At 68.7% G+C, this 57,671-nt stretch carries 40 protein-coding genes and 1 pseudogene (2 of these 41 cut by a window edge); 22 read left to right on the top strand and 19 right to left on the bottom strand.

The features are described 5' to 3' along the window. On the bottom strand, positions 1-820 hold the 5' portion of the coding sequence (locus VT85_RS04260) for a WD40 repeat domain-containing protein (RefSeq protein WP_068410988.1). Its footprint begins 332 nt before the window's first position; the window shows 820 of its 1,152 coding nt (coding positions 1-820); the start codon lies at positions 818-820; its stop codon lies off the left edge, out of view. Between the two features lie 658 nt (positions 821-1,478). On the opposite strand from VT85_RS04260, the gene VT85_RS29605 reads away from it, so the two are divergent. Next, positions 1,479-1,934: an Hsp20/alpha crystallin family protein gene (locus VT85_RS29605; RefSeq protein WP_068410986.1), complete on the top strand. Its 456-nt coding sequence runs from the start codon at positions 1,479-1,481 to the stop codon at positions 1,932-1,934. On the opposite strand, the gene VT85_RS04250 is transcribed toward VT85_RS29605, so the two are convergent. The 3 genes from VT85_RS04250 to VT85_RS04240 all read right to left on the bottom strand — a co-directional run bounded on the left by VT85_RS04250 (position 1,906) and on the right by VT85_RS04240 (position 6,884). Beyond that, positions 1,906-4,908, bottom strand: coding sequence for a protein kinase domain-containing protein (locus tag VT85_RS04250; RefSeq protein ID WP_068410983.1), 3,003 nt, complete (start codon positions 4,906-4,908; stop codon positions 1,906-1,908). The genes VT85_RS29605 and VT85_RS04250 overlap by 29 nt on opposite strands. Further along, positions 4,898-5,530 carry a sigma-70 family RNA polymerase sigma factor gene (locus VT85_RS04245; protein ID WP_068410981.1) on the bottom strand — a complete coding sequence of 211 codons (633 nt, stop codon included), beginning with the start codon at positions 5,528-5,530 and terminating at the stop codon, positions 4,898-4,900. The genes VT85_RS04250 and VT85_RS04245 overlap by 11 nt, the downstream gene beginning before the upstream one ends. Positions 5,531-5,741: 211 nt before the next feature. Beyond that, a complete protein-coding gene (locus tag VT85_RS04240; RefSeq protein ID WP_068410978.1) occupies positions 5,742-6,884 on the bottom strand; it encodes a WD40 repeat domain-containing protein in 1,143 nt (380 codons plus the stop codon). A 406-nt stretch (positions 6,885-7,290) separates the two neighbouring features. Between VT85_RS04240 and VT85_RS04235 the strand changes: the two genes are divergently transcribed. Continuing rightward, complete coding sequence (locus VT85_RS04235) at positions 7,291-7,677, top strand: DoxX family protein (protein ID WP_197491080.1); 387 nt, start codon at positions 7,291-7,293, stop codon at positions 7,675-7,677. A gap of 35 nt (positions 7,678-7,712) precedes the next feature. Here the strand turns inward: VT85_RS04235 and rsgA are convergent, their stop codons facing one another. The 6 genes from rsgA to VT85_RS04205 form a co-directional block, all read right to left on the bottom strand. Beyond that, positions 7,713-8,885 (bottom strand): ribosome small subunit-dependent GTPase A, encoded by a 1,173-nt coding sequence (gene rsgA / locus VT85_RS04230; protein WP_068410975.1) that lies wholly within the window; start codon positions 8,883-8,885, stop codon positions 7,713-7,715. A gap of 81 nt (positions 8,886-8,966) precedes the next feature. Continuing rightward, positions 8,967-9,413 carry an ACT domain-containing protein gene (locus VT85_RS04225; protein ID WP_068410972.1) on the bottom strand — a complete coding sequence of 149 codons (447 nt, stop codon included), beginning with the start codon at positions 9,411-9,413 and terminating at the stop codon, positions 8,967-8,969. A gap of 132 nt (positions 9,414-9,545) precedes the next feature. Then, entirely contained in the window at positions 9,546-12,155 is a 2,610-nt protein-coding gene (locus VT85_RS28240; protein ID WP_068410969.1) for a hypothetical protein, read from the bottom strand. Positions 12,156-12,335: 180 nt separating this feature from the next. Next, positions 12,336-12,539: a hypothetical protein gene (locus tag VT85_RS04215; protein WP_156512669.1), complete on the bottom strand. Its 204-nt coding sequence runs from the start codon at positions 12,537-12,539 to the stop codon at positions 12,336-12,338. After that, a complete protein-coding gene (locus VT85_RS04210; protein WP_068410964.1) occupies positions 12,536-14,014 on the bottom strand; it encodes a DUF1501 domain-containing protein in 1,479 nt (492 codons plus the stop codon). The genes VT85_RS04215 and VT85_RS04210 overlap by 4 nt, the downstream gene beginning before the upstream one ends. 30 nt (positions 14,015-14,044) lie before the next feature. After that, the gene (locus VT85_RS04205) at positions 14,045-16,891 is read right to left on the bottom strand and encodes a PSD1 and planctomycete cytochrome C domain-containing protein (protein ID WP_068410961.1); all 2,847 of its coding nucleotides are present in this window, start codon (positions 16,889-16,891) and stop codon (positions 14,045-14,047) included. Between the two features lie 269 nt (positions 16,892-17,160). Between VT85_RS04205 and VT85_RS04200 the strand changes: the two genes are divergently transcribed. The 5 genes from VT85_RS04200 (at position 17,161) to VT85_RS04180 (ending at position 28,265) form a co-directional block, all read left to right on the top strand. Beyond that, entirely contained in the window at positions 17,161-17,886 is a 726-nt protein-coding gene (locus VT85_RS04200) for a TetR/AcrR family transcriptional regulator (protein ID WP_068410958.1), read from the top strand. Positions 17,887-17,915: 29 nt separating this feature from the next. Further along, entirely contained in the window at positions 17,916-19,250 is a 1,335-nt protein-coding gene (locus tag VT85_RS04195) for an efflux RND transporter periplasmic adaptor subunit (protein WP_068410954.1), read from the top strand. A 54-nt stretch (positions 19,251-19,304) separates the two neighbouring features. Continuing rightward, positions 19,305-22,988: an efflux RND transporter permease subunit gene (locus VT85_RS28945; RefSeq protein WP_082858346.1), complete on the top strand. Its 3,684-nt coding sequence runs from the start codon at positions 19,305-19,307 to the stop codon at positions 22,986-22,988. A gap of 7 nt (positions 22,989-22,995) precedes the next feature. Then, the gene (locus tag VT85_RS04185; RefSeq protein WP_082858345.1) at positions 22,996-26,436 is read left to right on the top strand and encodes an efflux RND transporter permease subunit; all 3,441 of its coding nucleotides are present in this window, start codon (positions 22,996-22,998) and stop codon (positions 26,434-26,436) included. 773 nt (positions 26,437-27,209) lie between these two features. Beyond that, positions 27,210-28,265, top strand: a complete 1,056-nt coding sequence (locus VT85_RS04180) for a DUF1559 domain-containing protein (protein WP_068410950.1) — start codon at positions 27,210-27,212, stop codon at positions 28,263-28,265. Positions 28,266-28,403: 138 nt separating this feature from the next. On the opposite strand, the gene VT85_RS04175 is transcribed toward VT85_RS04180, so the two are convergent. Further along, complete coding sequence (locus VT85_RS04175) at positions 28,404-29,492, bottom strand: polysaccharide pyruvyl transferase family protein (RefSeq protein ID WP_068410947.1); 1,089 nt, start codon at positions 29,490-29,492, stop codon at positions 28,404-28,406. Positions 29,493-29,588: 96 nt separating this feature from the next. Beyond that, the gene (locus VT85_RS04170) at positions 29,589-30,815 is read right to left on the bottom strand and encodes a glycosyltransferase family 4 protein (RefSeq protein ID WP_068410944.1); all 1,227 of its coding nucleotides are present in this window, start codon (positions 30,813-30,815) and stop codon (positions 29,589-29,591) included. A gap of 273 nt (positions 30,816-31,088) precedes the next feature. Here VT85_RS04170 and VT85_RS04165 point away from each other — a divergent pair, with 273 nt between their 5' ends. From VT85_RS04165 to dnaB, 7 genes are all read left to right on the top strand, one after another. Next, entirely contained in the window at positions 31,089-31,601 is a 513-nt protein-coding gene (locus VT85_RS04165; protein ID WP_068410941.1) for a tRNA (cytidine(34)-2'-O)-methyltransferase, read from the top strand. Between the two features lie 194 nt (positions 31,602-31,795). Next, positions 31,796-32,437 carry a 50S ribosomal protein L25 gene (locus VT85_RS04160; protein WP_068410938.1) on the top strand — a complete coding sequence of 214 codons (642 nt, stop codon included), beginning with the start codon at positions 31,796-31,798 and terminating at the stop codon, positions 32,435-32,437. A 103-nt stretch (positions 32,438-32,540) separates the two neighbouring features. Further along, the gene (gene pth, locus VT85_RS04155) at positions 32,541-33,122 is read left to right on the top strand and encodes an aminoacyl-tRNA hydrolase (RefSeq protein ID WP_156512668.1); all 582 of its coding nucleotides are present in this window, start codon (positions 32,541-32,543) and stop codon (positions 33,120-33,122) included. Positions 33,123-33,164: 42 nt separating this feature from the next. Beyond that, complete coding sequence (gene rpsF / locus VT85_RS04150; protein WP_068410935.1) at positions 33,165-33,572, top strand: 30S ribosomal protein S6; 408 nt, start codon at positions 33,165-33,167, stop codon at positions 33,570-33,572. Between the two features lie 153 nt (positions 33,573-33,725). Next, positions 33,726-34,286 carry a single-stranded DNA-binding protein gene (locus tag VT85_RS04145; RefSeq protein WP_068410932.1) on the top strand — a complete coding sequence of 187 codons (561 nt, stop codon included), beginning with the start codon at positions 33,726-33,728 and terminating at the stop codon, positions 34,284-34,286. 404 nt (positions 34,287-34,690) lie between these two features. Beyond that, entirely contained in the window at positions 34,691-35,200 is a 510-nt protein-coding gene (rplI, locus tag VT85_RS04140) for a 50S ribosomal protein L9 (RefSeq protein WP_231871453.1), read from the top strand. Positions 35,201-35,511: 311 nt separating this feature from the next. Then, a complete protein-coding gene (gene dnaB / locus VT85_RS04135) occupies positions 35,512-36,948 on the top strand; it encodes a replicative DNA helicase (RefSeq protein ID WP_068410918.1) in 1,437 nt (478 codons plus the stop codon). Between the two features lie 19 nt (positions 36,949-36,967). On the opposite strand, the gene VT85_RS04130 is transcribed toward dnaB, so the two are convergent. Further along, positions 36,968-38,530 (bottom strand): hypothetical protein, encoded by a 1,563-nt coding sequence (locus VT85_RS04130; protein ID WP_156512667.1) that lies wholly within the window; start codon positions 38,528-38,530, stop codon positions 36,968-36,970. A 360-nt stretch (positions 38,531-38,890) separates the two neighbouring features. Here VT85_RS04130 and metG point away from each other — a divergent pair, with 360 nt between their 5' ends. The 3 genes from metG (at position 38,891) to VT85_RS04115 (ending at position 41,769) form a co-directional block, all read left to right on the top strand. Continuing rightward, positions 38,891-39,223 carry a methionine--tRNA ligase subunit beta gene (gene metG / locus VT85_RS04125; protein ID WP_068410914.1) on the top strand — a complete coding sequence of 111 codons (333 nt, stop codon included), beginning with the start codon at positions 38,891-38,893 and terminating at the stop codon, positions 39,221-39,223. 171 nt (positions 39,224-39,394) lie between these two features. Further along, positions 39,395-41,014: a hypothetical protein gene (locus VT85_RS04120; protein ID WP_197491079.1), complete on the top strand. Its 1,620-nt coding sequence runs from the start codon at positions 39,395-39,397 to the stop codon at positions 41,012-41,014. After that, positions 41,014-41,769: an alpha/beta hydrolase gene (locus tag VT85_RS04115; protein WP_068410911.1), complete on the top strand. Its 756-nt coding sequence runs from the start codon at positions 41,014-41,016 to the stop codon at positions 41,767-41,769. The genes VT85_RS04120 and VT85_RS04115 overlap by 1 nt, the downstream gene beginning before the upstream one ends. Here VT85_RS04115 and VT85_RS04110 read toward each other — a convergent pair. Then, on the bottom strand, positions 41,759-42,910 hold the full coding sequence (locus VT85_RS04110; RefSeq protein WP_068410908.1) for a YbdK family carboxylate-amine ligase: 1,152 nt from the start codon (positions 42,908-42,910) through the stop codon (positions 41,759-41,761). The genes VT85_RS04115 and VT85_RS04110 overlap by 11 nt on opposite strands. A gap of 425 nt (positions 42,911-43,335) precedes the next feature. Between VT85_RS04110 and recN the strand changes: the two genes are divergently transcribed. After that, a complete protein-coding gene (gene recN / locus VT85_RS28940; protein WP_082858916.1) occupies positions 43,336-45,042 on the top strand; it encodes a DNA repair protein RecN in 1,707 nt (568 codons plus the stop codon). Between the two features lie 361 nt (positions 45,043-45,403). Here the strand turns inward: recN and VT85_RS04100 are convergent. Beyond that, positions 45,404-47,707, bottom strand: a pseudogene (locus VT85_RS04100) (discoidin domain-containing protein); the annotation flags it as partial. Positions 47,708-48,401: 694 nt separating this feature from the next. Between VT85_RS04100 and VT85_RS04095 the strand changes: the two are divergent. After that, the gene (locus VT85_RS04095; protein ID WP_068410899.1) at positions 48,402-49,397 is read left to right on the top strand and encodes a tetratricopeptide repeat protein; all 996 of its coding nucleotides are present in this window, start codon (positions 48,402-48,404) and stop codon (positions 49,395-49,397) included. A 107-nt stretch (positions 49,398-49,504) separates the two neighbouring features. On the opposite strand, the gene VT85_RS04090 is transcribed toward VT85_RS04095, so the two are convergent. From VT85_RS04090 to VT85_RS04075, 4 genes are all read right to left on the bottom strand, one after another. Continuing rightward, positions 49,505-49,939, bottom strand: a complete 435-nt coding sequence (locus VT85_RS04090) for an RbsD/FucU family protein (protein ID WP_068410896.1) — start codon at positions 49,937-49,939, stop codon at positions 49,505-49,507. Positions 49,940-50,061: 122 nt separating this feature from the next. After that, positions 50,062-51,408, bottom strand: coding sequence for a tRNA modification GTPase (locus tag VT85_RS04085; protein WP_068410893.1), 1,347 nt, complete (start codon positions 51,406-51,408; stop codon positions 50,062-50,064). A gap of 39 nt (positions 51,409-51,447) precedes the next feature. Further along, positions 51,448-53,718 (bottom strand): membrane protein insertase YidC, encoded by a 2,271-nt coding sequence (yidC, locus tag VT85_RS04080; RefSeq protein ID WP_068410889.1) that lies wholly within the window; start codon positions 53,716-53,718, stop codon positions 51,448-51,450. A gap of 254 nt (positions 53,719-53,972) precedes the next feature. Then, positions 53,973-54,740, bottom strand: coding sequence for a metallophosphoesterase family protein (locus VT85_RS04075; RefSeq protein WP_068410886.1), 768 nt, complete (start codon positions 54,738-54,740; stop codon positions 53,973-53,975). A 693-nt stretch (positions 54,741-55,433) separates the two neighbouring features. Between VT85_RS04075 and VT85_RS04070 the strand changes: the two genes are divergently transcribed. The 3 genes from VT85_RS04070 to tsaB all read left to right on the top strand — a co-directional run. Next, positions 55,434-55,979 carry a hypothetical protein gene (locus VT85_RS04070; protein WP_068410883.1) on the top strand — a complete coding sequence of 182 codons (546 nt, stop codon included), beginning with the start codon at positions 55,434-55,436 and terminating at the stop codon, positions 55,977-55,979. Positions 55,980-56,043: 64 nt separating this feature from the next. Then, complete coding sequence (locus tag VT85_RS04065; RefSeq protein ID WP_068410880.1) at positions 56,044-56,961, top strand: DUF1559 domain-containing protein; 918 nt, start codon at positions 56,044-56,046, stop codon at positions 56,959-56,961. 123 nt (positions 56,962-57,084) lie between these two features. Beyond that, a protein-coding gene (gene tsaB, locus VT85_RS04060) for a tRNA (adenosine(37)-N6)-threonylcarbamoyltransferase complex dimerization subunit type 1 TsaB (RefSeq protein ID WP_068410877.1) crosses the window boundary here: on the top strand, positions 57,085-57,671 show its 5' portion. Its footprint extends 142 nt past the window's final position; 587 of the gene's 729 nt are visible here — the first part of the coding sequence; it begins with the start codon at positions 57,085-57,087; its stop codon lies off the right edge, out of view.

The following is a 57,671-nucleotide window of genomic DNA, read 5'->3' as shown; positions in this document are numbered from 1 at the left end:
CATCCCAGATCTCGATCCGTCGCAACCGCTCGTTGAATCGGCTGAGGGCCAGAACGTCGCCCGCCGGAGCCAGCGCGAAGGTCAGGATGGGCCGAGAAACGTCGTTCAGGTCGTGAAACCGCGTCGATTCGCGGCCTTCGGGAAGATCCCAGCACTTGAGTCGGCCGTCATAACTCAGCGAGATCAACCCCCGGCAGTCCGGGGTGAAGGCGAACTTCCGCACCACGTCCTCGTGTCCGGCCAGCACCGAGTTCACCCGTCCCGACTCCACATCGACGATCCGGATCTGATGATCGAAGCCCCCCACCGCCAGGGTCCGGTCGTCTGGAGAGAACGCCAGCGCTCGACACGGCCCCGCGTCGTCAAGGGTTCGGGGCGGAATCGAATCCTCCCGCCAGTTCCACAGCGTCACCCCGTCGAGTCCCGCCACCGCGACGATCCCGCCGTCCGAGGAAAGCGACGCCGCGTAGATCTCGGCGTCCACCGTCAAGCACGCCAACTCCGCTCCGAACCCCGCCGTCGGCGCCGCCTCGACGTCCCAGATCCGCACGGTTCGATCCCAGCCCGCGGTCAGCAGCGTCTTGCCGTCGGGTGAAAATCGAAGCGTCTCGATCAGGCCGAGATGCCCCGCCAGCGTCCGATCATCCGTTTCCCTCGGCCTGGCGTCGCCCTCGTCCACGAACGCGGCAGCGATCGCCAGGATCATCGCGACGCTGCCGAGCCGCCGCCAAGTGAAGAACGGCAAGCGGACCCGCCGCCCCTGCGACATCTCGTCATCGAGATCCCTGCGCTCGACGTCCTCATCCCATTCGCCTTGCACGAAACACCTCCTCAGGTCCGGAATCTCACCGGACGGCTCCTCTGGACTTCCCACAAGGCGCAGCGGAGTTCAGGGACGCCCGGAGGGTCCTTGAAGCCACCCGCATCGGGGCTCCTCGCGAACGATCTCGAGACCCCGGAAGGGCCTTGATGGGCGAAGGGCTCGCCCAGAGAAGCACCGACGTCCGACGACGCCGCGCCTCTCGCCGTTGCACAACCTCCGGCCGCCTGGACCGGAGCTTTCCTCGCGGAGCTACATCGCTTCTCTTAAATTATTAGGTGCCAGGTGGCCGCTGGGAAGGATCTTCTTCCGCGAGCCGCACGAAGCCAGCAATCCATGCACTTAAACGCTACGCCATGATTAGCTGGCTAGTGACTCGAAATCCCGAATAGGCAGCCGGCTTTACGCTCTCGCCGGGCAACTGCCAAATTGGCGAAGGCGAAGATCAAAAACTGCCAACCGAAGAATCCCACTCTTGCCGAAGGCGCTCGATTTATAAACTCAACTTATTTCCATGAATCGACTTAGACAACCACGGCAATTTTGGCATGGCGAGTGCTCTCCTTGTTTTTTGTTCGGTGGATCCTGGACGTTGTGGTTCTCGAATCCAAGATCGTCGGGCCTAAGCCCGGAAGTCTTGAACCAGGAGATTTGAGCAATGTCGACGACGATGCCCAATCGAGCCCCTCTGGTAGACAATGGTCTCAACCGCCTGGATTCGCGTCTGGATGCGCTTTTCGGCCAGATTTTCGGCGAAGGCGCGCAAACGAGAGGGTCGGCGGCGCGGCCGGACGCGATCTCGCCTCCGCTGTCAATCTGGTCCGACGAAGGTCACCTCCATATTGAGGTGGACTTGCCCGGCGTCGTTCTTGAAGACCTGGACGTCTCCATCCATGAGAAGGTTCTGACGATCCGGGCGCAGCGACGCATCGAGGAGGAGCGTCGGTACGCTTACAACGGCCGGGCCTTCGGACGGTTCGAGCGGGTGCTGACCCTGCCGGATTCGCTCGACGCCGAATCCGTGGACGCCCGGCTCGCGAACGGCGTCCTGTCGCTGACCCTTCGAAAGCGACCGGAGGCGCAGGTCAGGAAGATCGACGTCCGCCAGGACTGAGCGGAATCGCGGCGGCCGGACCATTTCTGGGAAGGCCGTCCCGTGGTGACCCGGGGCGGCCTTCTTTCTCTCGGCTTGAAGCCGGGATTTCGACCCTGCGGGCGGGGAGGCCGAACCAGGGGCTGGCGAGGGCTTCGGCGATGGTGAGCGGGGAGTTCCCGGGCGAGTCGATCGGGTCTCGGGGAGCCTCGCCCATGAGCGCGCGGGCTTCAGCGAGGAAGCGCAGCAATTCCAGATCGTTGGGACGTTCCCGAAGTCGGTAATCCTCCGAGCGAAGATACCATTGCCGGGCCTCGTCCTTCCGGCCGAGCCGCCAGAGCGCCATCGCGAGGCCGAAACCGTCGAAGGCCCTGTCGTCGGCGTTGAGTTCGAGCGAGCGTTCAAACGCGGCGCGGGCGCCGTCCCAATCGCCATTGCGGTAGCGGGCGACCCCCAGCGTGTTCCAGCAGGCCCAGGCGTCGGGGACGTTGGCGACGACCAGTTCGGCGAGTTCGACGGCCCGGGAGGGATTTCGAGACGAGAGATCGGGCGTGGTCACGAGATACCAGGCGATGTTGTTCAGCCGGATCTGCTCGAACGCCTCGCGCTTGGGGTCGAGCTGATAGGCCGTCTTGAGGGCGGCCTCGGAGTCCTCGGGCCGGTCGGTCTCCCAGAAGAGGCGGCTCAGCAGTTCGTGGAGCCGGGCCAGATCTCGCTTGTAGCGGGGGACTCGGGGGAAGTCGGCCGCCAGGCGTTGGAGCACGGCGACCGCCTGCTCCAGGGATGCGACGGCCTCCTCGTGCCTTCGGGATTCCAGTTGCAGCTCTCCCAGCCGGGCGTGGCAGCGCGCCAGCGATTCGCGGGCCGCCGGCTGGGACGACGGTGCCGATCCGAACTCCTCCACCTGTTCCAGCCCCTTGCGATATGCCTGCTCGGCCTCGGCCCGACGACGGCCGAGTTGGAGCCAGGCCCCGAGCCCGGTGTAGGCTGAGGCCAGCTCGTTCCTGAGGTCGATCGCCGGGGGGTACGCCTTCTCCGCCGGGGTTCCCAGCGAAACGAGGAGTTCCAGGGCCTCGTTCGAGTCGGCGAGGGCCTTCGCCACGCGGCCGGTCTCTCCCTCGATGTTCGCCCTCAGGATCAGCGCCTGGGCCAGCGAGAAACGGCGGCCGTGATCCTCGGGGGCGGATTCGACGATCTTGCGAAAGAGGCTGATGGACTGGTCGACGGCCCACTCGCCGGGTCCGTAGACGGCCTGCCGACGCAGCAGTTCGGCATACTTCCGCAGGACGGCGGCGAGCTGGGCGGCGGCCTGGTGGTCGTCCGGGCCGCCCTCCAGGACCCCGAGCATGACGTGCATCGCCCGGCGATAGGCGTCTTCCGCCTCGTAAATCCGGCCGAGGGTCAGGCGGATGTCGCCGATTCGGCTGTAGGCGGTGAAGGTCCGCTGGATCGTTCGTCGGTTCGGGTCGTTTCGCGAGGCGATCCGCTCGTAGAACTCCAAGGCGGTGCGGAGGAGATCGACGTCCTCCCGGTCGTCGCCCTGACCGCGTGGGAACCACGACTCGGCCGAGTCCAGATAAAGCTCCAAAGCCCGGTGGGCCACCTCCAGGTTCACCTCGGCCCGATCGAGCTGGAGGCGGCGGGCGTCGGATTCGCCCTGGATGCGCGAGTTGGCGTTCCAGACCACCAGCGTGCTGATCGCCAGACAGACCGTCGCCAACACGAGGACCGCCGCCAGGGCCGCGGCGATCGGGCGGTGTCGGCGAGTCCAGCGGACGGCACGCTCGGCCAGGGTCGGGCGTCGGGCGAGGATGGCCTTGTCGTCGAGGAACCGGCGCAGATCCTCGGCCATCTCGCGGGCCGAGGCGTACCGGCCGCCGGGGTCCTTGGCCATCGCCTTCAGGACGATCGTCTCCAGGTCGCGAGGGAGCTGGGGGGTGTATCGCGAGGGGGGCGTGGGCTCCTCGTCGGTGATCCGCTGCACAAGGCTCGCCACGTCGCCGCCGGGGAATGCCGCCTCCAGGGCCAGCAATTCATAGAGGGTGACGCCCAGCGAGTAGAGGTCGGTGCGATGATCGACCACGCCGCGTCCCGCGAGGACCTGGTCGGGGCTCATGTAGCGAAGCGTGCCGATCAGGTCGCCGGTCGCCGTCAGCCCGGACGCACCATGCAGGCGGGCCAGGCCGAAGTCGGCCACCCACAGGTCCCCCTCCTCGTCGATCAGGAGATTGCCCGGCTTGACGTCGCGATGGACCACGCCCAGCGAGTGGGCATGCGCCAGCGCGTCGGCCGCCTGGAGCCCGAGGCGGGCGACCCCTCGGAAGAAGGGCGTCCCATGCCGCGACGTCCGGCCCTCCCCTTCCCCCGCCCCTGCTCCTCCGCCCTCGCGCGACGAGGGTTCCCAGGAGGGGAGCGAGCCCGGCCGGGCCTCGCGCTCGCGCCGAAGCTCGTCGATCAGCGCGGAGAGGGGCCGCCCCGAGACGTATTGCATGCTGTAGTAATGGACGCCCGCGTCGCATCCCACGGCGTAGATCGGGACGATGTTCGGGTGCCTGAGGTGGGCCGCCGCCTGAACCTCGACCTGGAACCGCTGGACCTGCCGGGGATCCATCGCCGACGTGGACGGCAGCAGCTTGAGCGCGACGCGACGACCCAACGAAGCCTGTTCCGCCTCATAGACGATCCCCATGCCGCCCCGGCCCAGCTCCCGGATGATCCGGTAGTCGCCCAGCCGTTCGGGAGGCATGGGGACGCCGCCCTGGAACCAGACGCCGGCCCCCTTGAGGCGGTCGAGCCCTTCCAGGCAATCCGCCAGATCGCCCGCGATCTCCTCGTGCGCGCGGAGGAAGGCCGATCGAACGGGGCGCTCTCCGCGCGCGCAGGCTGCCTCGTACTCCTCCAGCGCCCGCCCGAGCCGGGGGTCGTCGGGATCGGCGGCGACGTTCGGATCGTGAGAAAGGAATTCGGTCGACTCGTCGAGACGCTCAATCCCCATCGAGCGCCTCCAATCCGCGTCGGAGTCTGGCGAGGGCGCGGGCCCAGAGGTTCTTCACGCTGTCCTGGGTGCGCTCCATCCGTTCGGCGACTTCGGGGAAGCTGAGCCCTTCGAGCTGCCGGAGGATGATGACCTCGCGATAATCGGGGGGGAGGCCGTTGATCGCATCGGCCAGAATCACGGCCTGTTCCCGGCGCGACGCGCGGGCGCTCGGCGAGCTGCCGACGGCGGCCAACGGTCCAGCCATGGCCCTTGAGGAGCGATCGAGATCCTCCCCCAGTTCCCGCTCCAGGCGGACGTCACGACGCTTCGCGCCGAGGTACCGACGGATTTGATCGGCCAGAACCCCGCCGAGGATCTGCCGCATCCAGGCCAGGAATTCCCCCTCAGACCCGCCCCGGAAGCCGCCGATCCGACGATGGACCTCCAGCGAGACGTCCTGCAACACGTCCGAGACGTCGACCTTGGCCTGAATCCGACGGCCGATCTGCACCCTCGCCAGCAGCGACAGATAGTTGTGATAGCGCTGGAGCAGCAGCCCGAGCGCCGCGCCGTCACCCCCGCGAGCTTGATCCAGCAGGCGTTCCACCGGCGGGCTGGGGGTCTCGCCGACTCGGCTCATCGCGAGGATCTCCGACCGGGACGATGCGAATCCATCCGAGCTTACGGAATTCGACGCGCCCGGTCGACAGTCCTCACTTAACACCATCTCGAGGGGGTCGGGAGACGGCGATCGGCGGTCCACGGGTTCGCGGAACCCGTGGCACCCCAAGGTTTTCCGCCGGAACTCGGTGGAGTTAGGTGAGGAGGGTCGCCCGGTCTCGTGTTTTCGGTCACCCGGCCTTCGACTTCGGCCGCACGCCCGTCGCGCCAAGGTGCTCGCCGCCGTGAGGGCCCGGCACGTCCCAGAACCGGATGCCGCCGTCACGACCGCCGTACGCCAGGCGGGAGCCGTCCTGGGTGAACAGGACGGCCTTCACCCAGCCCAGGCCCTCGTCGAGTTCGCCGCGAAGCGTTTTCGTCCCGACGTCCCAGACCTGGATCGATTGGTCCAGGCCGGCCACCGCCAGAAGGCCGCCGTCGGGCGAGAAGGCCAGCGCGTTGCCCCCCTCCTCGCCGAACGTCGCTTGCAGCGCGCCGGTGCGCAGGTCCCAGAGCTTCGCCCCCCTCTCCTCCGGGCCTGCGCCGGGCCGACATGGGGCGGTGGCCAGGGAGCGGCCGTCGGGAGCGAACGCGAAACAGTCGACGCGGCCCAACTGGCGCGAGAGGGGCTCCTCACGCCCGGTCTTCCAGTTCCAGTGAAGGAACTCGCCCCGGAACGACGAGGCGGCCACGGTGGCTCCGTCCGTCGAGAATCCCACGGCATGCACCATGTCGGTCAGCCCGCGGAGGACGGCCGCCTCGGCCAGAGACGGAGCCGCGAGGATCCGAACCTCCCCGTCCTCGCCGCCGATCGCGAGCGTCCGCGAATCGGGGGAGAAGGCCAGATAGCGTGAGCCGGTCCCCTCCTTCGTCGCGACCACTTCCCAACCTTCCGGGCGGGCCTCCCACAACGTCAAAAGGTTCGACCCGCCGACGGCGAGATAGCGACCGTCGGGGCTTGGGGACAGAGCGTAAGGGTGCGTGCCGTGCGGAAGGCTGAGCAGCTCCCGTTGCCAGGTGGGCTTGCTCGGGTCCAGGTCCCAGAACCTTACGGTGTCGTCTCGACCGGACGAGATCAAAACGTCGCGTCCGGCCCCCAGCGCCAGGCACTCCAGCAGGACGTCGTGGCCCCCGATGGTGCGCGTCCCGCTTGAAGCGGGCTCGTCGACCTCGTCGAGCCTGGCCGTGAGGATGATCGCGACGATCGCCGAGACCAGGAGAAAAAGCGCCGCCTCCCAGCTCAGCCACGCCAGCCGTACTCGACCGGCACGGACGCGGCCCGCACCGTCCGCCGCCTGACTCCGCATGAGGTCGAGGGTTCGATCGTCGTGCATGGCTCTCCCAACTCCTCTGGTTCGCCTGGACGCGGAATCCCTTCCCCCAGCCCGCCCTCGCGTGACGCGAGCCGCCCTTAGGCTCTTTGACCGCGATCTTCTCGCATCGGGAATCGTGCGGGTCACACGTTGAGGATTCGACGACCGCCCCCGTTTCTTGAGGCCGAGGGCAAGGATCTCCCACGCCGCCGCGAGGCAAGATCCGTCCGGACCGATCGGGCGTCGTTCCACCCGACCGGCCCGATCAGCCCTTTCGTCTTCGTCTCTAGTCGAGGAACGGGCCTCGAAAGCGCCGCGAAAATTTCGGGCTGGATTCCCTTTGCCGGGAACCTGTCTTGCAGTCGGGCCGAATGGACGTTACAAGCGTCGCATCTATCCAAAGAACAACCGTTCAGGTGCGATAACCATGATGACGGACCCGATTCCGAACTGGCAGCGTGTGACCGGCTGGGTGCTCTCGGGCCTCCTCGCCGTCCCGTTCGTGCCCAGCGCCTACTTCAAGATCGCCCAGCCCAAGGGGTTCATCGAAGACTGGTCAAAGACCTATCCCGCCGGCTCCGCCTTGCCGCTCGGCGTCATCGAGCTGACGCTGTTCGTCCTCTACCTCGTCCCGAAGACCCGCTACCTCGGCGGCCTCCTCATGCTGGCCTACCTCGGCGGCGCGGTGGCGACCCACGTTCAGGCCCAGGACGGGATGTTCTTCGTGCCGGTCGTCGTCGGCGTCATCGCCTGGCTCGGACTCTACCTCCGCGACCGCAAGCTCCGCGCCCTCGTCCCTTTGGTGGCCGATTAAGTAGGGATGAGAAGGAGACGCGGCGTCCTCGGCGCTCAGGTGCCGTCGTCGGGCTTCTGGTGGTAGAGCTTCAAGTAGCTCTCGTAGCGGCCCGAGTGGATCCATCCCCAGTAGACCGCGTCCTTGACGGCGCAGCGGTGCTCATGGGTGTGGGAGCAATCGGGGAATCGGCAGAGGGGGATGTAAGGGCGGAATTCGACGAAGCAGCCCTCAAGCTCGGCGGGCATGACGCCCCAGAGTTCGAACTGTCGCAGGCCGGGGGTGTCGACGACGTATCCCCCGCCTTCGAGCCGGATCAATTCGGCGGTGGTCGTCGTGTGCTTGCCCTTGGACGTCCAGTCGGAGACCTCGTTGACGCGGAGGTTGAGGCCCGGCTGGATGGTGTTCAGCAGCGAACTCTTCCCGACGCCGCTCTGGCCCGAGATGGCCGTGACCCCTTGCCGCAGCAGCTCGCGCAGGCGGTCGATGCCACGACCGTCGGCGGCCGAGGTGACGATGGTCTCGTAGCCGAGTTGCGTGTATAGGCCGACGACCCACTGATAGAGCGAGACGTCCACCAGGTCGGCCTTGTTCAGGATGATGATGGGGCGGACGCGGCCGATCTCCGCCGCGGCGAGATAGCGATCGACCAGGCTGAGCTTGAGCCCCGGCTCGGCGAGCGCCGAGACGATGAACACGGAGTCGACGTTGGCGGCCAGAACGTGCCTCCGGCCGCGATAGCTCCGGGTGACGACCCCCTCGCGGGTCTCGACACGCTCGATGAAGCCTTCCTCGCCCCCCGCTTCGGGAGGACGGAACCAGACGCGGTCTCCCACGGCGACGACGTTTCGGCCGTCGATCGCCATGCTTTTGAGAATACGCCTGACGTGGCAGGGGAAGGTCCGGCCGTCGTCGGTCTCCACGATGCTGAGCAGCCCGTGGACCCGCAGGACGCGGCCCGGAAGCCAGGCCGACTGGTCCACCGCTCGTCGACTGGAGGAGTCGTCGGGCGCGCCGGTGGACGCATCGGCCGCCGAGGCCTCTGCGGCGTCCGCCATGATGGTCCGGTGCCGCGACATCTCGCCCTTCGGCCGGACCCGCTCGCCGGAGACCGATTCGGCCGCGGCGGGGGCCTGATCGCCGAACGCTCGCGTGAAATCGTTCGCGCGAGTCCGCTTCTGACGGTTCTTCTTCAGCTCGATCCGGATCTTCTTCTTCTTGTTCGCCACGTGGGGCCTTCGCAAGTGGTGGATGGGACGGGCTCGCGCCGGGGCGCCCACGGGCCGGGGGCCTCGGCGCGAGCCCCGGGCTCAGCGCGCGTGGAGTGGGCGCCGGCCGCCGGACTTCTCCGAGCCGGGGGCGGCCGCGTCTCTCAGGATCTGCTGCGCCTTCTTCACGTTCGTCGTACGGAGGACGCCGATCGCCTTGCCCTGGCTCGACTCGGACGAGACGTAAGCGTACTCGACGTTGATATGCTCCTGGGCGAGCTTCTCCAGGACGCTCGCCAGCGCCCCGGTGCGGTTGTCGATCTGGAGGGCGAGGACCTCGGCGATGGTGTACTCGGTCCCCAGCGAAGTGAGCACCCGTTTGGTCGCCTCGAGGTCCGAGGTCACGAAGCGGAGGACGCTGGGGCCCGAAGTCTCCATGACGCTGATGGCCAGCAGGTCGATCTTCTCCGCGGCGAGCGTGGAGCAGATCTTCGCGAGTCGGCCGGGCTTGTTCTCGAGGTGGGCGGTGACTTCGTTGACGAGTTCCATCGATAAGTCCTCCGATTCGAGAGAGGATTCAGGACGACGGCTTGACCGAAGCGCGCCGATCGGCTTCGCGAGGAAAGACCGTCCCCGGTCGGCGCGACGGGGACGGCCGCGAATCCACCTGGCTGCGGCGAATCAACGATCCCGACCGGCCCGCTCCGAGCCCGGTCCCCGAGCCCCCGGCCCCCCCGGGGCTCCAGGCGCTCCGGGGACGCCGGGACCGCCGGGACCGCCAGGGCCTCCGGGCCTCCCCGGGCCACCGGGCCCCAACGCGCCGCCGGGCTGGCCCTGGCCGCCCGCGTCGGGCTGCGCGGCCGCGGCCTCGGCCCTGGCCTTGGCGGCGGCGCGGGCGTTGGCGATCGCCGGCGCCAGCAAGGCGGGCAGGAATCCCCGCGCTCCCACGAGGGCGGTCACGTCCGGGAAGGCGCCGTGGGTCGCGATGCGGATCGACTCGTCATCGACGGCCACGGTGGTCGTCGACGGGAACATCAGGGCCTTGAGCTCGTCCGACTTCGGAAGATGCGCCGGATCGACCCGGATCTGGATCATCGTCCCATCGGCCCCGCTCAACGCGGGAGCGGCGTTCGGGCCGCCCGGCTGTCCGCCGAACGCCATGCCGCCCGGCCCTCCGGGACCTCCCGGTCCGCCCGAGCCTCGCATCGAGCTCATCCCCATCGACGAGGAGTTCCTGCCTCCGGGGCCTGACGTCGAGTCCATCCCCCGCGATGAGCTGGAAGAGATCCCCGGCAGGTTGGGAGCGCCCGGTCCGCCCGGTCCCCCCGGATAGCCTGGGCCGCGGCCGGGTTGGGCGACGGCGGGTTCCGGTGGGTTCATGATCCGCTCGCTCAGGGCGATCGCCGTGTTGATGCCGGTCTGCAAGGTGCCGGGGAGGCTGGCGAGGACGGCCGAGTTGTTCTCGCGGAAGTCGCCGTACAGGAGCAGGACCGCGTCGTCCGGGGTCTTCGCCAGGGCCTGCGCGACGTCCTCGGCGGGGGTCCACGGCTTGCGGCGGAGCGACTCCACGGCCAGCCGGGCCGCTTCGGGCGAGGTCGAGACGGCCACGAAATTCCCTTCGAGCCGGACGGTCGGCTTGAAGCCCGCGGGGAAGGTCTTCAACGGCGACGACGTGGGAACGTTGAACATATAGGTGCGCGCCGATTCGCCTCCCGTGGCGGGGATCAGCCGGAATTCGGGGATCGCGGCCTCCTCGCGGGCGCGCTCCTTGCGGTCGGCCCCCGGGCCTCCCGGCCCGCCGGGACCTTGGCCGGGCTGCGCGGCGGCCTCGGCCTTGACGGCCTCGGCGATCTGCTCGGCCGCCACGGTCTTGATCTGCTTGTTGACTTCGAGCATGACCGCATCGAGGGCCCGGCTGAAGCGGGCCGGATCGCCCACTTCGGCGACGAGCACGGGCTTGGGCATCCTCGGGCCCAGCGCACTCAGCAGGGCGGTCGGGTCGCTCAGGTTCGGCGCCGGCGCGTCCTCGACGGTCGCCGCGGAGGTGCTGGGCGCCAGATAGACGACCACCCGGGGGCCGAGATTTCCAAGCAGGTCCTTCTCGAAGTCCATGCGGCTTCGGGCCTGCACGCTCTCGACGATCGCGTCGTAATGCTCCTTCGCGGCCCCCTCGCTGAGCATCCCGGACATCAACGCCGACCATTGCTCCGGCTTGAGCGACGCCGACGCGAAGAATTCCACGTTGTCGGGGATCGGGAGCAGCTTCTTGGCCTCGAACGAAGGCGAATCCAGGAACGCCAGCGCACCGGTTCGGGGCTTCGGGGCCACGATCCGGGTCACGCTGGCCAGGGCCTCGGCCTGGAAGCCCCAGCGATACTCGATCCGCCGCACGCCCGAATCCACGGGGACCACCAACGGTGCCGCATCCCCCATCGCCGCCCGCATTTCGACCGGCTGGAGGTAGGCGGTCAGGATCGGTTCAAGGCCGTCGTCCGACTTCTTGAGCGCCTCGACCGGCTCGAATCCCGACAGGCTCGGGGTCTTGCCGTCGAGCGTCGCCAGGACGGCCTCGGCGTCGGACGGCTGGGCGAGCCCGATGACGAGGTCGCCCGCCTCGTCCCACCAGGTCCAGCCCTGATCGGGCGCCTTGGGGTCGGCTTCGGCCGCGGGGACGGTGACGACCGGGCGCCCCGACTTGCGGTCAATCCGGGGCTTGACCGCGGGATCCATGAACGAACCCATCAGGCGGCCGAACAGGGGCTTGGCCTCCTTGGACACGGCCCCCCTCAGCACCAGGACGGAGCGATAGCCCCGGGGGGCCGACGGGTCGGCGTGGGAGGCGAGCACGAAGCCCTTGCGGGCCAGGTGCTTCACGATCGCCACCGCCTCGTCGCCGTTGATCTTTCGATTCGGGAGCCAGACCGCGAATCGTTCGAAAAGCGGCACGCCGACCTCTGCGAGCATCCCGCCCAGCGGCGTGTCGTTCAGCATGCGATAGGCGGCGGTCTTGCTCCAGGCCTCCTCGTGGGCGTCGAGCCCGTCGAACTCGACGTACATCGTCAGCTTGTCGCGGGGGATGAAGGACGCCGAGGACCTCGACGAAGCGGCCGGAGCCTTATCGCTGGACGCGACAGACGCCGGGCTCGCGACGGCCGGGGCCGAATCGGGGGCCGTCTGCGCCCCCGCGACGACGACGAAGGCGGAGCCGACGAGCGCCGTGGCCAGCAAGGCGGCGGCCCAGGAGGCCGGGCGGACGGCTGGGAGGGGCGGTTCGAACAGGAGTCGTCGCACGGGGCGGTCCTCGTGAGGTGTCCGGGGTGTGCAAGCCGCGTCGCCGCGTTCCGGGCTTCCCGGGTCTCGCGCGGGCCGATCGCGGCCCCCCGCGACCCTTCGCCGACGAGCCCTCTCGGGGCCGGATCAACCCTCATCGTATGACCGCCGCCGCCCCGCGCCAACACGTCGCCCCGCCGATCATTCGGCGGTGGCCGGTCCCGGCGGAGTGAGGTCGTCCGGCCCCGCCTCGCGGACGTCGGCCGCCGGGGGGGCGTCGGCCGACGGCGCGGTCGCGAACCGGCCCCAGGATGTGGCGATGGCGAACCCCGCCAGGGCTCCGATGGCGACCATGCCCAGGGCCTGGAGTCGGCGGGGGGAAAGGAGTCTCGCACTCATGCTCATGCGATGATTTCGTGGACGACGCGGCCGTGGACGTCGGTCAGGCGGAAGTCGCGCCCGGCGTAGTGGAACGTGAACTTCTCGTGGTCGAAGCCCAGCAGGTGGAGGATCGTGGCGTGGAGGTCGTGGACGTGGACCTTGTCCTCGACCGCCTGGAAGCCCAGCTCGTCGGTCGCGCCGTGGACGTGTCCCTTCTTGACGCCGCCGCCGGCCAGCCAGGCCGTGAAGCCGTAATGGTTGTGGTCGCGGCCGTTCATCTTGCCGGCGTTGGCGCCGGGCGTGGGGAGTTCGACGGTCGGCGTGCGGCCGAACTCGCCGGTGCAGACGACCAGCGTATCGTCGAGCATCCCGCGCTGCTTGAGGTCGAACAGGAAGGCGGCGATCGGCTGATCGCACTGGCGGGCCAGTTCGCGGTGGCCGGTCTCCAGGTCGTCGTGGTGGTCCCAGGGCTGGCCCGCGCCGTGCCAGAGCTGGACGAACCGGACGCCGCGTTCCAGGAGCCGGCGGGTCGCCAGCAGTTGCCGGGCGTGGACGCCGGGGCCGTAGAGCGCCCGGACGTGCTCGGGCTCGCGGTCGACGTCGAACGCGTCGGCCGCCTCCGACTGCATGCGGTAGGCCAGCTCGAACGACTGGATGCGCGCCTCCAGGTCGGCCTCGTGCCGACGGCGATCCAGGTGCTCGCGGTTCAGTTCGGCCAGGAGGTCGAGCTGGGCGCGCTGGGTGCGGGGGCCGACGCCGTGGCTCCGGATGTGGGCGATCAGCTTCTCGATGTCCGTGTTGTTGCTGTCGAGGTACGTCCCCTGATAGACGCCCGGCAGGAACGCCGACTGCCAGTTCTGGGACTCGGCGATCGGATACCCACCGGGGCACATGACGAGGAAGCCGGGGAGGTTCTGGTTCTCCGTCCCAAGGCCGTAGAGGACCCAGGAGCCCAGGCTCGGCCGGGCCTGCCGCGCCTCGCCGCAATTCATGAGCATCAGCGAGGGCTCATGGTTGGGGACGTCGGCGTGCATCGACCGGACCACGCAGAGCTCGTCGGCCATCTGGGCGGTGCGTTCGAAGATCTCGCTGATCTCCAGGCCGCTCTCGCCGTACTTGCGGAACTTGTAAGGCGAGGCCAACGCCGCGCCGGTCTTGCGCTCGGTGGGGAGGTTGCTGGGGACCTCCTTGCCGTGGTGCCTGGCGAGGGCCGGCTTGGGGTCGAACGTGTCGACGTGCGACATCCCGCCGTTCATGAACAGATGGACGACCCGCTTGGCCTTCGCGGCGGCGGGCGCCGTCCTGGGGAGGAGCGGGTTGACCCCGACCCCTCCCTTGATCGGCGCGGCCGCGTCGGCGGCGCGGGCCGCCCGGCCCAGGCCGCCCGCCTCCGAAAGCAGCGCGCCAAGGGCGAGCGAGCCGAAGCCGACGCCGGAGCGGCAGAGCATCTCGCGACGGGTGGAGACACCGTCTTGAAGCCTGTTGGGGACGTGCGACATCGTAGGAGCCCTCGGACCCGGACGACCGGATCAGTCCATGTAGAGGAATTCGTTCGTGAGCATGAGCACCTGGGCGAGCTGCGCCAGCGGCGGCGGCGTCGCCTCCCCCTCGGCCGCCGGGCGGTCGAGGAAGGCCGTCGCGAGCGCCGCCTCGCGTTCGTCGGGGCGGCGGCCGAGCACCCGCTCGTACACCGATCGCACCGCCTCGGCGCGATCAGCCTGCTCGACGGCCGAAGCCAGTCGCCGAGACTGCTCCTGCACGAACGGGCTGTTCATGAGGAACAGGGCTTGCTGGGGGACCGTCGTCACGAACCGGCGCGGGTTGGTGGCGTCGGGGATCGCGAAGTCGAAGGTCCGGTACACCCCATCCATGTTCTGCCGGTCAATGAAGCCGTAGACCGTACGCCGGGGCGGGTTCGACGACCCGTCGAAGGTCACCGACGGCCCTCCCCGCGCCGGGTCGAGCGCGCCGGATACGGCCAGGATCGAGTCGCGGAGGGACTCGAAGTCGAGCCGCTGACGGTTGAACCGCCAGACGAGGCGGTTGCGGGCGTCCTTTTCCAGGCAGTCGGGCCGGAGGGCGCTCGCCTGCTGGTAGGTGTTGGAGAGCATGATCTTGCGATGAAGGCTCTTGATCGACCAGCCGTCCGCGAGGAATCCCGCCGCCAGCTCGTCGAGCAGTTCGGGATGCGACGGGGGGTCGGTCTTGACGCCGAAGTCGCTGGGGCTGTCGACCAGCCCTTCGCCGAAGTGCCAGCGCCAGACGCGGTTCACGATCACGCGGGCGGACAGCGGAGCGGCCCGGCCGACGATCGCCTGGGCCAGCTCCAGCCGGCCGCTCCCCTTCTCGAAGGGCTTGCGGTCGGGCTCGCTCAGGACCTTGAGGAACTGGCGAGGCACCACCTTGCCCGGCCTCCCGGCGTTGCCCCGGATGAAGACGCGGGGCTCGACCGGCTCGGGGGCGTCGTTCATGACCATCGCCCGTCGGATCTTGCCGGCCGCCGCCTTGTCGACCTCGGCGACCTTGTTCTCCAGCTTCCGAAGCTCCTCGCGCTGGGCCCGGTCGATCAGGCCGCGGTCCTCGCCGGGGTCCGGGATGAGAGGGCCTCCCGGCGCGTGGAACGCCTGGCGGAGCGACTCCCAATCGGGCTCGGCCAGGGGCTCGGCTTTCTTGTCGCCGGCCGCGCGGAGCCGTTCCTCGAGCCCGGCCAGCACGGCCGAGTAGCAGGCGGCGACCTGGTTCATGTCGGTCGGCTTCGCCTCGCGGATCGAGGCGAGGATCAGGGGATGGATCGACGCCGGCTCGGCCTGCGCCCGCTGGTCGAGCTTCGCGAGCACCTCGGGCGCCTTCGCGGAGAACTCCTCGCTGGAGAGGGACTGGAACAGCTTCCAGGGGGCTAGCACGGGGTCGGCGTCGGCGGCCGGCGAGTCGAACTTCGTCTTGCAGAGGCGGGCGGCCAGCCTCAACCGGAGCGGCGTCAGTCCGTCCTTCGCGGCCCGCTCGTCCGCGCGGGTCGCACGGGGGTCGAAGCCGACGTCGTAGGCGGCCTTCAGGTAGAGGGAACCTCGGGCCTGCAAGTCCTCGACGACCTCGGCCCGGCGGGCGGCCTTGAAGTCGTCGCGGACCTTCCGGGCCTCGGCGAGTCGCTTCTCCAGTTCTTGGATCTCGACCGAGTCGGCGGCCGAGTCGCCGTCGAGCCGGGGGAGTTCGGCCGGCTCCACCGAGCTGGCGAAAACGCCGTAGAGCGAGTAGTAGTCCTCGGTCGGGATCGGGTCGAACTTGTGGTCGTGGCAGCGGGCGCAGGCGATCGTCATGCCCAGGAGCCCACGGCCGACGAGGTCGATCCGGTCATCGATGATCTCGTTCTTATCCTGGAGGAACCGGCGGCCGACCGTCAGGAAGCCCATTGCGGCCAGTCGGTTCGGGTCGCCGTCGGCCGGGAGTTGATCGGCCGCCAGTTGCTCGACGATGAACTGATCGAACGGCAGGTCTGCGTTGAAGGCGTCGATCACGTAGTCCCGATAGGTGAACGCGTAGGGATACTTGCGTTCCTCCTGGAAGACGTAGCCTTTCGTGTCGGCATAGCGGGCGACGTCCAGCCAGTGCCTTCCCCAGCGCTCTCCGTACAGCGGGGACGCCAGGAGTCGGTCGACGACCGTCGCGAGGGCGTCGGGCGACGGGTCGGCTTCGAACGCCTCGATCTCCTCGATCGTGGGGGGGACGCCCAGCAAGTCGAGCGTGGCGCGGCGGAGCAGGGTCCGACGATCGACGGGCGGCGACGGCGTCATCCCTTCCCGTTCGAGACGGGCGAGGATGCGGGCGTCGACGGGCGTCTTGACCCAGCCCCGATCCTGGACCTCGGGGAGCGGAGACTCCTTCAAAGGCTGAAAAGCCCAGTGCTCCTCCGCCGGATCGGCGGTCGCGGCCCGGTCCGAGGGGGACTCGCCCCACGGCGCGCCCATTTCCACCCATCGGGTGAGGGCTTCGATCGCCGGGTCCGGGAGCTTGGCGTCGGGCGGCATCTTGAGGTCTTCGTCCTCGCCGTGGGTGAGGGCCTGCAGCAGCGGCGATTCGCCGGGGTCGCCGGGGACGACGGCCGGTCCGAGCGAGCCCCCCTTGAGGATCGCTTCGCGACTGTCCACCCGGAAGTCGGCCTTCTGCTTCTCCGGGCCGTGGCACTTCTGGCACGACTCGACCAGGACCGGCCGGACCGAGGTCTCGAAGAACTCAACCGCCTCGGGCGAGGGTTTCGCTCCCGACGCGAGCGGCTCCTGCGCCCGGATGGAGTAGGCGGAGGTCGCGATGACCGCCGCGACGACGGCGATCGTTCGGAGGGGTCGTCGAAGCCGTTCCCGGCTGACGGCGGGCTTGTCCATGGTTCGGCTCCGCTTCTTTTCGGCTGGAGGTTTGGGATGGTTCCAGTCGACCGGTCGTCGACGGCGGGAGCGGTTTCCGCGGGGGGGGGCGGAGGCGGGGCGAGGGACGATGCGAGGGCCTGCGCGCATCGGCTCTCGTCGGCCGGGTCGATTTCATCATCGACGCCCCTTCCCTCGAAATCAACCCCGAATGTTTAAGGTTGATTTTACAATCCCGAAGCTCATAATACTCGGACTGACCGGTCCGTCCCCTCCTTGACGAGCCCACCATGAGCGCCGCGTCCAAGAATGAACTGAAAGGCCGGGCGCCGGGGAAGGACGCCGCGGCGCGTCGCGAGCAGATCCTCTGCAAGGCGACGGAACTCTTCGCGGAGCATGGCTTTTCGGACGCCATGACGCAAGAGCTGGCGGATCGCCTGGGGGTCGGCAAGGGGACGATCTACCGCTATTTCCCGAGCAAGCGGGAGCTTTTCCTGGCCGCCGCGGATCGGGTGATGAGGGCGCTCTCGGCCCAAGTCGAGGCGAATGTCGCTGGTCTAGAGGACGGGCTGGAAAGGATCGCTCGGGGCATTCTGGCGTTCCTGACCTTCTTCGCCGAGCATCCCGAGTACGTCGAGCTGCTGATCCAGGAACGGGCCCAGTTCAAGGATCGGACCCGCCCCACCTACATCGAACACCGCCAGGAGCACGGCCAGCAGTGGCGGAAGCTCTATGGAACCCTGACCGAAGAGGGGCGGCTGCGGGCGATCCCCCCGGAGCAGATCAGCGACGTGATCGGCAACCTGATCTACGGAACCATGTTCACCAACTACTTTGCCGGCGCGGCGAAACCTGTCGCCGAGCAGGCCCGGGACATCCTGGACGTCGTCTTCCGGGGCATCCTGTCGGACGTCGAACGGGAGCGTCTCAAGGACGCCGACCTGTCGGCGGGCGGGACCGGCCCGGGACGTCGGAACGAGGCCGAACGGGGATTCCGAGGGGGAGCCGACGAGTGAGTGACCGGACGACGCGAGGAGTGATCGATATGGATCGTCGGATCTGGATCGGGCTGGCGATGTTGGCATGCGGAACCGTCGCGGGCTGCGGGAACGCGGCCTCCTCGACGGCCCCGGCGGCGCGGCCGCCGGACCTCGTCCTCTTCGAACGGCCGATCAGCCGCGAGGTCCTGGACTTCGAGACCTTCCCCGGGCGGACCGAGGCGGTGATGTCGGTCGAGATCCGGGCGCGGGTCTCCGGTTATCTCAACCAGGTGTACTTCCAGGACGGCCAGCAGGTCGACAAGGACTCCGTCCTGTTCCAGATCGACGCCCGGCCGTTCCAGGCCGCGGCCGATCGGACCCACGCGGAGCTGGAGCAGGCCGAGACCCGGGCCAAGCGGCTCAGCAACGAGTTCCAGCGGGCCAAGGTTCTCTACGACCGAGGCCTTTCGATCAGCCGCGAGGAGTACGACCGCTACGCGTTCGACCACGCCGAGGCCGTGGCGGCGGTGGGGACGGCCAAGGCCGCCCACGACCTCGCCCAACTCGACCTCCAGTTCACCCGCGTCTCGTCCCCGATCTCGGGTCGACTCAGCCGACGACAGGTCGACCCCGGCAACCTGGTGCAGGCCGACGTCACGCCCCTGACCTTCGTCGTCAGCCAGGACCCGATCTACGTCTATTTCGACGTCAACGAGGCGGCCATGCTGCGGATCCGCCGCCTCCTCCAGTCGCGCGGGGCCGGGAGCGAGCAACAGACGCCCGTCGAGATCGCCCTGTCCGACGAGCCCGATTTCCGTCACAAGGGGGTCGTCGACTTCACCGACAACCGCGTCGACCTGAACACCGGGACCCTCCGCTTCCGCGCCCGCCTCGACAATCCGAAGGGGTTGTTCACCCCGGGCCTTTTCGTCCGCGTCAAGCTCCCGATCGGCGAGCCGCACCCGGCGCTCCTTGTGCGTGAGGAAGCCCTGACCTCCGATCAGGGGGCGAAGAAGGTGTACGTCCTGCGGCGGGCGGTGAAGGACGGTGAGCCGGAGTTCTTCACGGACAAGGCGGGCAAGCCGCTGACGAATCGGGACGGCTCGCCCATCCCCAAGTACACCCACTCGCTCGTCGACCTCGGACGGATCGGCGTGCTCGTCGACGGCTTTCGCGAAGTCTCCGAAGGGATCAAGCCCGACGACCTCGTCGTGGTCAGCGGCCTCCAGAAACTCCGCAAGGACGCGCCGGTGACGGCCCGCCCCTTCGATCCCGAGCCCGGCGGGGCCGACGCCCCGCCGCCGCCCGCATCGGTCGTGGACCCGGCTCCGGCCAACTCTCCGGCCACGGCCCCATCCCCGGCCACGGCCCCGGCGTCCGCCGCCAAGAAGGCCCCCTGATCGAGCCCCTGCAGCGACGCTTAGACGCCACGACCTCGACGAGATGAATGCCACGTGTTCACGCGATTCTTCATCGACAGGCCGATCTTCGCCTCGGTCATCTCGATCGTGATCACGCTGGCCGGCGCGCTGTCGCTCTACAGCCTGCCGGTCGCGATGTTCCCCCAGATCGCGCCGCCGACCGTAATGGTCTCCTGCCAGTATCCGGGGGCCAACGCGCAGGTGGTCTCCGACACCGTCGCCTCGCCGATCGAGCAGAAGGTCAACGGCGTCGACGACATGATGTACATGTCGTCCCAGTCCACCAATGACGGCAACTACACGCTGACCGTCACGTTCAAGCAGGGGGTGGACCTGAACCTGGCGCAGGTCCTGGTGCAGAACCGGGTGGCCCTGGCGGTCCCGATGCTCCCCGACGTCATCAAGGCCACCGGCGTCACGACCCGCAAACGGTCGCCCGACATCCTGCTCTCGATCGGGCTCTTCTCGCCCGACGCCCGGTACGACCAGCTCTACCTGAGCAACTACGCGCTCATGCACATCCGCGAGGAGATGGCGAGGCTCCCGGGGATCAGCGACGTCGGAGTCCTTGGGACTCGCAACTACAGCATGAGGATCTGGCTCGACCCGGACAAGCTGGCGATGCGCGAGCTCAACGCCGGCGACGTCGTCGCGGCGCTCCGCGAGCAGAACGCGCAGGTCGCCGCCGGATCGGTGGGCCAGTCGTCGGAGGCGGGCGGCTCCCGCACCCAGTTCACGATCGACACCCTGGGGAGACTTGAAGACGTCGACCAGTTCGGCGACGTGATCGTCAAGCGGACCCGAGACGGCCGCGTCGTCCGCATCCGCGACCTGGGGGAGATCGAGCTGGGGGCCCGCAGCCTGGACATCGACAGCGAGATCAACGGCCAGCCCGTGGCCAACATGGCCGTCTTCATGCTCCCGGACTCCAACGCGCTGGAGACGGCCGACGTCGTCCGCGCGAAGATCGCGGAGCTGAAGCAAGACTTCCCCGAGGGCCTCGACTACGTCATCCGCTACGACACCACCCCTTACATCCGCGAGTCGATCCAGGAGGTCTTCAAGACCCTGATGGACTCGGTGGTTCTGGTGGCCCTGGTCGTGCTGCTGTTCCTGCAGAACTGGCGGTCGGCCCTGATCCCGCTGGTGGCGGTCCCGGTGGGGATCGTCGGGACCTTCGCGGTGATGCTGGGGATGGGGTTCAGCCTGAACAACCTGACGCTGTTCGGGCTGGTGCTGGCGATCGGGATCGTGGTGGACGACGCGATCGTCGTGGTCGAGGCGGTCGAGCACCACATCGAGCGGGGCCTGACGCCCCGAGCGGCGACGATCCAGGCGATGTCGGAGGTCTCCTCGCCGGTGGTGGCGGTGGGGCTGGTGCTGACGGCGGTGTTCATCCCCTGCGCGTTCATCTCGGGGATCACCGGCCAGTTCTTCCGCCAGTTCGCCCTGACGATCGCCTCGGCGACGATCCTCTCGACGATCAATTCGCTGACCCTGAGCCCGGCGCTGGCGGCGATGCTCCTCAAGCCCCGGGGGAAGGGGGAGTATCAGGCGCTCCCCCGCTTCGTGCTGGCCGGGATCGGGGCCTGGCTGGGCTACACCTCGCTGAGCCCCAGGCTGCTCCCCTATTTCGAGCGAGCGGGGGCCGAGGCGGTCCACCGCGCTTCGGTCCTGGACTCGGCGGGCGACCTGATGCTCCGCCTGGGCGCCAGCCCCGAGCAGGCCGCCGAAGCGGTCGCCGCGGTGATCGGCGGCCTGGCCCTCTGGACGTTCGCCGGTCCCTTGAACTTCGTCCTGGGGCGATTCTTCACGCTGTTCAATCGCGGCTTCCTCGCGACCGCGGGCCTGTACTCCCGCCTGGTCGGCGGGCTGCTGCGGGTCTTCATGCTGGTCTTCGCGGTCTACGCCGGGCTCCTGTTCCTGACGTATGACACGTTCATCAAGACGCCCCGGGGGTTCGTCCCGTCGCAAGACATGGGATATATGCTGACGAACATCCAGCTCCCGGACTCGTCCTCGCTGGAGCGGACCCGCGCGACCCTGCGCAAGATCGCGGCGATCGTCCGCGAGGAGCCGGGCGTGGCGTCGACGGTGGCGATCTCGGGGCAGTCGCTCCTGCTCAGTGCGTTCGGGTCGAATTTCGGCACGATGTTCGTCACGCTCGAGCCCTTCAGCAAGCGGCGGACCAACGACCTGTATTACGAAGTCATCATGAACAAGCTCCGGGGCAAGCTCGCGGCGGCCGTCCCGGAGGCCAACGTCTCCATGTTCGGGCCGCCGCCGATCCGAGGCGCCGGACGCGCCGGGGGCTGGATGCTCATGGTCGAGGACCGCGGCGACCTCGGCCCCGCGCGGCTCCAGCGCGAGATCGAGCGGCTGGTCGCGCTCGCGAACGTCAGCCCGACCAACCCCGGCATCGACGTGGACGGCGACCCGATCCCCCCGGAAGACGCCGCGAAGTCGGAGGCGGCCGAGAAGCCCAAGGCCGCCGGGGGAGGCTTCCGGGCCTGGATCGAGGGGCTGACGGGGGGAGGGTCGGCGGGACGGTCGCCGGCGGTCGACGGGCTCACGTCCGTCTTCCGCGCCAACGTCCCCCAGATCTTCCTCGACGTCGACCGCGACGCCTGCCTCGTGAAAGGGGTGCCCCTCCGCGACGTCTTCCAGACGCTCCAGGCGTACCTCGGCTCGCTCTACGTCAACGACTTCAACCTGTTCGGCCGGACCTGGCAGGTCGTGGTCCAGGCCCTCCCCCGATACCGGGACCAGAAGGAGGACATCAGCCGGCTCCAGGTCCGGAACGACCGGGGCACGATGGTCCCGATCGGGGCCGTGGCCCGGGTCGAGGAGATCAACGGGCCGCTCATCCTCACCCGATACAACATGTATCCGGCCGCCTCGATCAACGGCTCGGCCGTGCCGGGGGTCAGCTCAGGGACCGCGATACGGGCGATGGAGAGGCTCGCCCAGCGCGAGCTGCCCGATGCGATGAGCTTCGAGTGGACCGAGTTGGCCTTCCTGGAGCAGCAGGCGGGGAACACGGCGCTCTACGTCTTCGGCTTCTCGATCGCGATGGTCTTCCTCGTCCTGGCGGCCCAGTTCGAGAGCTGGTCGATGCCGCTGGCGGTGATCCTCTCGGTCCCGCTCTGCATGCTCAGCGCGGTCGTCGGGGTCCGCAACAGCGCGGCGCTGGGGGTCCACAACGCCGGGACGGACATCAACATCTTCACCCAGGTCGGGCTGGTGGTGCTGGTCGGGCTGGCGAGCAAGAACGCCATCCTGATCGTCCAGTTCGCCAAGCTGATCCACAACCAGGGCCGCTCGATCCGCGAGGCGACTCTGGAGGCCTGCCGGCTCCGGCTGCGGCCGATCATCATGACGTCGATGGCCTTCATCCTCGGCGTCGTCCCCCTGCTCTACGCCCACGGGGCGGGCTCGGAGATGCGGAAGTCGCTGGGGGTGGCCGTCTTCAGCGGCATGCTCGGCGTCACCCTCTTCGGCATCGTCCTGACCCCGGTCTTCTTCTACGTGATCGACTCCACGAGCGAATCCCGATTCTTCAGTTCGCCCTGGGTCCGATTCCTGGGCCGGACGACGCTCGACGTGCTGACGCTCCGCATCCTCTGGCGGCCCGCCTGGACGCTGACGATGCGAGGCGCGGCGGCCGTCCGTCCCCGCCGCAAGAAGCCCCACCACGAACCAACCGACGAGACGTGAGGTCGCCGTGTTCTCCAGATTCTTCATCGACCGACCGATCTTCGCCTCGGTGCTCTCGATCGTCATCACGCTCGCCGGCGGCGTCACGCTCTGGACGCTCCCGGTGGCGCAGTACCCCGACATCACGCCGCCGACCGTCGAGGTCTCGGCGTACTACCCCGGGGCCAACGCGCAGGTCGTCGCCGACACCGTCGCCGCGCCGATCGAGCAGCAGGTCAACGGCGTCGAGAACATGCTCTACATGTCGTCGCAATGCACCAACGACGGCAACTACACCCTGACCGTCACGTTCAAGCCGGGCGTCGACCTGAACATGGCCCAGGTCCTCGTCCAGAACCGCGAGGCGCTCGCCGAGCCGATCCTCCCGGAGCTGGTCAAGCGCCGCGGCGTCTCGGTGACGAAGAAGTCGCCCAGCATCCTGATGATCATCAACGTGTACTCGCCGGACGGGACGCGGGACAACCTCTACCTGAGCAACTACGCCACGATCCAGCTCCGCGACGAGCTGGCGCGGCTCGACGGCATCGGCGACATCACCTACCTCGGCCAGCGCAACTACAGCATGCGGGTCTGGCTCGACCCCCAGAAGATGTCGTTCCGCAACCTGAGCGCCTCCGACGTGGTGCAGGCGATCGAGCAGCAGAACATCCAGGTCGCCGCCGGGCAGCTGGGACAGCCCCCCGTCGACACCGGGCAGGCCTTCCAGTTCACCATCACCACCCTCGGCCGGCTCAGCGACAGCGAGCAGTTCGCCGACATGGTCCTCAAGGCCGACCCGCGGGGGGGCGTCGTCCGTCTCAGCGACGTCGCCGAGGTCGAACTGGGCGCGCAGGGCTATGACCAGGCCTGCACCCTGGACGGCCGTCCCACCGTCGCGCTCTCCGTCTACCAGCGGCCGGGCTCGAACGCGCTGGACGTCGCGCGGTCGGTCCGATCGAAGATGGAGGAGCTGAAGGACCGCTTCCCCGAGGGGGTCGACTACGCCATCGCCTACGACACCACGCCGTTCATCACCGAGTCGGTCGACGAGGTTTTCAAGACGCTTCGCGACGCGGTGATCCTCGTGGCGGTGGTCGTGCTGCTGTTCCTGCAGAACTGGCGGTCGGCCCTGATCCCGCTGATCGCGGTGCCGGTCGCCGTGGTGGGGACGTTCGCCGTGATGGCGGCCCTGGGGTTCAGCCTGAACAACCTGACGCTGTTCGGGCTGGTGCTGGCGATCGGGATCGTGGTGGACGACGCGATCGTCGTGGTCGAGGCGGTCGAGCACCACATCGAGCGAGGCCTGGCCCCAAGGGACGCCACGATCCTGGCGATGGAGCAGGTCTCCTCGCCGGTGGTGGCGGTGGGGCTGGTGCTGACGGCGGTGTTCATCCCCTGCGCGTTCATCTCGGGGATCACCGGCCAGTTCTTCCGCCAGTTCGCCCTGACGATCGCGACCTCGACCTTGATCTCGACGTTCAACTCCCTGACCCTGAGCCCGGCCCTTGCGGCGATGCTCCTCAAGCCCCGCCGCAAGGGTTCCTACGAGGCGCTGCCGCTCGCGGCGATCGCGGCGCTCGGGGCCTGGGCGGGGGCCGTCTGGCTGGGCCCGATCGCGGCCGGGATGACTCCCCAGCCGTCGGGCCTCCTGAATTCGACGTGGCTGACTCATGACCGCCTCGGCCTGCTGATCGGAGCGGCGGTCGGCGGCCTCGGCGGCTGGCTCCTCGGCCCGGTCGTGAACCGCCTGATGGGCGGAGTCTTCGCGATCTTCAACCACGGCTTCGACGCCGCCGCAGGCTCTTACACGCGCCTCGTCGGCGGCATGCTCCGGGTCAGCGCACTGGTCCTCCTGGTGTACGGCGGCCTGCTGTTCGTGACCTACTGGGGGTTCATGCGGACGCCGACCGGGTTCATCCCCTCGCAGGACAAGGGCTACCTGCTGGTCAACGTGCAGCTCCCGGACTCGTCCTCGCTGGAGCGGACCCAGGTCGTCATGCGGCAGGCCGAAGCCCTGGCCCTGAAGCTGCCGGGCGTCACCCACACCCTGGCGATCGCCGGGCAGTCGATCCTGATGAACGCCAACGCCCCCAACTTCGGCGCGATGTACGTCATGCTCGACGACTTCCACCATCGCGCCAAGGAGGGGCTCTCGGGCCCGGTGATCGCGGCGAGGCTCCAGGACGCCCTCCAGCAGCAGATCCATGAAGGGATGGTCAACGTCTTCGACGCCCCGCCGGTCGACGGCCTGGGGACCGCCGGCGGCTTCAAGATCGTGATCGAGGACCGCGGCGACCTGGGGTCCCGCGAGTTGGAGGAGACGGCCCGGCGGGTCGTCGCGGCGGGCGAGGCCTCGCCGCGCCTCCAGGGCCTCTTCACCAGCTTCCGGGCCGACACCCCCTGGGTGTTCCTGGACGTGGACCGCGAGAAGGCCAAGCTCATGGGAGTCTCGATCTCCGAGCTGTTCAACACCTTGCAGGTCTACCTCGGGTCGCTCTACGTCAACGACTTCAACCGCTTCGGCCGCACCTGGCAGGTGAACGTCCAGGGCCGGGCCGACTTCCGCCGCGAGCTGCGCGACCTCTCCGGCCTCCGCGTCCGCAACGAGCAAGGGGGGATGGTGCCGCTGGGGTCGCTCGTCCGCCCTCGCGACGTCAGCGGGCCGGTCATGAACCTCCGCTACAACCTCTACCCTTCCGCCGCGATCAACCTCTACCCGGCGCCCGGCGTCAGCTCCGGACAGGCGCTCGACGAGATGCAGCAGATCATGGCCGAGGAACTCCCCCAGGCGATGCGATCGGACTGGACCGAACTAGCGCTGCTCCAGCGCCAGACGGGCAACACCGCGATGTTCGCCTTCGTCCTGGCCGTCGTCCTGGTCTTCCTGGTGCTCGCCGCGCAGTACGAGAGCTGGTCGCTGCCGCTCGCCGTGATCCTGGTCGTGCCGATGTGCCTGCTCTGCTCGACCATCGGAGTCAACCTCTGGCGCATGGACGTGAACATCTTCACGCAGGTGGGCTTCATCGTGCTCGTCGGCCTGGCGTGCAAGAACGCCATCCTGATCGTCGAGTTCGCCAAGGCGCAACGTGAGGCCGGCTCGTCGGCCTACGAGGCGACCCTGGAAGCCTGCGAACTCCGGCTGCGGCCGATCATCATGACGTCGATGGCCTTCATCCTCGGCGTCGTCCCGCTGATCCTCGCCGCCGGCGCCGGTGCCGAGATGCGGCAGACCCTGGGCGTGGCCGTCTTCAGCGGCATGCTCGGCGTCACCCTCTTCGGCATCTTCCTGACGCCCGTCTTCTACTACGTCATCCAGCGCCTCGCCGACCGCCGCGACGACCGCCGCCCCCAGGGCCCGGACGAATCCCGGACCTCGTCGCGGCTCCACGTCGACCATCCCCAGTCCAACGGCGACGCCTCGACGCACGGCGATCGGGAACCCGACGCGGACCTCGTCGCCGCCCCTTGACCCGAATCGACCTGAACCGCAACGCCGACCGGCCCGCCCGCCCGCCCGCGGATGGTCGCCCGCCGCATTCCAAACTGAATGCGACCCGTGGCCGACGAAGCGTCCCGAAACCGACGCCCCGCCAAAGGGTTGTCGATCTTTTCAGACACGCGCCGGATCACTTGACAGCCGTGATCGCGATCATGGTATGATTCCCACGATCTGGCTTGCGAAATATAAGTTCCTCGATCAAAGAAATGTGCGGGACTTCCCCTCTCCCGGGTCCGGCGCGTCCCCGATGATCACCAGCCGCCCGCGATTCCTCGTCGCAAGGCCGGCGTCGTCGAGTCCCCGAGCCCGGCCCCGCCCGCGCGGCGTCGACGGCATCCCCTGACTCATCCGTCCGTCCCCCTCGCGTCCCCCCGTCAAACGAATGTGGAGCGCGAGACATCCGTGGGAGGTTGTACCAAATGCCGCCTCGATTCCCGCTCCGCCGATCGGCTACCGCACTGGCCGCCTCGCTTTTGATCGCCGGATGCCAGCCTTCCGAGACCGGCACCATCGGTGCCCCGGGTTCCAGAGGACCGCAAGCCGACCCCTCGGCCCCCGTCGTCAGGGGGGGCCAGGTCCAGGGTCCGGTCAAGGTTAGAGGCAAGTCGGTGAGCGCACGCGAGGCTCTCGGACTCGGTCGCTGACCTCGACGCGACCACTCCACCGGCCTCTTCGCCGGGCCCTCTCATCATCGATCGATCCCCGATCCAATTCCCATCTGAACGGTCCTCAGGAGTTTTCGCATGTCGTGCGCCACCCAATCGCCCAACCGCCCACCTCGGCGCGGCTTCACGCTGATCGAGCTGCTCGTCGTCATCGCCATCATCGCCGTCCTGATCGCCCTGCTGCTGCCGGCCGTCCAGTCGGCGCGCGAGGCCGCCCGCCGCGCCCAGTGCGTCAACAACCTGAAGCAGCTGGCGTTGGGCGCCGCCAATTACGAATCGAGCAACGGCTGCTATCCGCCGAGCAACCTGACGACCCGGCGGGTCCGCGACGGGGCTACCCGCGACAGCCTGAGCATCTGGTTCCGGCTCGCCCCGTACATCGAGCAGAAGGGGGTGTACGACGCCGCCAACATGCTCCTCTGCCAGTCCGACTACGAGAACCTGACGGTCATCGCCCAGGGGATCTCAAGCCTCTGGTGCCCGAGCGACCCGACCGTTTCTCAGGGCGTGGCGATGAACGCGGACAACTTCGGCGCCCCGGTCATTCCGGGCAACTGGCGGATGCAGTTCAGCAGCTACGCCTGCAACTCGGGGATGTGGTCGCTCTCGATCCGCACCAACAACACCAACTTCGCGGGCCGGGTCGCCGGCATGTCGGGCGTGATGTTCGGCCACTCCAACGTCACCGTGGCAGGCGTCACCGACGGCACCAGCAACACGCTGGCCTTCTCCGAGCACGGCCACTCGATGCTCGCCCAGGGGATTCGCGAGTATTATCACTGGTGGTCGTCCGGCTACTACACCGACAACACCTTCGACAGCTTCTGGCCCATCAACGCCCAGAAGACTCCCGTCAAAACCCTGTTCACCAACAGCAGCTTCGAGGAATACCTGCCCATCTTCCTCTCCAGCTTCCACTCGGGCGGCGTCAACGCGGCGTTCCTTGACGGCTCGGTCCGGTTCCTCAAGGAATCGATCGACACCTGGCAGCCCAACCCGACCACCGGCGATCCCCCGGGCGTCACCTGGGCCAACTCCACCTACAGCATCACCGGCCCCAACACCAAGGTCGGCGTCTTCCAGGCGCTGACCTCCCGCGCCGGCGGCGAGGTCGTCTCGGCCGACGCCTACTGATCGCCCGACGCGGCGCCAGGACCGGATCGCAATCCCGGATCAAACGAAGACGCTCGGCCGGCGGGATCTGTCCCCGCCGGCCGAGCGTTTCGGTTTTCTCGAAGTTGCGACGTCCCGCCCCGCGGTGCAGGGCCGAGATCACTTGATCGTGTCGAGCCATTCGAGGAACGCGTCCATGCCCGCGAGCGTCTTCGTTTTGGCGAGAGCAAGGGCGTCCTGGGCCTCCTGCTCCGGGAGGTTGGGCCCGGCTTCGAGGAACCGCTCGACGGTCGCCAGGTTCACGTCCTCGCGCTGATGCACGGGGATCGAACTAATGCCCATGTCGGCGAAGATCTCCTCCGACTTCTTCGTTCCCCCCTCGACGTGGAACTGGAGGATCTTGCGATTGCCGTACATCAGGGCCAGGAGCGTCGTGTGGAGCCTGGATGTGATGATCGCATCCCGCTGATGGAGGAACGGGATGTACAAGTCGTCGTCGCCGAACAGGCCGGTGTCGGGCTTGAGGTAGCTCCCCAGGCCGTCAAGGATCATCGCCCTCCCGAACGGCTCCTCGACCCGCACGAGGTCGAGCTGCCCTTCCTTCTTCTCCAGGCCCCGGATGATCTCCCACAGCCTGCCGACGTACTCGTCGGTGACGCCGGAGTTCGGGAGCCGGAGAGCCGCGGCGATCCCCTGCCGGTAGGTGAATTTCTGGGGATGCTCCAGGAACACGATGTCCGCCGAATCGACGACCCACTTGGCGCCGACCCCCCGGGCGTTTTCCGCCGATCGGCTGGTCCGGGCGATCACCAGGTCGGCCGTGGCGACCGACTGCCGCACATCGGGCGTCTTGAGGGCCCCCTGTTCGATCGAGTGGAACAGGATGGCCCGGCGCTTCACCCGAGGATAGAACCGGAAGACGTCGTGATGCGTGTAGATCTCGTTGATCCGGCCGCCGGGGGCCTCGCAGACGGCGTCGAACTTGTCGAGGTAGGAAATCGGCCGGTAGCCGCGACCGACGGTCTTGGCCATCTTGCGAAGCCAACGCCGGGGACGGCTCCGATCCTCAGTGAGCTGGACCTGCGGGAACCGCTTCAGGAGCTTGGTGCAGTAGTCCAGATCCATCATCGGATCGACGACGAAATCGAACTTCTCGAGGACGCCCAGCTTCTCCATGTGGCCGAAGAAGGCGAAGTGGTGGGGGAAATCCGTGTTGCCGTGGGCGTGCTGATAGGCGATCAAGGGCATGAAAGAGGACCTTCTAGCGAGGTGCATCGCCGACGACGCGACCGATCGACCCTGGGAGCTGCTCCCAGGATTGATCGCGCCCGTCGGCCTGGCGGGTCAGGATTCGTTTCGAGATGCGAGCGTGTACCGCGACAACCAGGCGAGGTCCTCGGCCGTTCCCGAGAGCCAGCGCTCGACCATGTCTCCCCACATCAGGGGGATCTGCAACCGCTGCCAGGTCGCCTCCGACTGCTCCGAGAGCGACCGATAGTGGGCGGGGTCCTCGGCCAGCTTCCGAAGCGCCCGTGCCAGCGCCGGAGCGTCTTTCTCGGGGAAGATCGAAACCGCCGGATCGTTCTCGAGGGGGGCCACCAGCATCGGGTGGTCGGAGATGACCAAGGGGCTTCGCGAGGTCAGGGCGTCGAAGATGGTCATCGGCAGCCCTTCGCCGTACTCGTGACGGCTCGGCACCACCACGACGTCGCTCCGTCGCATCAGCGCGGTCGCCTCGCGATGCGGAACCAGACCCGCGAGTTCGACCTCGTCGGCGACCCCGAGTTCCTTCGCCAGCCCCCGGAAGTGCTCGATCTCGCCCCCCCCCGCGATCGTCGCGCGGACGTGGAGCCCCTCCTTGTTCAAGAGGGCGACGGCCCGGATCAGGTCGCCCACCCCCTTGGCCTCGATCACCTTGCCTGCGTAGGCCACCGTGAGGAGGCCGGGGGTCGCCGGGCCGGACTTCGGGGCCTGGTCGCCGGGCCGCGACGCCTTCGGCCAATCCCACGGGAGGATCTTCTTGGGCGAGACCCCGATTCGGACCAGATCGCGACAGGAGTCGAGCTGGTGGTTGGCCACGAAGTCGACCCGAGAGTCATTCAAGACACGAGCCAGCCGCCAGGATCGAAAGCGTTCGCGCAGGGAGGAATTCTGGAAGCTGTCGGCCAGGAGCGGGAAGACGCGGACCCCCTCGCGAAGACACCAGTCGACGATCGGCCGGCTCGGGAAGCGGATGATCGCCGCCGCCGGAGCCAGCATCCGCAGGCTGGCGATGACCGCCTTCGCGCCCTCGGACTTCCAGGGGACCTCCGGCAAGCCGATGCAGCGGACGCCGCTGGGGAGGACCTCCTCGCCCGCCGGGGCGTCCACCGTCACCACCGTCGTCGGCCCGTAAGTCCGCGGAAGCCGCTCCACCACGTCCACGGAATAGCGCTGGGCGAAGTAGGTCTCGTCCCCCCCCTCGGAGAAGCGACGAACCGTCTCGGCGTAGTTGCCGTACTGGACCAGGACGACACCGTCGTTCTTGGAAGAAACGGCTTGACTGACAGGGCTGACATCGCGACGATTCATGCGTGTACTCGAGAGGGCCGGGTCGAAATCCAAAGGACGAGATTCGCGGCCCGCGTCCAACGGCTCCGATGTGGAGGGATCTCGGGTGAGGCTCATGGGGATCCCGAGGATACGAGACGACCGCGACGCTCTCGCTCTTAAGTTCAAGGCGGTCCCCGCGATCAGTCCGACCGAGATTAACAACCCGGGTCGAGACTCGCAACCACGGTGGAAAATCCACGACACCGCCCTGCCACGCCTCCGCCGAGAACCCGCCTCCCGACGAGCGGACCGATGAGCGGGCCGGCGTCGAACTCCTCGGATCGCCTCAATCTGGTGCTGGCGGAGCCGGAAATCGCCGCGAACACCGGGGCGATCGGGAGGACCTGCGTCGCGGTCGGGGCGACGCTCTGGCTCGTGCGCCCCCTGGGCTTCCACCTCGACGACCGCTACGTGCGCCGCGCGGGGCTCGACTACTGGGAACACCTGGACCTCCGCGTGGTCGACGCACTCGACGAGGTCGCCGAAGCCCTGGGCCGCGACCGCCTCTGGTGGTTCAGCACCAAGGGACCCCAGAACTACACCGAGGCGGCGTTCCGCCCCGGCGACGGTCTTGTCTTCGGCCCCGAAAGCCGGGGCCTGCCCCCCCGGATCCTGGCGGAAGCCGGAAACCGAGCCCTGCGGATCCCCATGCGGCCCGAGGCCCGAAGTTTGAATCTCGCCAACGCCGCCGCCGTGGGCCTGTATGAGGCGGTCCGCCAGATCGGGGCGGGGAATTCGGCGGCCGGAGACGGCCTCCCGTCTTGAAGGATCTGGCGCGAGTCCGCATAATGGTCGGATGCGCGGTCGCAAGGGCCGCATTTTGACGGGCGAAGTGCGACGAGCGACCGCTCGTGGCGACCCTCCCAAGGGTTCGCCGCGCAGGATGCGTCGAGGCAAGCCCAACGGTCTTCATGTTTTACGGGACCTCGCCAGCGCGGGTCCGGTCAAGGCGAGCGACGATGTCCGAAGCAATCAAATTACGGGTCGAGACGCGCGACCCCGCCAAGAACAAGGGGACGGGCACCAGGGCGTCCCGACGGATGCGGGCCGCCGGACGGGTCCCGGCCGTGATCTACGGGCACAAGCAGGCCGTGGTCACGATCAGCCTGTCGGCGATCGACGCCCGGTCGATGATCGCCGCCGCCTCCCACCTGGCCGAACTCGACCTCGGGGGCCAGACCGAGACGGTCCTGATCCGCGACGTCCAGTGGGACCACCTGGGGCGGGAGATCATCCACGTCGACTTCGCCCGGGTCAACAAGGAAGAGCTGATCGAGACCGAAGTCGAAATCGACTTCAAGGGCGACGCCGTGGGCGTGGGCGACGGGGGCCTCCTCCAGCCCGTCATCCGCTCCCTGCGGGTGAAGTGCCCCGCCGGCTCGATCCCGGACTCGATCAAGATCGACGTCTCGGGCCTCAAGCTTGGCGAGGGGATCCACATCCGCGACCTCCAGGTCCCGCAGGGCGTGGTGGTCGAGGCCGAGCCCGAACTCCTCGTGGTCCACGTGGTGGCGCCGTCCCAGGAGGTCGAGTCCACCGAGGGCGAGGCGGTGCAGCCCGAGGTGATCAAGCCCGAGCGCAAGGATAAGGACGCCGACTGAACGCGACGCGGGGCCTCGTCCGGCCGCCCCCTCCGGCTTCCCCTCGAAGCCGGAGCCGCGCGCCGCCGCCCGAGCCCTCGCGACGACGCCTGGAGCCGCCGATTTGGCGACCTTGAAACTCGTCGTGGGACTGGGAAACCCCGGTCCCAAATACCACGGCACCCGGCACAACGTCGGCTTCGACCTGATCGACCGCCTCGCCGCCGCCGGCGGCGCGGGGGCGAACGCCTTCTCGCGCAAGTTCGAAGGCCTGCTCGCCGAGGTCGAGATCGACTACCGCCGGGTCCTGCTGCTCAAGCCCGATACGTTCATGAACCTGAGCGGCCGATCCGTCGGCCAGGCGGTCCGGTTCCATAAGCTCGACCTGTCGGACCTCATGATCGTCTGCGACGACCTGAACCTGCCGGTCGGGAAGCTCCGGATCCGCAAGGGGGGCTCCGACGGCGGTCAGAAGGGCCTCCGCGACGTCGCCGCTCACCTCGGCACCCACGAGTTCCCCCGACTTCGGATCGGCATCGGCGAAGCCGCCGAGGGTCAGGCCGTCGACTACGTCCTGGGCCGCTTCCGAGGGGCGGAGCGGGCCCGGATCGACGACTCCCTGATCCTCGCCTCGCAAGCCGTGGCCGTCTGGGCGACCCAGGGGGTCCACGAGGCCATGAATCGCTTCAACGGATCAACGACCTAACACCGACTTTCACGAACGCGGAATCAACGGAGGACTCGTCACTTGCCCGTCCACACCTACGAAGGCATGTTCCTTCTCGACAGCACCAAGGCCGCGGCCGCCTGGGACGACACCGTCAAACAGGTCCACGACATCCTCACCAAGTACGACTCCGAGATCGTGGCCAGCCGCCAGTGGGACGAGCGTCGCCTCGCCTACCCGATCGACGGCCACAAGAAGGGGACGTACCTCCTGACCTACTTCCGCACCGACGGCTCGAAGCTGAAGGAGATCGTCTCCGACTGTCACCTCAGCGACGTGATCCTTCGGGAGCTGATCCTCAAGGTCCACCCCAAGCTCGAGGAGCACCTGGTCAACCAGGCGATGACCTCGAACCCGAACGTCGACGCCGAGAACGGCCACGACGACGACATGGACGACCGCCCTCGCCGCCGCCGCCGCGAGGACTGAGCACCGTCGACCGGATAGTCGCTCCGCCCCGCACCCCCGTCGCAACCGCATCCATCGACGCGCGAAACGACTTGCAATGTAGGGAACAACCGTTTACCCTGTCTTCCAGGGTCACTTCGCGCTTCGGGAATCGGACGGGAAAGGAGCGGGGCCATGCCGGACTTGAACCGCGTGCAGCTGATGGGTCGTCTGACGTTCGACCCCGAACTGCGACGCATCCCCAACGGGACCGCCGTGAGTGAGCTGCGGATGGCCATCAACCGCTCCTGGCAGGGACGCGACGGCGAGCGCCGCGAAGAGGTGCTCTACATCGACGTCACCGTCTGGGACCGCCAGGCCGAGACCTGCTGTCAGATCCTCCGCAAGGGGAGTCTGATCTTCGTCGAAGGCTCGCTCAAGATGGACCAGTGGGACGACAAGACCAGCGGCGAGAAACGCTCCAAGATCCGCGTCCAGGCCGACCGCGTGCAGTTCCTCGACAGCCGTCGTGAAGCCGGCGGCGGCGGGGGCGGCGGTTACGGCGGGGACGAGGAATTCAGCCCTCCCCCGGCCCGCGAATCGTCCCCGCCCCGACGCGGCCGGCCGGAATCGGCGCCGGCCCCGGACCGTGGGTTCGACAACGGGCCGTCCCGAGGGGGGGGCTACGCTCCGACCAACACCGGCGGCCGTTCGACCGTCGCCCCAGACCAGGGGGACGACGACATCCCGTTCTGACGACCCGCCGGACGGGACGCCGCGGCGGCCCGGACGCGCGGCGAAACCGAATCGGGATGGCGCACAAACGTCCCGCTTGGAGTTTCCGGCCCGATCGGTTTCAATCGACTGCTTGCGCGTCGCGGTTGATCGGGAGGCCCCCGCCTCCCGCCGCGCGACCCTTCGAGCGGCCCGCTCGAATTTCCCAGTGGTTCGTTCGTTTACGGCTCGGCGCGGCTCTGCGGATGAGAGGATGGGGGAGGACGGCCGACGCTCCTCAAGCCCAGCGCGTGCCTTCAGGATCGAAAGTGACATCGACAATGGCGAAGACTCAATCCAAGACCTCGAAGCCTAAGTCCTCGGGCAAGGCCAAAGGGGACGGTTCTAAGAAGGCCGCACCGGCGGGTCCGCCCCGGCGTCCCGGCGTGGAACGTCGCCAGAACCACCCGCTCCGCGCCAAGAACGGCCACATGAGCATCATCCTGACCCACGAGGTCCCCTTCCTGGGACGCCCCGGCGACCTCGTCAAGGTCCGCCCCGGCTTCGCCCGCAACTATCTGATTCCCCAGGGCTTCGCCACGTTCGCGACCCCGCACAACCTGCGGGTCGTCGAGAAGCACCGCGAGCGGCTCCGCGAGCTCGAGGAGGCGCGCCGCGCCGACCTCCTGAACCTCGCCGCGCAGATCGCCCAGCGCTCGCTGACGATCGAGGCCAACGCCAACGAGGAAGGCCACCTCTTCGGCTCGGTCAACGACGTTCAGATCGCCGAGACGCTCAAGAGCGAAGGCTTCCCGATCACGGCCGAGAACGTCCGGATCGAAGGCCCGCTCAAGGACCTGGGGCTCTACACGATCAAGCTCCACCTGGGCCAGGACATCTACACCGAGGTCAAGCTCTGGGTCGTCCCCACGCACACCGAGGAAGCCGCCTCCTGAACGGCTCCCTCCCGCTTCCCAGGGCGTCGCGACGCGATCTCCGCGTCCGACGCCCTTTTTCGTTTCACGACGGCTCCCGCGCCTGACGTCCCCGGCCGCCTCTCGCCACGCCGGCCCGACCGCCCGACCAGCGCCGGCAAAGCTTCGCGCCCCCTCGCGACCCGATCCCGCCGCCTCTGGGTTTCTGCTTTTCGACGATGTCGACGGCGAAGAACGCCGATACAATCGTTCAGGCGATATGTCTTCGAGCGACTCCCCATGCGCCGACCTCGGGGATCGCCGGTCGAGGTTTCCAAGGAGTGGATCAGGTCATGGCGTCCGCCCCAAGCTACAGCAACGGCGTCGGCAGGGATGGCAGCGGGTCCGGCGGCTCGTACGCGAAGGCCGATTCCGGGCCGCTGGCCGACCGCCTGCCGCCTCAGAACCTGGACGCCGAACGCAGCGTCCTCGGCGGCATCCTGCTCGACAACGACATCCTTCACGACATCGTCGCGTTCCTGACCCCGGACGACTTCTACCGCGACGCCCACCAGCTCGTGTATCGCGCCGTCCGCGAGATGTACGACGACGGCAAGGCCATAGACGTGGTTACGCTGGCCGACGAACTCGACCGCCGGGGCCAGCTCGCGCAGGTCGGCGGCGACGACGCCCTTTCCGAGATCGCCAACAGCGTCCCGCACGCGGCCAACGCCCGCTATCACGCCGAGATCGTCCGCCAGAAGTCGGTCAGCCGCCAGCTCATCCAGAGCGCCACCGAGATCATCCGCGACGGCTATTCCAACCTCTACACCTCGCAGCAGCTCCTGGAGACGGCCGAGAAGAAGGTCTTCGCCATCGCCGAGGATCAGATCAAGGGGCAGGTCCACGAGCTGCAAGGCGTCCTGTCCGAGGCGATGGACCGGATCACCAAGCGGACCGAGGAGACGCACGTCGTCACCGGCGTCAGCACCGGGTTCATCGACGTCGACGACATCACCACCGGCTTCCAGCCCGAGCAGCTCATCATCGTGGCGGCCCGCCCCGCGATGGGCAAGACGGCCTTCGCCCTCAACATCTGCGCCAGCGCGGCGATCCAGCACCAGGTCCCCACCCTGGTCGTCAGCCTCGAAATGGGACGGCTCGAACTCGGCGAGCGTCTCCTCAGCGCCCAGGCCCGGGTCGATTCGAACAAGCTGCGGACCGGGCGGGGGATGGATTACCGCGAGATGAGCAAGCTGGGCAAGGCGTACGGCGAGATCGCCTCCGCCCCCATCCACATCGACGACACGCCCTCGCGCAACATGCTCCAGATCATGGCCTCGGCCCGCCGCCTGAAGATGCGCCAGGGCCTCGGCCTGATCATGATCGACTACATCCAGCTCATCGACTCGGACGAATCACGGGACAGCCGCCAGGAGCAGATCGCCAAGATCAGCCGACGGCTCAAGATGCTCGCCCGAGAGTTGCACGTCCCGGTCATCGCCCTGTCGCAGCTCAACCGGGCCGTCGAGAACCGGGAAGACCGCCGCCCGCGCATGGCCGACCTTCGCGAGTCGGGCGCCATCGAACAGGACGCCGACCTGGTCCTGCTCCTGCATCGTCCCGACTACTACGATCCGAACGATCAGCCGAACATCGCCGAGGTCATCGTCGCCAAGAACCGAGCCGGGCGGACCGACACCGCCAAGCTCCACTTCGTCAAGAACCTCACCCTGTTCGAAAGCTCGTCGAACATGGAACAGCCGATCGACGTGGGCCGACCCTTCTGATCTCGTCGGCCCCGCCCGCTCATCGCTTCGGCCTCTCCGACGTCGAGCCCGGCGACACCCCCGGCATTTGCCCACGCTTCGGCGGGGGCCAGGTTTCGCCCGGGTCGAGCCAGGCCGGGCGCGGCGGCGGTTCCAGGAACAGGTAACGAGCGAGAGCCTGCCGGACCTGGTCCGGATCGACGGCCTTCCCCTTCTCAGGTAGATCGAGCAGATCGACCGCGTCGTAGGCGTCGGGAAGCTCCGGGGCGTCGACTCGGCCGATCGCGGCGCGGACCGCGTCGAGGCCGATCCCCATCGATAGCGCCGTCTTCTCCGCCAGGTCGAACCGGCGAAGGTGCCGACGCTGATGCTCGGCCTCGTCCATCATCACGGCGTTGGTCCGCATCCTCTGGAGTTCGGGGATGGGAAACCGCGCCTGTTCCGTCGCCGTCAGCGGGGGGGCGCTGTTGAACCAGAGGTCCTCCACGCGAGGCCGGTTCAGCGCGACCAGGACGGCCGCAAAGGCCAGCACGCCCATCGCCGAGGCCCGCGACAGCCCGACCGGGGGCCGCGACAGCCGCCGCGACGATTCGGCCGTCCTCGGCCCCGACCACCAGCCGGCCGCGAACAGCACGGCCCCCACCTGCGGCGCGACGTGATACCAGGGGACGATCATGTCCACATTGATCGTTCGCAAGTACCTGTAATCCAGATACCCGCGCACCGTCCACTCGACCAGATAGCTCCCGACCAAAAACGCCGCGCCAGCGATCTCCATCGGATTGCACGTACGGAACCCGCCGCGACGGAGCCGGCTCGCGGCCCAGAGGCCGACCAGCCCGATCGTGAGCAAGGCCCCCTGCCCCGCGGTCGTCTCGACCGCCAGCCCGAGATTCCCCAGCACGAGGCTCTCCGGGATCGCCTGCATGGTGTGAAACAGCCCCTCGACGGGCCGGGCGGCCTCGGCGGCCGTCCGGCCGTGGAAGCTGACCCGACTGTCCACCTTCCCCGCGCCCAGGCCCAGCGCCAGCCCGACCGCGAGGACCGTGGCCGCGATCGGCGCGGCCGCCGCCCGCCGCGACCGTCGGCCGTCGAGCCAGAGGTAGAGCGCAGCCGAAGGTCCCGCCAGATGGCCGATCGTCCAGAACCAGCCGGCGCACGCGGTCGACGCCATGCAGAGCGCCAGCGCCGGCCGCGATCGCGACCGCCGCCACTCCTGCGCGTACCAGAGCGCCGCGACGGCCGCGAACGAGGCCCAGAGCGGCTGACCGGCCGAGTACCACGTCGCCGGCGCGAGCATCAGGGAAGTCGTCCCGGTCGCGACGGCCGCCGCGGCTCCGACGACCTCGCTCCCCGTCTCGCGGGCCGCGAACCGGCCGACCAGCATCATCGTCGCCGCCAGGATGCCGTACGACGCCACCGCCAGCACGTCCGGCACCCGCTCCAGGCTCCCGGCGCAGGCGACCAGGAACCACGTCACGACCCGCCAGGCCGGCACGATGTGCGTGTTGTGCGGCATGAACAGATTCGTGATCGTCCGCCCCAGGTCGCGCGAGGCCGACACATAAGCGAAATCGTCGCTGTAGACCCGATAGACCGCCATCGGATCGCGCGCGATGTGCCCCGTGGCCAACGGCGCGACCGGGTCGAAGAACAGGACCCAGGGCGCGGCCAGGATCGCCCCAGCAACGCCCCCTCCCCCACCGACCGAGTGGCCGACGCATCCAGGAATCGACCCGCTGAAACCCGCCGGACGCTCTCGACATCGTGTTGAAGCTCCGTGACCGTTGAACCGGCTCCCATCTTACACGACGACCGCCTCGAACTCCGAGGCCCGCCTTCCCCACCTCCGCCCCGGGGTTTCGCCCGCGTTTCGTCTTGGCTTTCCGGGCGGCTCGGGTCAGAATCAGAGTCGCATCGAGCGAAATCCCGACCGTCCCCCTTTTGCGAGAGACCGAGGACCGTGGCCGACCCCATCACGTACGACGACTTCGCCAAGATCGAACTCCGGGTGGCCAGGGTGCTGGAGGCTCGACCCCATCCCAACGCCGACAAGCTGCTGCTCCTCCAGGTGGACGTGGGCGGCGAGCCGAAGCAGATCGTGGCGGGCGTCCGCCAGCATTACACGCCGGAACAACTCGTCGGCAAGAACATCGTGATCGTCGACAACCTCGCGCCGGCGATGCTCCGCGGCGAGACGTCCAACGGCATGCTCCTGGCTGCGACCTCGGGCGAGAAGGTCATCCTGCTGACCGTCGACGACGCCGAGTGCGTCCCCGGCGCCAGGATCAAGTAAGAGGCCATCCCGAAGCGGGTTCGCCCCCCTGTTCTGGGCGCCTCCCACGCTCGGAGTTCCGTGCAGGGTGCCACGGGTCGTACGCGACCCGTGTCCCGTAGCGCCCACGGTCCATCTCCTCGCAGGAATTTCCCGGACTGTCGCTAAGTTTGAAAGCCGAGGCGCGTCCGCTTGCGTAGAGACCTCGGCGATTTCCAGACGCCGCCGGAACTGGCCGCCGCGCTCGTCCGAAGGCTCGGGCCGATCGGCGACCGCTGGTCCCGCGTGCTCGAACCGACCTGCGGGCGAGGGGGCTTCCTCAAAGCCGTCCTCGCCTCGCCGACGCCCCCGCGCGAAGTGATCGGCGTCGAGTTGCAGGCCGAGTACTGCGATCAATCGCGCGCGGCCCTCGGCGATCAGGCGACGATCCTCCACGCCGACGTCTTCGACGTCGATTTCGCCCAGCTCCCGTGGACCGGCGACGGGCCGATCCTCGTCGTCGGCAATCCCCCGTGGGTCACGAACGCCGAGTTGGGGAAACTGGGGAGCGGGAACCTCCCCGCGAAGAACAACGCCGCGAAGCTCGGTGGCCTCGACGCACGCACCGGGGCGGCCAACTTCGATCTCGGCGAGGCCGTCTGGCTCAAGCTGATCACGGACCTGGCCGATCAGGCGCCGACCATCGCCCTGCTCTGCAAGACGGCCGTCGCGCGTGCCGTCCTCCGGCGACTCGATCGGTCCGGCCCACCGCTGGCCGCCGCCGAACTCGTCGAGATCGACGCGCGACGCTGGTTCGGCGCCTCGGTCGGGGCCTGCTTCCTGACGATCTCGCTGGGCCAGACTGATCAGCCCGGATCGGGACGCGTCCTCGTCTTCCCCGATCCCGGATCGAAGGCCCCGGTACGCTCGATGGGGACGGTCCGGGGCCTCTACGCGACCGACCTCGACGCCGCGCTCGCGCACGAGTTCGCGATCGGCGAGAGTCCGGTCGTCTGGCGGCAAGGGGTCAAGCACGACGCCGCGAGCGTCATGGAGTTGACCGCGGAGTCGCCCGGCGGCCTGCTCCGCAACGGCCTGGGCGAGATCGTGGAAGTCGAGCCCGACCACGTCTACCCGCTCCTCAAGGGGGCCGACCTGAAGCGGCCTGCGCGCGAGCGGCCCCAGCGCGGCTTGATCGTCACCCAGGCGAAGCTCGGCGACGACACGCGCGATCTCGCCGCCGCCGCACCGAGGCTCTGGGCTTACCTCGAACGCCACGCCGACCGCTTCGCAAGGCGGCGGTCGTCGATCTACGAGGGTCGGCCGCCGTTCGCCCTGTTCGGGGTCGGCCCTTACACGTTCGCCCCGTACAAGACGGCCGTCGCCGGGCTCCACCGGCCGACGCGATTCCGAGCCGTCGGCCCGGTCGACGGCCGACCGACCGTCCTGGACGACACCTGCTACATGCTCCCCTGCCGTTCGGCCGCCGAGGCCGCCGTGCTCGCCGCCCTCGGCGACGACCCGATCACGCGCGGGCTGCTCGCGGCCTTCACGCCCGAACACGCGAAGCGGCCGGTGACCAAGGCCCTGCTGGCGCGGATCGACCTGGGCGTCGTCCTCGGCCGAGCGGACCGCCCGGCGCTGGTGGCGCGCGCCCTCGCGGCGCTCCGAGACGACCTTGGGCTGAACGCCGACTCGCCCGAAGCCTCGGCCGATACGATCGAAACCGAGATCGAGCGCCTCGCCCCGTTGCTTTCCCCGGCCGACGCCCCGACACTGGACCGATCCCCGACGAACCGCGTCACCCGCCCCCCAGCAGCCGAGGACTCGTGATGGCCTTCGCCACGATCCAGTATTTCAGCCGCTCGCTCTCGAAGGCGTCGGCCTTCAACGTCATCTTCCCGGACGACCCGGCCATCCCCCGACCCTGGTCGACCTTCTACCTCCTCCACGGACTCTCCGACGACCACACCATCTGGGCCCGGCGCACCAGCCTCGAACGGTATGTCAGCGGGCTGCCCCTCGTCGTCGTCATGCCCGACGGCGGGCGAGGCTGGTACACGAACGCCGCCGAGGGCTACGCCTACGAGGACGACCTCACGAAGGACGTCCTCGGCCTCGTCGAACGCACCTTCCCCGTCAAGGCCGAGCGCGCAGGCCGCGCGATCGGCGGGCTCTCGATGGGAGGCTACGGCGCGGTCAAGCTCGGGCTGAAGCACCACGAGACGTTCGCCAGCGTGAACTCCCACTCCGGCGCCCTGGCCTTCCTGCGGACCGACCCGGCCGAGAACAAGAAGCTCAGCCCGGAGTTCGAACGGATCTTCGGCAAGGAGCCGAAGGGGGGGCCGGAAGACCCGTTCGCGATCCTCGAAGGGATCGACCACGGCCGCATCCCGGCCCTCCGGATCGATTGCGGGACCGAGGACTTCCTCATCCAGCACAACCGCGACTTCCACAAGTTTTTGGAAGACCGCCACGTCCCCCACGAGTACGAGGAATTCCCCGGCAACCACAACTGGGAATACTGGGATAAGCATATCCAGGAAGCGATCGCGTTCCACGCCCGGAACCTGAAGCTCAAGCCTTGACCTCGACGTCGACGCCCTCCTCGGCGAGCACGTCCTCGCCGGCGAGGAACCGGACGACGTCGGTCAGCCGGCCCGTCTTCGCGAACACCTCGCGCTGACGGGTCGCGCCGTCGGGCCGTTCGGCCATCGCCCTCGCGTGCTCCAACCAGTGCGAGCAACCGAGGTGCTCGGCCGTCGGCGCCAGGGTCTCGGTCATGCGCCGGACGGCATCGCGGGCGACCTCGTTGCCCCCCGTCTCCGGGTCGACAAGGACCGCATCGAGCCCGTGGCGAGCGGCGCGCCAGCGGTTCTGGCGGATCATCAGGCGGCCGAACTCGTTCAGCTCGGCCAGCTTGAACCCCTTGTCGCTCGCCATGTGGTGGATCAGGCACTGGATCAGGGCCGTGAGGCCCTGGACCGAGGCCAGGTCGGTCGGCATGTCGCAGATGCGGACCTCGACGGTCCCGAAGCGATCGCTGGGACGGACGTCCCACCAGAGCTCCTTGGTCGTCTTGATCGAGCCGACAGAGGCCAGGTGCTCGGCCAGGCGGACGAACGACTCCCAGTCGCGAAGGAACGGCGGCTGACCGCCGGTCGGGGCCACCCCCATCACGTCCAGGCGATACGAGCTCAGGCCGGTGTCGCGACCGCACCAGAACGGGCTGTTGGCCGATAGCGCGAGGAGCGTCGGCAGGTAGTGCGAGACCCGCGTGCAGGCCCGCGCCGCCGTGTCGCCGTCGGCGACCCCGACGTGGACGTGCAGGCCGAAGGTCAACTGGCGTCGGATCGTGTCCTGGTTGTCCTCGATCAACTGCGCGTAGCGATCGCTCACCGAGATATCCTGATCCAGCCAGTATGAGAAGGGATGCGCGCCCCCCCAGGCCACCTCCGCCCCGAACCCCACGGCGTGCTCCGACACCATCGCCAGCTTCGCCGCCAGGTCTCGGCCCACCTCGTCCACGTCCCGACAGATCCCCGTGTTCACCTCGACGCAGCACTGGTAAAGCTCAGGCTTGACCGACTTCGCGAACTCCTCCGGGATCGTCCCCAAAATGTCGTCGCCCACCGGCGACAGATCCTTCGTCTCCCGGTCGATGATCTGCATCTCCAGCTCGACGCCCAGCGTCGGCCAGTCGCTCCCCCGAAACGGTTGGACGGGCATCGCTGCGCCCCCTGCTGTCAGACTGTCGGAAAGGTTGTCACGGACCCCGATCCGTAGGCCGGCGGGTCTCTGGAAGGCTGTCATGCATTTCTCACGCCGGAAATCCGGGACGATCGAGGACAGCCCGAACGACTTCGTGTTGCCGCAGAGAAACAAAGCGACATCGCAGCCCGATTTCGACCGCCTCACCGTTGCAAATCGCTCCGGAGACTTAAATTATGTCGGGGGATCGAGAGCATGAACGACCCCCACCGACGACCGCCGTCCACCCGACTCCTCTTCCCGATCCTGGCCACCTGAACCCTGGTGTCCAAATTTTCATTGAGTCCATCTGGATAGTTCGACGGCGCATGGCAAAATGAAGGGCGAGCGAGAGGGTTTCACCCCGACCCTGGTAATCGGCGGGGGGCTTGGAGGCCCGGAACGTGCTACGCGAACTCTCGGTTCAGAACCTGGCGACGATCGAAGACGTCCAGATCGCGCTGGAGGACGGCTTCTGCGTCTGGAGCGGCGAGACCGGTGCGGGCAAGAGTCTCTTGCTGTCGGCCCTCGGCCTGGTGCTCGGCGGCAAGGCGTCGGCCGACCTGGTGCGGGCGGGGAAGCCCGAGGCCCGCGCCGGCGCCGTCTTCGAGATCGAGCACCCCACCTTGCGGGCCGATCTCGAGGAGATCCTCGGGGCGTCGCTGGAGGATGGAACGCTGATCGTCAACCGTCGCGTCTCCGCCCAGGGGAGGAGCGCCGCGCAGGTCAACGGCATGCCGGTGACGATCGCCACCTTGCAGAAGCTCGGCGAGCGGCTGATCGACGTCCACGGCCAGTTCGAGAACCGCGCGCTCGTCGATCCCGACCGCCAGCGGAGCCTCCTCGACGCCTTCGGCGGCCTGGAAGAGCTGCACCAGGCCTACGCCGAGGCCCGAGGCCGGCACGATCAGCTCCGACGCGCCCGCCAGGCGCTCATCGACGCCACCCAGGCCCGCCAGCGCGAGCGGAGCCTGCTGGAGTTCGAGCGAGGTGAACTCGCCACGCTCGCACCCAGGTCGGGCGAGCACGACGAGCTGGTCCAGGAATCCCACATCCTCGCCAACTCCGAGGCTCTCCGGACCGCCGCCGTCGACGGCCACCGGCTCCTCTACGAGGCCGACCGCTCGGCGCAGGAGGTCCTCTGCCGGGTCGCGCGGTCGCTCGAACCGCTCGCGAAGGACGTCCCCGAGCTGGCCGACGCCGCCACGACCCTCGAACGGCTCGCCGACGAGACCCGCGAGGTCGCCTACACCCTCCGCGACCTGGGGCAAGGCTGGGACGAAGACCCGGAGCGTCTTGAAGACGTCGAGGCTCGGCTCGCCCAATATCGCAAGCTGTCGAACCACTTCCACCGCGAGCCGGACGAACTGGCCGCTCTCAAGGCCGAGATCGAGGCCAAACTCGCCGCCATCGAGCGCGACGAGACCGACCTGAAGGAGTTCGACAAGCCCCTCGCCGAAGCCTGGGCGGCCCTCAAGCGGGCCGCCGCCGCGCTCTCCGAGGGGCGTCGCAAGACCGCCAAGGATTTCGGCAAGGCCATCCAGGCGCGGCTGAAGTGCCTCGGCATGGACCGGGCCCGGCTCTCCGTGGAGGTCGAGTTTCGCGACCTGGGGGACGACCCCACGGCCCCCCCGCCCCCCGAGTCCGGCGCGGACCGCGTCGAGATGATCTTCCTGGCGAACCCCGGCGAGGTCCCCCAGCCCCTCCGCAAGATCGCCTCCGGCGGCGAGCTGTCGCGCGTGACGCTCGCCGCCAAGGCCGTGCTGGCGGCCGTCGACCGCGTGCCGACCCTGGTCTTCGACGAGATCGACACCGGCGTCGGCGGTCGGCTGGGCTCGGCCCTGGGGAAGACGCTCGCCGACCTGGCGAAGCATCATCAGGTGGTCTGTGTCACCCACCTGCCGCAGATGGCCAGCTACGCGCACAAGCAGTGGGTCATCCGCAAGCAGGTCGAACGGGGCCGAACCCGGACCACCATCGCCCCCCTCGCCGAGACCGAGCGCGTCGCCGAACTCGCCGCCATGCTCCGAGGCGACTCCGCCGTCGAGAGCACCCGCCGCGAAGCCCGCGAAATGCTCCGCGAAGCGCGAGAAGCCGTCGGCGTCGCCTGACCGGGCCGATCGAAAAGCTGCCGAGCCCCTTTTCCGTGAGGGAAGGGACTCGGGCGGCGGACTCCATCCTCATTCGGATGGTCTCAAGCGTCGGCGGTGCGCATCCCCGGTCGGCCGACGCGGGAGAGGAACGGTCGGGGCGCCGCGGCGCGTGGCGAACGGTTGGCGAACGCCTCCGCTGCAAGGGCTCGCCGCGCCGGGGGGGCGTCGAACGGGCGTCGGTCGAGGTGGCGAGCGGCGCCGTCGCGACGGCCGGGGCGTTCGTCGCCGTCCAGGTCGACCAGCCCGAGGATTCGATCGAAGTCGACGACGAACCCGAGGCCGGCGTGCCGTAGACCTGGATGTCGTAGAGAGAGTAGTTGTTCGACCCCGCGCTCGTCCGGGTGGCGAAGATCCGCACGAACCGGCCGGAGCCGGACAGTTCTCCCTGGATGTCGGGGCCGGGCCGGGCGTTGCCGACGAGCGAGCGGATCGAGGTCCAGTTCCGGCCGTCGTCGCTGACCTGGATCTGGTAGTCGACCGCATAGGCCCGCTCCCACTCGAGCGCGACCGCGGCGAGGTCGTACCGCGCGCCCAGGTCGATCGCGATCCAGCCGTTCGCGTCGGGTTGGTTCCACTGGCCGCTCGACCATCGGGAGGCGAGGTTTCCGTCGATCGCCATCGAGGGGGCGTAGAAGTTGCCCTCGTTGCTCGACGAGGTCGCGACCTTGCCGGTGACGAGGTTGGTCATCGGCTGGCCGTAGACGTTGAAGTCATAAAGCGAATAGTTGTTGTTGATCGGGCCGGGCTGGGTGCACAGGACCCGGACGTAGCGGCCGACCCCGTCGAGATCGGCGAAGAAGGCCGGGCCGGCGGCGCCGGCGCCCTGGACGGACCGGAGCGTCGTCCAGTTCTTGCCGTCCACGCTCGACTGGATCTGGTAGCTGGCGGCGTAGGCGGTCTCCCAGACGAGCCGCACGTCGCGGATCGCCGAGACCGCGCCAAGGTCCACCGAGAGCCAGGCGGCCTGCGAACTCTGCATCCACTGGCCGCTCGACCAGCGCGTGGCGGCGTCGTCGTCGAACGCGCCCGACGGGCCGAACTGGGGGGACTCGGACGAGGTCGCCGTCGCGGGCTTTCCCCGGGCGAGGTCGTTGAGCCGGGCCCCGGACACCTGGAAATCGAACAGCGAGTAGTTGTTCGAGCCGGCGCTCGTCCTGGTGGAGTAGACGCGGACGAACCGCCCCTCGCCCGAGAGGCCGGAGAGGACGACCTGGCCGGGAGTCTGGTTGCCGGAGACGGTCTTGACGGTGGTCCAGGCCGAGCCGTCGTCGCTGACCTGAATCTGGTAGTCGACCGCGTAGGCCTGCTCCCAGTTCAATCGGACTTCGCTGATCTGGTAGTAGTCCTGGAGGTCGACCGCGTACCAGGCGTTCGAGGTGCTCTGCATCCACTGGCCGCTCGACCAGCGGCTCGCCGAGGAGAAGTCGACCCCGAGCGCCGGGTTGTACGACCACGACTCGATCGACGAGGCCGACGCGGGCTTGCCGGCGGCGAGGTTCGTGGCCGGGCGGATCTCGACGGCGTCGACCTTGGCGTCGCCCTTGACCCCCTTGAACGCGAGCGTGATCGTCCCGGAGCCGTCGGCCTGGACGATGAGGTCGCGGGCGACCGCCTTGTTCCCGCCGCCGGCCGCGGCGAAGACGTCGAGCGAGTAGATCCGGGTCGCGCCGTTGACGAGGACGTCGAACCGGCGCTGGTCGGGGCCGTCGTAGAGGGTCTCGGAGAAGTCCAGCCGGACGTGGTAGGACGCCCCGGCGGTCAGGCCGTTGATCCTGTACGAGAAGGCCGAGCCGTGGCGATCGGTCCGGAAGACGCTCGCGGCGGGCGGGGACTCGACGCCGCTCAGGTCGACCGTCGCGGTGGTGGTCGAGGTCGAGCCGCCCTGGAAGTAGGCGTCGGCCGAAGACCCCGAATCGATCACGATCGAGCCGTTGGGCGAGGCGAGGCCGTGGATAGCCCGCGAGACGGCCGCGGCGGGGTCCAGGACGCCCCCGGTCTTCGACCAGGCGCCGACGCCCTGGGACCTGGGGGCGGCGGTCGATTCCAGGACGTCGAGCACCTGCCGGGCCGTCGCCGTGGCGGGGAGCAGCTCGTGGACGACGCCCGCGACGCCCGAGGCGTAGGCCGCGGAGTAGGAGGTGAAGCCCTCGGGCCCCGCGTACGCGCCGAGGTCGACGTGGATCGGCCCCCAGCTCGAAGCCGGCGTCAGGTTCCCGTTCGAATCGACGGCCGCCGCGACCAGGACGTTGCCGGGCGTGGGCCGGGTGAACGAGTAGAGCGAGTCGTCGGCGTAGGGGGGGAAGACCGGGATCAGGTCGATGTTGCGGGTCGCGTTGCCCGGCGCCGTGACGACCACCGCCCCCTTGGTCTCGGCGTACTGGATGGCGTCGACGAGGGTCGCGCCGTGCCTGGGCGAGCCCGGATCGTAGAGGCTGGGGTTGTATGAAAAATTGACGCTCAGGTTGATGACCGAGGCGCCGTGGTCGGCGGCCCAGTAGATCCCCCGGATCACGGCGTTGGGGTCGATGTTCAGGTTCGAGGACGTGTCGCGGATGGGGAGGATCTTGACGTCGGGCGTCCGGCCCGAGGCCGCGGCGGCGGCGATGATCCCCTGGACGGTCATGTTGGTCACGACCGACCCGTGTCCGTGCGCCATGCTGGTGTCGAGGATCGCCCGGGCGCCGGCCTCGGCGTAGGTCTGCTTGTTGTAGGCGTCGTAAGCCGAGGCGAGGTCGAGATAGGGGGCGACGACGGGGTCGTTCAGGTCGATCCCCGAGTCGACGACGGCGATCAAGGTGGTCAGGAGCGTGCGATGCTCAAGTGCGAGGAGGTCGGGAAGGCGGACGGAGGCGCCTCGGCGTCGAGTCATGGTGGGGAAGCCTCGTGCTCGGGGTTGTTGTTTCCATTCGATGTGCCATGGACTCGCACGTCTCCTTGCACTGATTCCGTTCCTATGGGGAATATAGCAGCCGTTTCGGCGATCGGGGGTTTCATGCGCGATCGGCCCGAACGGCGGGATGCACAACCAAACCGGCTGGGAGAATCGGCCGATGCGGGGGACTCGACCGAGAGCCCCGACCGCGATCGTTCCGAAAAGACCGTGGGGTCTGGCTAGCGGATTGACACCGATTGGTTGCATTCCTAGAGTGAGGGTGCGTCCCTCCGATTCGCCGTCCCCTCGCCATCCGGCGCGTACGCCTCGAAGCCCGCGGCCTTCCTCCTTCGGCCAGGGGTCGCGTCCGGCGGGAAGGACGGAGAAGTCCTCCCGACCCGTCCCCAGATCTCCCTCACACCGTAACCCCGCGAGACGTTCCGCGATGAGAGGCATCGAGATCTACGACCGCATCCTCGACATGCCCGGCCCTGCGGCGATCACGCAGCTCTTCGCCGCCGGCGTGGTCCTGGTCGTCGTCGCGGCCTTGCTGCTGTCGCTCGGCCGGATGCGATGGTTCGCGCGCGGGCTCGGGATCCTCGGCGTCCTGAGCTTCATGCTGGCCATGTTCCTGATCCATGAGCAGAAGGTCGTGGAGACGAAGGGCGCCCACGTGACCCTCACGCACTGGCGATATTCCCCCGCCGTGCGGTTCCAGGTCCGCGTCGCCCTGATCGGCCTGCCGGCCGCCGCCGCCTTCCTCATGATGCAGGTCCTCTGGACCACCCAACGGCGGCGGCGTTCCACCATCCCCGGCCTGATCAAGGAGGGCCGGGTGCGGCTCGTCCGGGGCGACCTGGAAGGGGCCCAGGAATCCTTCGACGAGGTGCTCCAGATCGCCCCCTATCTGGGAGAGGCCTACTACCACCGCGCGACCGTCTACCGGGCCATGGGCCGCACCGACGAGGCCCTGGCCGACCTCGATCATGCGCTGCGGTGCGACCCGCAGCTCTCCGGCGCCTACCTGATGCGAGGCCGGTTGCTCACCGAGCTCGGCGACTTCCAGACGGCGGACAAGGACCTGGACGTCTACATGGGCATGCGGCCCAACGACGTGGAGGGCTACCTCCATCGCGGCCTCTGCCGGGCCTCCGAGGGACGCGACGTCGAGGCGATCGCGGACCTCCAGCGCGTCCTCAAACTCACCAATCACTCCGACTACGCCGATCCCGCCCGCGCCGCCCTCGATCAGCTCTACGCCAAGGTCCCCGACGCCGAGGAGACCGAGGCGCTTTCCCCGCCCGACGTCCCGGTCAAGTCCGTCCTGGACGCCCTGCCCAGGTATGAGGAACCGGCGGAGAGCGAGGCTCGAAACCGGGAAGAGGGCGGCCAGCCGGTCGATTCCACCGCGGCGCGTGACCGCACGCCTCCCCCCGCCTGATCGCTCGGCGCACGCCGTTCCACTCTCGGTGAGAGTCGACGGACGGGGCCCGCCCGCGAAAGATGCGGGCGGAACCTCGGCCTCGGTTCGGGACGGAAGGGCTCCCGTCAAGACGGCGGGATGATCCCCTTCTTGATGATGATGTTGCCGTACAGGGCACCTTCGCCGGTCGCGACCACGCCGAAGGTGGTCTTCGCACGCTCGTAGAAGGCGAACCGCTCGACCTGCTCCATCGCGATGTGCCGCCCCTCGGCGCTGTCGAGGATGCGCTGATAGTCGGCCCAGATCGGGGCCGGATCGCCGGGCTTGTCGAGACGCCGCATGACGGCGGCCGGTGCTTCGACGAAGCTGTCGAGCGGGAAGAGCTGGAGGATGGCCTCCAGGATGACCGGCACGCCGTGGCCGTCGGCCCGGACGAGCCTCTGGGCGCAGGTCACGGCCGGGAAGTTGGCGTCGGCGATCACCAACTCGTCGCCATGCCCCATCTGGGCGATCAGGTGCAGCAGCTCCGGGGAGAGGATCGGCGGGATACGCTTGAGCATGATCGACGTCCTGGCTGGAACGGAAAGGGGTCCGGTTCGGGCCGGATCGCACGTCGCGCGGACCCGGGCGCCCCCAGGATGATAATGCCGCCGCGAGGCCGACGCCACGAGGCCCCGCCCCTCTACTTGCCGATGCAGAAGCGCGCGAAGATCCGGTCGAGGACGTCGTCGGCGACGACCGCGCCGGTGACCTTGCCCAGATCGTCGAGCGCGGTGCGGAGTTCGAACGCGATCAACTCGTCGCCCGCTTCGGCTCGCATCACATCGGCGGCGTCGCGGATGGCGGCGGCCGCGCCGATCAGGCTGTCGCGGCATCGGGCCGAGGTGCCCGTCGCGGCGTGATCGCCCTCCCGGCCTCGGATCGCGGCGGCGAGGGCCCGACGTAGTGCGTCGATCCCCATCCCGGTCGAGGCGCTCGTGACGATCCAGGCCGCCTCCTCGCCCAAAGGCGGGCCCGCGCGATCGGCCTTCGTCCAGACCATCAGCGCGCGGTCGTCGTCGACCGGCAGGTCGACGGCCGGCGCATCGGCCGAGGCGCAGGCGAGGAGCACGTCGGCGCGTTCGGCCTCTGAGGCCCGGAGCCCCTGGGCCTCGGCGGCGATCGCGTCGACGGCCGCCTCGATCCCCGCCGTGTCGACGAGGTCGACGACCAGGCCGTCGCAGGCGCAGGGGCCCGACAGGTAGTCGCGGGTGGTCCCGGCGAGCGGAGAGACGATCGCGTGGTCGCCGCCGAGTAGTGCGTTGAACAGCCGGCTCTTGCCGGCGTTGGGGGGGCCGACGAGGACCACGCGGGGGTTCCCCTCGGCGCGGTCGCGGCGACCCAGGCGGTCGGTCAAGGCGTCGAGCGCCTCGGCTTCGCGGGCGAGCCGGTCCGCGAGCGCGACGCGGCCGATCGGGTCGACGTCGGCCTCGTCGACGAAATCGAGGTCGGCCTCCAGGTGCGCGAGGAGGTCCAGCAAGCGGTCGCGCAGGGCTTCGATCGGCCCGGCGACCCCACCCGCGAGCTGTTCCAGCGCGGCCTCGAGGCGGCGGTCGTCGCGAGCGTCGATGACGCCGAGCACGGCTTCCGCCCGCGTCAGGTCGAGGCGTCCCGAGAGGAACGCCCGGAGAGTGAACTCCCCCGGCTGCGCCGGCCTCGCTCCTTGCGCCAAACAGTGGGCCAGGAGGAGGCCCAGGAGCGGCGGCGAGCCCGGCGCGTGGATCTCTGCAAGTTCCTGTCCCGTGTAGGTCCTCGGCGCAGGCCAGAGGGCGACGTCGGCGGGGAGAAACGGGCGGAGGCCCGGCAGCCGGTATCGGCCCGAGACGACCACGGACCGGGTCGGAGTCGGGAACTCGCGGTCCGGCTCGAATCCGTCGAGGGCGATCCGCCAGGCGCCGGGGCCGGAGACCCGGACGATCCCGCGAAGGCCCGGCCCGGGGGCCGAGGCCGTCGCGGCGATCGGTTCTTCAGGATCGAAGGCCGATGACACGGTCGCCTCGCCCTCCGTCCGGGACGATCTCGGGGTCGATCATTTCCGACCCGGCCGGGCGCGGGGCTTGCCGCGATCGCGACGGTCGTCGGGGCGGTCGGGGTTGGAGGCGGGTCGATCCTTCCCCTTCGCGTCCTTGCCGTCCCGTTCGTCCACGATCTTACGGTAGGTCGGGTCTTTCCGGGCCTCGTCGAGCACCCGGTTCCAGAACTTGGCGAGGCCCCCTTCCGGCTTCGGAGGGGCGGCCGGCGCGGCGGGTCCCTTGCGGCCGTTGCCGTTGCGACCCGTCTCCTCTTCCTCGGCGACGGGCTTCTCGTGGATGATCTTGGGGAGCAGCAGACGCTCGCCGATCGACCACAGGCTGCTCGTGATGAAGTAGAGGCCCAGGCCGGAGGGGACCTTGTAGAACATCACGGCCATCACGACCATCATGTACTTCATGGTCTTCTGCTGCATCTCCGCCTCAGGAGTCGTCGGCGGCGGGGAGAACAGCTTGGTCTGGATCATCATCAGGCCGACGACCAGGATCGGCAGCAGGTTGAACCAGTGGCCGAGGAAGATCACGTCGAACGGGAACCGGAACAGCATGTCCGGCGCGGCGAGGTCGTTGATCCAGAGGAACGAGGACTGCCGCAGGCCGACCGACGTGTTCAGGGCCTGCCAGAGGCCCACGAAGATCGGGAGCTGCACCAGGGCCGGGAGACAGCCGCTGACCGGGTTGGCCCCGTGCTTCTTGTACAGGGCGAAGGTCTCGCGGGTGAGCCGCTCCTTGTCGTCCTTGTACTTCTCCTGGATCTCCTTCATGTGCGGCTGCAACGCCTGCATGCGCTGGGCCATCAGCGCCTGCTTGCGGCCGAGCGGGAAGAGGAGCATCTTGACGACCAGGGTCAGCAAGATGATCGCGATTCCGAAGTTGCCCCGGGTCCCGCCGAAGAACGCCGCCACCTGCTCGGTGAGGGCGTAGGTGAACGACAGGATGGGCGTGATGAAGTAGCGGGCGATGGTCGGGGCCAGGGGGATGATCCCCTTGCGGTAGACCGCCAGTTCCTCGGCCCCGTAGGGGATGAGGGCGGCCTCGGTCTTGGGGCCGGCGAACACCTTGAACGAGAAGCTCTGGGGCGTATTCGGCCCCACCTTGATCGGCTTGGAGCTGATCCGGACGCCGACGTCGGACTTCTGGATGTCCTGGGGATGGCGGTGGAGGACGACCGCCGTGGTGGCGCGGTCGATCCGGTCCTCGTTCGAGGTCGGCGCGGGCATGGGGGCGACGAGGATCGCGAAGTACTGGTTCTCGACGCCGGCGAACCGGAGGGGGTCGACGGTGGAGTCGAACGTCTTGTCGGTCGCCTTGGCGATCTCGTACGCCGTGTGGGCGGTCAGGGCCACGGTCCCGCCGCGGCCGGCGGTCCCGAAGAAGATCTCGCGGAAGGTGGCCGTGTACCACTCGCCCTCGATCGGGATGCCGTAGGGGCCGAGCAGGTTGTAGGCGAAGCTGCGATCCTGGTCGGGGCTCTCGAATTTGAGGTCGAACTCGAAGCCGTCGGCGTTCTGCCAGAGGCGGAAGGTCTTGGTCACGATCACGCCGTTGTCGGCCTTCGTGCGGAAGACGGCTTCCTGGCCTTCGACGGCCGGCGCGCCGTCCTTGGCCTCGCTCTTGAGCGGGCGGACGACGCGGCCCTGTTCGTCGCGGACGACTTCCCACACCTGGGCGTCGAGCAGGTCCTCGGTGGCGGCCTCGGGGTCCAGGCCGGCGAGCTGGACTCGCTCGTCGGGGCGCAGCGGGACGGCGCGGCCGACGGCGTCGCCGGGGCTGAGCGTCAGCGCCAGCGAGGGGGGCCAGGCCGAGGAGAACTGGGGCTTCGACCGATCGCGGCCGATGAGCTGAAGCGGCAGGTGGGGATTGACCCGGCCTTCGAAGTCGGCCTCATAACGCGACGAGACGGCGGAGTCGACCCCGGCGCCCTTCTGGTCGAGCTGGACCGCGAAACGATATCCGGTGGGCGACTTGTCCGCGATCGAGCCCAGCACCAGCTCGGAGGCCGGGACGAGCTCGATCTGGGATGGGGCGGCGTCGGCCTTGATGGTCGGCGGCTCGGTTGGGGCCTGGTCCGGCTTGGGGACCGTCGGCTCGCCCTTCTTCTCCGCATCCTCGCCCCTGGCGTCCTGGCCCTTGGCGGCGTCGGCCTTGACCGCGACGGCCTTCTTGGGAGGCGGGGGCACCAACCCGAGCTTCGTGAGGAGATAGGGCGAACCCATCACCCACGCGAACGTCACCATCACGAACAGGACGAGTCGTCTCTCATTACTCATGAACCAGATTTCCCGAAGCGGTTGGGCGGTGCGGGGCGGTGCGAGTCGAGGGCGCTGAAAACGACCCGCCGCGGGCTCGGAAGGCCGGCCCGGGCGAGATCAGGAAGGACGCCCCGGATTCTCACGTTCGATTGTCGCCGCGGAGCGCCGAGTTCGCAAGCCGGACTCCGCGTCGGGGCCGCCGCCCCCGGAGCGCGGCGAGAGGCGGCGGGCGTCGTCGGAGGGGGATGGAGTGGGGCGATCGACGCCGGGCGTCAGCGGCCCTGGCGGAGTCGGTCGCCCAGGAACGGCTCCAGTTCCGAGATCGCGTGGATCTTCCGGATCGTCGTCTCGAAGTCGTACGGCACGCGGCGATAGGTGATCTTGGGGGGCGTGCCGGCGTCGCCTTCGTCGAGGATGAGGTAGCAGGCCCGGGGGTCGCCGTCGCGGGGCTGGCCGACCGAACCGACGTTGATCAGGAGCTTCCCCTCGCCGAGCGTGTACTCGTGGTCGATCTCCTCGGGGGCGAAGAACTGGTTGCCCTCCGTGAAGATCCCCGGAACGTGGGTGTGGCCCTGGAAGCAGTACCGCTCGACGAGCTGGAAGAGCCGCTCCATCTTGCGGTGGTTGTAGATGTCTTCGGGGAAGATGTACTCGCTCAGCGGATTGCGGGGCGAGCCGTGGACGAACAGGAAGGGGGGGAGTTTGTGCTGGCGCGGCAGCTCGCCCAGAAACTCCCAGCGCCGCTCGTTGCCGCCGCGGTCGGTGGCGCCTTCCAGCTGGCTCCGGGTCCAGAAGATGGCCCGCTCGGCGCCGACGTTGAAGCCGTCGGGATCGAACATGGCCCCTTGATCGTGGTTCCCCAGGAGCGTGACCTGGCAGTTCTCGATGACGAGGTCGATGCACTCGCGGGGGTTGGGGCCGTAGCCGATCACATCCCCGAGGCAGTAGATCTCGTCGACCCCCTGACCTGCGATGTCGCCGAGCACGGTCTCGAGGGCCTCGAGGTTCCCGTGAATATCGCTGATTAACGCACGACGCACCGAAGGGGATCCTCCGACGAGAGGAGGGGGATCGGCCACCAGGAATTCCCGTGGTTCGGCCTGGAGCGTTGCGGGAGGTGTCGCGACAGCGAAGTTCCCACCGATCGGATCAAACGTTTCGCACGGCGTCTGGGACCATCCCCGCCGGGCCTGCTTTAAGGATAGCGCGAGGGAGCCCGGCCGGTCAAGTTCACCACCTCATGGGAGCTTCACAATCTCAAGGATCGGTCGCGAACGTCGCTCGGGGGATACATCGAGCCGCCCGGCGTCGAGCGACCGCACTCGATGCCCGCCCCGAGGAAACCCCGGACGGGCACGCTGCATGGTGTACTCCTCCCGGCCCGATCCGTGACGCGAGGCCCTCAAGATTGTTAAACACAAATTGATTTTTAATCCAGAAAATCCTGGTTCCCCCTCCGCCCACCTGATATAGAAAACCCTGTCTCAGTTCTTGATTGTGCCGATCCCACGAGCCGACGCCGGATCAGGCGATCTTCTATCAATGCGGTCATGGTCCCCGAGTCGGGTCGGAACGACCGGCCTCGACGGCCCCGACGCGGAGCATGGTCTCCGCGCTCGCCGGGCCCTTCGTGATTTTGTGGACGCGGCGGCCTCGGCGACGGCGATCGTCGAGGGGCGATCGATCCGCGCGCCGGCCGACGGCGCCATCTGAGGTCATGGGGAGGAGCAGACGTGCGAAAACCAGCCGACTTCGAGGAGCGGGGCGGGACGAGCGGGGGCCCGGCGCGGCGGCGATGGGCCGGGGCGACGGCGTGGCTCCTCGCGGCCACGCTCGGCGCGGGCGGGTGCGGCGAGGCCGGCGGCGGCGGCGAGGGGGTCGCGGTGAGCGGCCGGGTCTCCATCGACGGCGAGCCGGTCGAGGAGGGGACCGTCACGATGATCCCGACGGACGCCGACGCGGTGGTGGTCGCGGCCCCGATCAAGGGGGGGGCCTTCCAGACGTCCCGGGCGGACGGGCCCCGGCCCGGCAAGCATCGGGTGGAGATCCGGGCGTTCGCCGCCCTGACGGGGGCCGAGTCGGCCAAGGCCAAGGCCAAGGCGGCGGCCGGCGTCAACACGGTCCTGTTCGGCAAGGACGCCTCCGCCTTCGCGGGCGCGGCGGACCTCGGGACCCCTCGCGTCAACACGATCCCCGCCCGCTACAACACCGACAGCAAACTGACGGCCGACATCCCGGCCGCCCCCGCGCACGAAGTCGACTTCGATCTCGAGAAGTGATCGCGGGGGGCGTCCTCCCGTCGTTCGTTCCGGTCGCCGGCCACTGAACCCAAGGGTGCCACACATGACGAACCGTCGCGGCTTCACGCTCATCGAGCTCCTCGTCGTGATCGCGATCATCGCGGTCCTGATCGCGCTATTGCTCCCGGCCGTGCAGGCGGCCCGGGAGGCCGCGCGACGCGTCCAGTGCATCAACAACCTGAAGCAGATCGGGCTGGCGGTGCACAACTACGTCAGCGTGACGAACGCCTTCCCGCTGGGGGGGATCATGGCGCCGTCGGGCTGGCCCAACGCCCCCTCGATCCGGACGCCCTGGACGATCCAGATCCTGCCCTACCTGGAAGCCGTCGCGGTCGGCAACTCGTTCAACTACTCGCTGGGGATCGCAGGTCCGAACTGGGCGGGTTACGAGTCGAACACGACCGTGATCCAGACCCGGATCGCGGTCTTCAACTGCCCCTCGGACTCGCCCGGGTACTTCCTCCAGCCCTTCCGGATGAAGGGGAGCTACGGCGCGAACTGGGGGAATACGACGCTCTCGCAGGGCGTCAGGGCCGGCGTGAATCCGATGCCGGGGCCGTTCGCGTTCGACAAGGCCCGCTCGATCGCCGAGGCGACCGACGGCCTCAGCTCGACGCTCCTGGTCTCCGAGCTGGTCCAGAGCAGCTCGCCCGACGACTGCCGCTCCGAGTGGTGGAACGACTCCACGGTGGTCTTCATGACGTTCCTGCCGCCCAACTCCACCTCGCCGGACAACCTCGTCTCCTGGTGCGTGAGCAACCCCGCGCGGAACGAGCCGTGCGTGTTCGAGTGGGATTACAACACACTGTACCTCGGCTCGCGGAGCCGACACCCCGGCCTGGTCGACGCCCTTTTCGGCGACGGTTCGGCCCGGGCGATCAAGAATTCCATCAGCCTGCCGATCTGGCGGGCGCTCGGGACGACCCAGGGCGGGGAGGTCGTCTCCTCCGACGCCTACTGAGCCGGCGGCGACGCCCTCGGCCCGGGGGCGAGACGATCGGCGGGTGGCCGCGACGGCCGTTTTCGGCTAGAGTCGGCTGTCCGTCGGGTTTCGTTCCGCATCCCGGGCATTGCGAGTCGCGTCGTGTCGCATCCGTTGAACCTGCTCGCCGTCGAGACCTCGGGCGACCGCTCGACGGTCGGGCTCCGCACGGCGTCGGGCCTGGTCCACGAGGCCGAGACCGACGCGTCCCGCAAGCACGGCCGGGACCTGCTCCCCTGCATCCGCGAGCTGCTGGAGTCGGCCGGCGTGGGGGCGCTCGACCTGGGGGTGATCGGCGTGGGGCTCGGGCCGGGGTCGTACACGGGGCTCCGGATCGGGCTGACCGCGGCGCGGACGCTGGCCTTCGCGGCCGGGGCCCGGCTGGTGGGCTTCGACAGCCTGGAGGCCGTGGCCTGGAACGCCCCGGAAGACGCCCTTCGCGTCCACTGCGTCGGCGACGCCCAGCGGGGCGACGTCTACGCCGCCGGTTTCCGGCGGGATACGCCCGGCGGGGTGCTCGTCTCGGGGGAACCGAGCCGGATCGAGCCCCTGGACGCCTGGCTCTCGCGCATCGAGCCGGGGGACGTCGTCCTCGGGCCTGGGCTGCGGAATCCGGCGATCCGGGCGGCCCTGGCCTCGCTCCCGCTCCCGAGCGTCGATCCCGACGACCCGCGCCATCGTCCCGTCGG

Source organism: Planctomyces sp. SH-PL62, assembly GCF_001610895.1.
In the GTDB taxonomy this organism is placed as follows: domain Bacteria; phylum Planctomycetota; class Planctomycetia; order Isosphaerales; family Isosphaeraceae; genus Paludisphaera.
The sequence above is the reverse complement of the archived record's forward strand: the minus strand, read 5'-3'. Positions and strand labels throughout refer to the sequence as shown.

Bases quoted from the DNA above. Each gene is read 5' to 3' on its own strand.
- VT85_RS29605 (WP_068410986.1), top strand. From the start codon at position 1,479: ATGTCGACGACGATGCCCAATCGAGCCCCTCTGGTAGACAATGGTCTC.
- VT85_RS04250 (WP_068410983.1), bottom strand. From the start codon at position 4,908: ATGGGGATTGAGCGTCTCGACGAGTCGACCGAATTCCTTTCTCACGAT.
- VT85_RS04245 (WP_068410981.1), bottom strand. From the start codon at position 5,530: ATGAGCCGAGTCGGCGAGACCCCCAGCCCGCCGGTGGAACGCCTGCTG.
- VT85_RS04240 (WP_068410978.1), bottom strand. From the start codon at position 6,884: ATGCACGACGATCGAACCCTCGACCTCATGCGGAGTCAGGCGGCGGAC.
- VT85_RS04235 (WP_197491080.1), top strand. From the start codon at position 7,291: ATGATGACGGACCCGATTCCGAACTGGCAGCGTGTGACCGGCTGGGTG.
- VT85_RS04225 (WP_068410972.1), bottom strand. From the start codon at position 9,413: ATGGAACTCGTCAACGAAGTCACCGCCCACCTCGAGAACAAGCCCGGC.
- VT85_RS04215 (WP_156512669.1), bottom strand. From the start codon at position 12,539: ATGAGCATGAGTGCGAGACTCCTTTCCCCCCGCCGACTCCAGGCCCTG.
- VT85_RS04210 (WP_068410964.1), bottom strand. From the start codon at position 14,014: ATGTCGCACGTCCCCAACAGGCTTCAAGACGGTGTCTCCACCCGTCGC.
- VT85_RS04205 (WP_068410961.1), bottom strand. From the start codon at position 16,891: ATGGACAAGCCCGCCGTCAGCCGGGAACGGCTTCGACGACCCCTCCGA.
- VT85_RS04200 (WP_068410958.1), top strand. From the start codon at position 17,161: ATGAGCGCCGCGTCCAAGAATGAACTGAAAGGCCGGGCGCCGGGGAAG.
- VT85_RS04195 (WP_068410954.1), top strand. From the start codon at position 17,916: ATGGATCGTCGGATCTGGATCGGGCTGGCGATGTTGGCATGCGGAACC.
- VT85_RS04180 (WP_068410950.1), top strand. From the start codon at position 27,210: ATGTCGTGCGCCACCCAATCGCCCAACCGCCCACCTCGGCGCGGCTTC.
- VT85_RS04175 (WP_068410947.1), bottom strand. From the start codon at position 29,492: ATGCCCTTGATCGCCTATCAGCACGCCCACGGCAACACGGATTTCCCC.
- VT85_RS04170 (WP_068410944.1), bottom strand. From the start codon at position 30,815: ATGAATCGTCGCGATGTCAGCCCTGTCAGTCAAGCCGTTTCTTCCAAG.
- VT85_RS04165 (WP_068410941.1), top strand. From the start codon at position 31,089: ATGAGCGGGCCGGCGTCGAACTCCTCGGATCGCCTCAATCTGGTGCTG.
- VT85_RS04160 (WP_068410938.1), top strand. From the start codon at position 31,796: ATGTCCGAAGCAATCAAATTACGGGTCGAGACGCGCGACCCCGCCAAG.
- VT85_RS04145 (WP_068410932.1), top strand. From the start codon at position 33,726: ATGCCGGACTTGAACCGCGTGCAGCTGATGGGTCGTCTGACGTTCGAC.
- dnaB (WP_068410918.1), top strand. From the start codon at position 35,512: ATGGCGTCCGCCCCAAGCTACAGCAACGGCGTCGGCAGGGATGGCAGC.
- VT85_RS04130 (WP_156512667.1), bottom strand. From the start codon at position 38,530: ATGGCGGTCTATCGGGTCTACAGCGACGATTTCGCTTATGTGTCGGCC.
- VT85_RS04115 (WP_068410911.1), top strand. From the start codon at position 41,014: ATGGCCTTCGCCACGATCCAGTATTTCAGCCGCTCGCTCTCGAAGGCG.
- VT85_RS04110 (WP_068410908.1), bottom strand. From the start codon at position 42,910: ATGCCCGTCCAACCGTTTCGGGGGAGCGACTGGCCGACGCTGGGCGTC.
- VT85_RS04095 (WP_068410899.1), top strand. From the start codon at position 48,402: ATGAGAGGCATCGAGATCTACGACCGCATCCTCGACATGCCCGGCCCT.
- VT85_RS04090 (WP_068410896.1), bottom strand. From the start codon at position 49,939: ATGCTCAAGCGTATCCCGCCGATCCTCTCCCCGGAGCTGCTGCACCTG.
- yidC (WP_068410889.1), bottom strand. From the start codon at position 53,718: ATGAGTAATGAGAGACGACTCGTCCTGTTCGTGATGGTGACGTTCGCG.
- VT85_RS04065 (WP_068410880.1), top strand. From the start codon at position 56,044: ATGACGAACCGTCGCGGCTTCACGCTCATCGAGCTCCTCGTCGTGATC.